Consider the following 57,671-nt stretch of genomic DNA (forward strand, 5'->3'; position numbering starts at 1 on the left):
TGTCAATCGTATTAGAACCCTGGAAAATAAAGGAGTGCTTAAACCATGACCTTTTCAGAAGAATTTAATTCAACAGAAACCGATACCGATTTTGAGGAACTTGGTAGTAGTTATCCCACTGCATTCGGCATTACTTTCACCCCACGAATCATTGGGGCTTGTTTAGGAGTATTGGGATTGGTGGGGTCGATATATGTTGGCTTAAGTTTTGTTAAGCCGGCTTACGATAACTATAATGAACTCAAAGCCACCGAAGCTCAAAAACAGGGAGAACTGGCACAGCAAGAATCAGGGGAACTCAGCAAAAAAATGTTAGAAGCTGAGCAAAAATTGAGGCAGTCAGAATCCCTAAGACGTGACGTATTATCCTTGTTTTCTAGCGAGGAAAGCTTGAAAACCATACTACTTGATATTAATCAAGTGGTAGAAAAACACCAAGCAGAATTAGTTAGTTTTAAACCTAATGGAACTATAACAGTGGTGAGAGATAGTTCTTTAGGAGAAGGGGTGAATGATCGCCTAAAACGTCAGAAATTTGACCTAACCATTAGAGGAAACTTTGGTTCAACCCAGAGTATTCTTAGAGACTTAGAGCGACTGCAACCCTTATTAGTGATTACGGGATTAAACTCCAAATTGGTTAAGGAAGGCTTTACCGTTGAGATTCTAGAAATTAGGCAAGAAGGAGGGCAAACAGTTGCTACAGGACAAGATTAGGGGTCGAAAAGGTAATCACTTACCTCTCCTCCCAGTCCGAAGCGTACGTGAGACTTTCACCTCATACGGCTCTCGGCAATTAGTCCCTTGTCATGGGTACTGTTAATACGTCGTCTTTCCATTCATAGCCATTATCTAGCCAATCATAGAGATAATCATTTTTGCTTTTGACATCATGACAGTGACGATGTAGAGCTTGTAGATTGTTGAACTCATCCTTTCCACCTTTCGATTTAGGGATAATTAGAAGTTTCGCATTGACAGAAAATAAAAATTATGCTGTCAAAGAATTAGTGGGAGATAATTGTTCTAAAATAAACTCCCGTGCCACTTTTAAAGAAAGCTCTCTTTGGAGAGAATACCAAGACTCTATAGTTGCTTTAATTCTCATCAGTTCCAATTGACAAAATGCTCTTAAAGAACAGAAAATATGAGTAACAATAGCTTTTGTCGTTCTTACTTGAAACTTAGATAATCCACACAATTGTTTTAAAGCTCTATGATAGCATTCTATTCCCCAATGAATAGTTTGTAACTCTCTAAAATCATCGCGCTTCCAATCCATAAGTTTAGATTCATCATATAGAAAAGTAGCATAATAACGACAACTTCCGTGTTTAAAAGTCCTCTTAAATATTTTTACTTTTCCGAATTCTTTGATAATTACTATCAATCCATTATTAGGAATTTCCAACTCCTCTACTCTTTGATATTTACCTCCTTCTACTTTTACTTGTCTATTTTTGGCTATTCCTACTTGAAAATCCAGTTCTTTATCTCTAAAAAATCTTAAATTCTCTTTAGAAGAATACCAACAGTCTGTCGTTATAGTAGAAGGTTTTACCCCCCACTTGATTACTTCTACGATCATCTCTCTTAAGTAATCATTTTTTGTTTTATTATCTAGAGGATCATAAAGGCGATAATTAATAGGCATTGATTTTCCATCATAGTCAGTATAATACAAAGTAATTAAGTTAATTCCTTTGATGGCTTTTTGATGTTTTCCTGACCAATAATAGTTGATTAAATGAGCTTTTCCTACTTGAGAGTAGTGTTTTTCAATAACGGTATCATCCCCACTTAACACTCCTCCAATCAAATTAAGGTTTCCTTGAACTTCTCTAAATAAATCTATTGGTTCATATTGCTCTCTTAGTAAGAATCTATTGGTGCTATGACGAGAAATTTCTAAAATCTCAGCTAAACGGCAGCAACCTGTGTATTTTGGCTCTGAGAGCAAGAAGTATGTATATTGATCTAGATTACATTGGGCTGTTGATGGTTTACTCCGAAGTCTTATGATTTTTCTCCTTCATTAGCGATCACCTGAAAACATCATCTGCATATTTACGCTCTTTTGTCAATGCGAAACTCCTAAGTTTCATTGAAACACATTGTCGTGGCTAGTCACGAAAGTTTCTGTAAAAATCTGGTGGATTACTTTCGCCAAGCTGCACTAGTACAGTTTTCAGAAGTGTCTATCACTTCTGTCTCACTTTTCCGCCCCCATTCATTAAGGGGTGATTTCTGGGTTAAAATCTCATAGACGGGTAACAATTCAGGGGGGCAAGGATTTTGCCGTTCAAAGTCTCCCATTGTCAATGGCTGATCTATGACGACTCGCAAGAACTCGATCCGAGCTTTCCAATAACGATCCGTGGCTGCGCTTAAGAATCGTTTTTTATCCTTGTTGGTGTGCGATCGCTCATAATGCAAGTAGTAATCTTGGTAGACTCGTTTAGCAGATTGCGCTGATTTGACAATGTAGTTATGGTCTTTAAATGGATCGGCTTCCTTCCGTTCCCAACATTTTTGGCATCTCCAAGCAAATAGTCCATACTTCCCCGTGCTAGGAACCCACTTATGATCACAAGCATCCTCATTTTCTAGATCATGTTGGGAGGTATGGGTATGGGTAGGGATATTGAGTAGAGTTAATTGGTGGTTAGTCATGGTACTTTCATATTTTACTAGGGGTTATGGTGCGATCGCTCTGATTAAAAGAGGACTGAAGCCCTTGTATATCAAGGTATTTTCTCTTGTCGCTCATTCTAGAGAAGAGATTGAGATGAGTGAATGAGAAGGAATGGTCATCTAAAAATCCTTATATATCGTTAACTTTGATTAAGGAGTTACCTGAATGAATAAAAGTAAAATTGGACAAAAGGATTACCCAAAAAGCGATAGAGGCCACCATCAAAGGTGAACCCCTAGCAATCAAGAAACGGTTAGAAGTTCCCCTACCGAACAGGGAGCAATTTGAACAGCGTTGCAGAGATACTGGTTTGAACCCAAAAGACGAACTGGACAAAATTCTAGGTAACTAGTGCAGCTTGGCGAAAGTAATCCACCAGATTTTTACAGAAACTTTCGTGACTAGCCACGACAATGTGTTTCAATGAAACTAACGGAAGAATCTCGAAGTTGATGTCCATGATAAAAGCATTGCCAATTAACCTCTCCAACCTACAGAAAACAGTACTCCAACAAATAGTGAGAGGGACAACAAACCCCTATCGCCTTGTTAGACGAGCCAAGCTAATCTTAGCCGCAGCATCAGGAGAGAGCAATAGTTCGATTAGTCGAAGATTAGAATTAGACCGAGTACAAGTGCGTCAGTGGCGATCGCGATGGTTTGAGGAGAGAGAAAAACTGAGTGCCGCCGAAGAACAACAGGTAACGGAGAAAGCATTAATGGTCTTGATCAAAGGAATTTTAAGCGATCGCCCAAGACCTGGAACAACAAAATCCTTTACGGTCGAACAAGTAGTCCAGATTGTAGCGATCGCTTGTGAAGAATGTGAAAAATCAGACAGACCAGTGAGCCATTGGACACCTTCAGAGTTGGCGGATGAAGCCATAAAAAGAGGAATTGTCGAAAAGATTTCCCCCCGTAGTGTGGGGCGTTTTTTAAAAAGAAGCGACATTACAACCACATCTCGTTCGTTACTGGTTAAATGCCAAAATTGATGATCCCTTAAAATTTAAAAAGCAAGTCAAATATATCTGTGAACTTCATCAAGAAGCTAAAACTTTGTTAGAACAAGGAATTCATTTAATTAGTACAGATGAAATGACAGGGATTCAAGCTCTTGAGAGATTATTTCCGAACAAAAGAATCAAGCCTAAACAAGTAGAAAAAATCGAATTTGAATATGAAAGACACGGAACTTTAAGCTTGATTGCGAACTGGGATGTGGCAAGAGGAAAAGTTGTTAGTCCCTCTATTGGACCGACAAGAACAGAACAAGATTTTTCTGAACATATCCAGAGAACGATTAAGATTGATGAAAAAGCAGAATGGATTTTTATTGTAGATCAACTCAACACTCATAAATCGGAAAGCTTAGTCAAATTAGTAGCAGAAAGCTGTGGAATTACTATTGATTTGGGGAGAAAAGGAAAGGAGGGGATTTTGCAATCTATGGACAGCAGAGCAGATTTTTTATCAGATGAATCTCATCGAATTCGCTTTGTTTATATTCCCAAACATACATCGTGGCTTAATCAAATTGAGTGTTGGTTTTCGATCTTAGTCCGGCGTTTACTCAAAAGAATTACTGTCCGTTCAACTGAAGAACTATCCCAAAAAATTCTCAATTTTATTGATTACTTTAATCAACATTTTGCTAAGCCGTTCGTTTGGAAATTTAAGGGCTTTAAAGATCATAAGTGACTGGTGGATTATTTTTGCTAAGCTGCACTAGTTAATCTGATAGCCGTAACCTTGCTCAGTTAAAAATAACTGTCGGTGACGGGCAAAATCCTCTTCACAAGTCCGCTCGGAAACCAAGGTGTAAAATCTGGCGGTTCTCCCATCAGATTTAGGGCGCAAAATCCGTCCTAAGCGTTGGGCTTCTTCCTGTCGAGAGCCATATTTCCCAGAAACCTGAATCAGCACATCCGCATCGGGTAAATCTAGGGCGAAATTCCCCACCCTAGACAACACTAAGCCGTCTATTTCTCCAGAGCGAAATTTCTGGTAGAGAACTTCCCGTTGCTTCTGGGTGGTTTTGCCAGTGATGAGGGGAAACTTGGTCAACTCGGCTAAAGTCCTCAGTTGCTCTATATATTCCCCAATGACCAAGATTTTATGCCCTATCTCGTCTATGAGCAGTTGTCTGACGACTTCTAGTTTGCGCGGGTTTTCGGCCGCCACACGGAATTGCTGGCGGCGGGGGGCAACAGCGTAGCGCATCTGTTCTTCACTGTCTTGGGGAACCCGAATCTCCCGACAAATGGCTTGAGCAATGAACCCCTGGCTTTCTAACTCCCGCCAGGGAACATCGTAGCGTTTCGGTCCGATGAGGGCAAAAACATCGCTTTCTCGCCCATCCTCCCGAATCAAGGTGGCCGTCAGTCCTAACCTCCGTCTGGCCTGTAGTTCTGCCGTAATGCGGAAAACTGGAGCCGGGAGGAGGTGAACCTCATCATAGATAATTAAGCCCCAAGAACGGGCTTGAAACAGGGAAAAGTGAGGAAAATCAGCGTCTTTATGGGGTCGATAAGTGAGAATCTGATAGGTAGCTAGAGTTATCGGTCCTGTCGCTTTCATCTCTCCAGAATATTCGGCGATAACCTCTTCTGGTAGCTCGGTTTTATCGAGTAATTCCCGCCGCCACTGGCGTACCGACGTTAAGCTAGTGGTGAGGATGAGGGTATTTTCCTGCACCTGGGCCATGGCGGCCATCCCAACAATGGTTTTACCCGCCCCACAGGGGAGACAAATGACACCACTTCCTCCTTGAACACGCCCCGACTGATAGAAGACATCAGCCGCTTCAAGTTGATAGGGACGCAAGACAAAAGGTTGACCACTTTGGGCCGTTGAGCGCAACTTCAGGGGCAGGGCATCTCCCTGGACGTATCCGGCTAAATCTTCGGCGGGATAGCCCACTTCAACGAGGGCTTTTTTGAGCAGTCCCCGAAATTGGGTTGGGACTTGGAAAGAGAGAGGAGAAAGACGTTTCTCCAACAAGGGAGCAATCGGTTTTTCCCTCAGTAGTAATTCAGCTAACGCTTCATCAGCCACTTTGAGAATCAGGAAAAAGCCATCGTCAGACTTAAAGAGACGAGTCAGTCCATAACGCCTTCCTAAAGTTTCAATTTCCTCAATGATCGATGAGGGCAGGGGATATTTGGTGTATTGTTGCAGCGCTTTAACCATCTGCTCAACCCCTAATCCTGCCGCTCGTGCATTCCAAATACTTAAGGGAGTGAGGCGGTAAGTGTGAACGTGTTCGGGACTTTTAATCAGTTCAGCGAAGGGGGCGATGGCTTCTCTGGCGGCTCCTGCGGTAGGAGCATGGACTTCGAGAAGGATGGTGCGGTCGCTTTGGACGATGAGGGCGTTTTCAGGATTGTAGGACATCTCTAAAATGAGCAAACGATGATGACGAAAGCGGGGATCTCCCCTTTCGTTTTAAAAACTTAACTTAGTTTAGGCAAACTATACCCTAACTTCTGTAAAGCATTGCGAAACTTGGTTTCTGATGCCACCGGCACCACTAAACGAGATTCCCCCGCCAAGAAACAATACTTTTTCGTTCGGGAATCATTAGCAATCAAAGCCGCCAGAGCTGGGTCACTACATTCAATTATCCGGCCAGTCCCTACATCCTTTAAACTGCCACTTCTCCATTGCACGTCAGCTAAAAATTGCTCAACCGTCTGAGGTAACGGTTCTGAGGAGCGTGCCTTTAAAAATTCGGCCAGTTCTTCGACCGAACGACCTTCAGCCACCGCTTTTAGTAACGTGGTTAAGTCTAAACGCCACACCGCATCAGACACTTTTTGTGCATAAATCTCCAAAGCGAGGACATCGGCCGCAGTTAGAGAATCTGACACCGCCACAATTTCTCGATTGGGTAACACCCGCAAAACGGGGCGTATTTCTAACGGGGCTGGAGTATAATCAGCTTCTAAGTTCAAACAGTAGGCCCCCAAGGGCGTTAAGCGGAAATAGATCAAGCCGTCATAACGACTGAGGAACTCCAAATCATCCACCCCCCAATTGTCGTCATAATCGTCCCTCGCTCCTACCGGAGAAATATAAGCCACATCCACCATGCCCAAGGTGGCTGCATACTCAAACAACAAACAGAGAACATACCTTCCCTGCAACATACTCCAGTCATGAAACCCTTCGTAGCCTAAACTGCCATATTGGGGGTCACAGAGGTAAAGATTCCAGGGATTACGGGTGATTTCAAACTCATAATCTGATCCTTGCATATAGCGGAAGAATTCATCGACTTCAACCCATTGATTGACCGGACAATCACCGAGGGCCCCAGCAATAGCCTCTCGTCGCCCACCAACGGCGGTCATGCTTCTTTGACCTTTTCCCGTTTGTCCTTTAATGGCATTAATCCGCCTAAATTCATCCAAGATTTTCGTCTTCAGCCATTTTTTCCAGAGGGTTTTCAGGGTCTGTTCTGGGGCATATCTTAGGGCTTTTTGACCCGCCTTGGTCAATTTGAGTTTTTTCCCTGACAACTCAGCTAACCCTCCAGCCTGAACCAGCATGGCCCAGCCAAAGGCACGAAGAGACCCGATTTCTTGGTAGGCAAGAGGGTTGTCTTTTTTCTGGATATCTGTGTAGTAGTCGCTCCCTTCCAGAAGCGGGGTCAGGGCCTTGAGGGTGGCGGCTGAAGGTAAACGGGTTTTCTCGCTTACTGACACCTTCCCTGCGTCAATGAGTCGCAGGACAGCTAATAATTCCTGGGGGGCACTTCGCTCTCTCAATCCCTGTTCGAGAGGAATTTGTTGGACTCGTTGGATACGTTTACGGGTATCGTAATTAAATTCTTGCCAACGTTGTTCAATGGTTGGGGGAATATCTTTAGATGACTTAAGTTTCATCGATATTGGCGGGGGGACTAACTTCTGCAAACGTTGCTTAAGTTCAAGAGGCATCACATATCCATAGAGAAACAATCCTAATGGAGAGGTTGTTTGTTGAGTGCCGTAGGAACTCCGAGACCCGAAATTGGGCAACGCTCCGTATTTGGCTTGAAAACGGCCGGCATCAAATTGAGAGTCTTTTGAATGTACAACTTCGGCAACGGCCGCCTGTTGTAAGGAGTCTAATTGTTGCCATAAGGACTGAAGTTTTTTGCCCTGTAAGTGCTGTTCAATTAGGGCAATGATTTCGGCTTTGCGAGTTGGTTTTTCACTGGTTGACAGGTGTGGGAGGAGTTGTTTGAGCCGATCCACGGTTTGTTGGCTCAGTGCTTCGGTGATGGTAGCCAAGGTGTCGGTATTTTTTTGAGAGTAAGACATCACACTCCTCCATTTTTAATAATGCCTAAATAGTTATAAGGACTACAAATAATTTATCCTAGACCGAAATAATAATCATTATCTGGTTGAGAAATAGTGGATCTTTGAGGTTGATGTTGAGGGTTGGGAATAATTGGCTGTTCATCACTTTGGGGGATGATATTCTCTTCTTTCTCGTTAGTTTTCTGCTGTAAGAGAAGTTCAGTTATCGTAGGAGTTTCGATAACAGTAGTAGCAGTAGTAATTGACAGACCAATAGACCGTAAATAAGACCTATAACCATGATTAGCAAAAGCTTTTTGGACGTAATTTTTCTCGTAGTCCATGCCAGGGTCCGTGTAATCTGTGCCAAGGGAGATCGCCACATTCAAAGCTTTTAAAGCCAAGTCTCTAACCAATTTCTTTTTGATATAAGCGAACCATTGAGATTGAGAGAGCATAAACCGTATTGCGTCCCAATTCCAACCATCTTGAGCAGCTATCTGGGCTGTTTGACTCAAATTATCAGCTTGAGCAGAATACTGATAGTAAAGACGTTTAGCTTTGTCAGGGGTCAACCAAGGACTTAACACAGTATCCTCTGCTCTAAAGAGTGTTGCGCTTAATAATTCGCTATCGCTGCGATGTGACAATAAATATCGTTTTAAACCGTATTCAGTAAAGACTTTACCCAAGGTTGAGCCGGTATAAGACGTAGGTTGAGCATTCCCATTTTCATCCCAATATGTATCTATTCTCCATTCATAACGTAATCCTTGAGGGGTAAAATGCACATTAATTTGTTTTTGGGCTAAATTAGCGACCAATTCGGGTAAATTGGCGGATTGAATAGCGGTTTCCCTCACCATATTTTGCATCCAGCGTCTTAGCTCTTGTTGATTCTTCTGGATTTCCCAGATTTTGGGGGGTCGCTCATAGCATTCATTAGAACTAGGGCAGGGGGTTAACTCAAAGTCAGCTTCGATGCGACGTAGAACATTTTGAGATTTGAGATAATCCCATGAATCACTAACTAACTCGCCAGCATGGGTGATTCTTGAAGCAATGATATGCACGTGGTCATGTAGGCAATCGCTATGCCTAATAGCAATATAAGGACAGTTCTTATAACCCATCTCCCTCAAGTAACGACGAATGATCTTCCGCCAGGTAACAGCAGAAACCACGTCGTCGTGATGGAGTGACAAACTGACGTGGAACATGGGACGTTGTACTCGTCTTCTCTTGTCCCAAACTTGCTCAAAAGAATTAACTTGTTGTTTGACGGTGCGCCCACTAACTTTTTTGATTAAGACAAGAGATTGTTTTTTGTCCTTTGCGTACTGAAGGGCTTGAAAAAAATGACTTCCTTTAACAATGTTGCTCAACATGAAACAGAAACGATAATTTTTTGAAAAAAAATAAGGCAGTTTTTGAGGGGTCGAAAAATTTTTGACATAGGTTCAACCTGGTTACTTTAATCTAGCACAAACTCCTTTGTGTGATCCTTTTTTTTTCAACCTGAAATGAACGGGTAATTCATGGCTATAAATATTAATAAATGATGATAAATGAGGTTTTAGGAACTCTTGAAACGTCTTGGAAAAAGTTTTTTGCTCATTCTTAATTTCTCTTTACCCTAAAAACTTAATGTAATATGTTTATAAGCATAATGGTGACAAAAAAGGGGATGTTTGAAAAAGTTGGGAATGTTCTGGAAGTTTCTGGAAAAAAAGGATAAAATAACAGTACAATAAGCAGTACAAATAAGGGTTGATATTTTCTCTAATCTTTAATCTTGTGTTACAAATGTATTGTTAATGTATTGCTTATCGGTTCATAGGATTGCAACGGCAACTCAACCAGAAAAAAAACTGGGTATTCCCCAGTAAAAGATTGTTATTTAAGCAGGAAATGGATGATTCACTTCTTACTGTTGCGATAGCAACGAATGGCTCTCAGAAAATAGAGAGAGTTGACAAAAAAAAATGTATGCGCTAGGTTAATACTCAAGGTCATTCCCCCCTCCCTAATGACCAAAAGATTTATATTTCGTAAATACCCATAGTTAACGCGGTGATAGTTAACGAAGGTAAGCCCGTAAACCACTGACGAGTTGAAATCGTTGTTTAGGGTGTACCTAAGAACTGTTGATATATTTTAGATGGAGGAGTGATGAATAATTCATCATCAATGCAGATGAATGTTTGTGCCGATCTAGGTGCGAGTGAACTCAAAGTAATTTATCAAATAGGAGAAAATGGTCCAAGTGGGATGTCTTTGCTACCGAATATTTTAGAAGTGGATTCATCTCTTGTTAGTATGTATCGTCAACAGCAAATGTCTATATCTGAGGATATAGCATGGTTAAAGCTAAATAAACGTGATACTAAAGTCATAGCAGTAGATCAATTGGCGGAAAATATCTTTTCCCTGAGAAATCACAGAAAGTTAAAAATTAACTTAGCAGATTGGAGAGTTTTGGCAATTATTGGCAAAATAATTACCATTGAACTTGAAAAAGTATTAGCTTACCCAGAAGAAATAATCTTAAGCTTAACGGTTCTTTTACCATTCAGGGAATGTAGTGGCAATTCAACTGGAGACTCGATTAAAGAAGAAATAAAAGCTTTTAAAAGAGAATTAAAGAAAAAATTAAAAAGGTTTTATCACAATGAGCAAAAAAGAGTTGTGAAATTAGAGAACATAAAAATCCTACCAGAAGGGGTAGGAAGCTTAATGTGTTCTTCAAACCAAGAAAGCACAAGTACAATAGTCATCATGTTAGGGCATTGGACTTTGGATAAAAAACAATTGTTAGCGTAAATTTTACGCTAAACATATCTCCAGAGCTAAAATAGAGAATTAAGGTGGTTTTAAAAACTCTCTTTCCATCTTTTTAGGGGATTTTAAATATTAAATAGCTTCATTCAGTTTCGGTTCCAATATAGATATCTAAGTAGCTTTCAGTTAGAGATTGAATGACTCGTTCTAATTCATCAATGAGATTTCTTCTAGTGAGTTTTTCTACAGCATCAATATGAGCAGAACTTCCGGCTCGTCCTAAATATTTATATTTGGTTTTTTTCTCATTATTAGTGGCCATAGGAAAAATTGATTCAGCAGCCTGTAGTTTATAATACCAGTAGATTGTTCCCTTTCGATTAACCTGATAACGAATAATATGACAATTAGCTGGTGCTACTTCCCCTTCCCGTTCAATTTTCTTTATTTTCTGTTTAAGAGAGCGAATTAGACTCTTAATTTGTTTGGCTCTCAGGTGGACATCTTGACTGGTCTTAAGTTCGGAATGTTATGACATTAGCCTTAACTGTAACAAACAACCTCTTTTGATGTTAGCGTATATATTCCGCTAATTTATAAGGTAATAAATTTTAAAAATGACCAAAAATGAAACGGCTACTTCTGTCGAGGAATTCCTGGTGTGGAGGTCTAACCTCTTCCAAGGACTAAAAGCTAGAAAAGAAACTATTATAGAATTACTCGATGCCCTCTCCAGTAACCAACAAGCTCACTCAGTCGTTGAATTGTCTCTCAATCCTTTATTTAGAAGAGATTATAACAGTTTATATAGAGGAATTCAAGAGTTTTTACCCACTCAAACTGACCCTAATTATGAACAGAGAATTGAGACTTTATTTTCAGCGGTATCGAGAACAATTCCTCCCACTTCAAAACATTATAACTTATTTGGTATTGACACAACTCCCTGTCCACGACGGTTTGCCGAAACGTTAGCGGATAAAACCTTTATTCATTACCCCAATCCAATTAAGGGAAATAAACCCATTAATATTGGACATTGTTATTCCGTTGTCTGCGCTTTACCTGACCAAATAGACACAGAAAAAGTCCCTTGGGCTGTCCCCTTATCAGGAGAGCGAGTCCCCTCTAAACATAAAGGAGTAAATCAAGGCAATCAACAACTAAAAAAAATCTGGCAAAGTTCTTTATTTTCTGATAAATTATCTGCCTTAGTGGCTGATAGTGACTACAGCCAAAAGGATTTTATTGGGGAACAAGTTAAGCATGAAGACGTAGTTACTATTACAAGAGTTAGAAGTGACCGAGTTTTTTATCGTCAATTTATTCGGGACCCAAATCAAGCCAAAACTTCGGGACATCCCCGTTGGTATGGGGATAAATTTGACCTTAAAGATGACCAAACTTGGACTGAACCTGATGAAGTTCATCATGTTCCCTTTACAACGAAAAAAGGTCGTCAATTAACAGTGACTATTTCGGGATGGAAACAGATGTTAATGAGAGGAACTAAAAACTATAAAATGAACAATCACCCCTTTACTTTACTCCAGATTGTTGTCAGAGCTCAAGAAAGAAATAGTATTTGGAAACCTATGTGGCTTATTGTTATTGGTTCTCGGCGCGATGAGTTAAGTTTAGTTGATTGTTATCAGTGTTATCGACAACGTTATGACATGGAACATCTTTTTCGATTTGGTAAACAAAGATTATTGATGACATCTTATTTAACTCCCGATGTACATCATGAAGAAAATTGGTTTAAACTAACACTTCTTTCTTATGTAAATTTGTGGCCTGCCAGAAAATTAGCTGTGGTTTTACCCCGTGATTGGGAACAGTATTTGAAGACTAATAAATCCATCAAAATCACCCCTAGTCTAGTTCAAAGAGACTTTTCAAGAATAATTACGACCTTGGGGACTTTCGCCAAATTTCCCAAACGTCGAGGTTTTTCTTCCGGACGTATTAAAGGTTACAAAAAAGCCCCACGAACTCGTCATGATGTTATCAAGAAAGGGAGCAAAAAATCAACTGAAAACTTAAAAGCTCCTTAGTTTTCCTCAGAATCTATAGATTAGCCCTATTTGTCAGCCAATTTTATTGACTGATACAGAGCCGATATTTTGGGATTTTAGTTTAGCGTAAAATATACGCTAACAAACTTTTTTTGTCCAAAGTCCAATAAAGAGGTGAGTGGTTTATTAGTGGAAAAAGAACTCAAAACCTATGAATTTGCCCACTTAAGTTTTCAAGAATACCTCGCAGCCTCACAAATTAAAGAATTGCAACAAGAATCGATTTTAATTGACAACTTTCAAGATCCTTGGTGGGCTGAAACTATTCGTCTCTATGCGGCCCAAAACGATGCTACTTCTTTGATCCAAGCAGGGATTGAAACTCCAACAGTTCACTCATTAGTGTTAGCTTTAGACTGTCAGCAAGAAAGTTTAAAAGTTGACCCAGAAACCAGAGAACAATTAGACACCATTTTAGAACAAGGGTTAGAATCTAATGACCCTGGAATTGCCACCTTGGTAGCAGAAGTTAAATTATCACGACGACTGAATAATTTAACGACTATGGACGATAATCTTTATATTGATTCTTTCTACATCACCTGTGCAGAGTATCAACTTTTCATGGATGAGGATGACTTGCTCTATTCAGGGGAGCATTTTGCCGCTGGAAGTGCTAAACAACCCATCACCGAAGTCAGTTGGCTGAATGGTATGCGTTTTTGTCTGTGGTTAACTGCTAAAGCATCATCTTTGACTCGTAATAGTGCGTCTGAGTCTAGTGTCTTCTTTTTTAGACTGCCAACTTGGGTGATTTCCGAGAAAGCTTTTCCCATAAGGGTAATCGCTTGGACTAAAGGCTTTCAAGAAATAAAAGGAACAGAGAGTTAGCGGATCTTGGTACACAACTTTAAAATTTCATAATTGGCTTGTCTGAAAAAACAGAAGAAATAGATTAAAATGAAGAGGTAAAAAGATTAGAGAGAGTAAATTGAAGCTAAAACAGACAAATAATCCCTTAACCCCGTCGATAGTCGATGATTTACGTTTAGCAGCCTCAAAAATGACGGGAGCAGAGCGTCGTTCATTTCAAGCTGAAATGTGTCTCAAGTATTGTGGAGGAAGTGCCAGACAAACCGAAATCGTGTTTGGTTGGGGGAGAAAAAATGTTCAACTTGGATTACATGAAAAACGAACTGGGATAGTGTGTTTAGGATTACAATCAGTCAATAGTGGATGTAAAAAATGGGAGGAAAGATACCCAATAGTTGCCCAATCATTGAAAGAAATAGCCGAAGCTCACGCACAACAAAACCCCACATTTAATAACCCCATTGCCTATACAAGATTAACGGCGGCTGAAGCCATTAAACAATTAAGAAATCTAGGATATAATGGAGGGGAGGTTCCTGCTGCTTCGACAATGGCAGATATTTTAAATCGTTTGGGCTATCGATTAAGAAAAGTGGTAAAAGCTAAACCTAAAAAAAAATCTCGGAGACGGACGCTATCTTCGAGAATATAGAGAAAAAAGATAGAAAAAAAGACCCTTCTGTGAAACGTTTAAGTATGGATTGTAAAGCAACTGTGGAAATAGGAGAATATTCACGTGGCGGACAAACCAGAGGTTATAATCAAGCTCAAGATCATGATATGGGAACTAAAGAAAAATACGTTCCTTGTGGGATTGTAGATGAAGATACAGGGCAACTTTACGTAACTTTTGGAAGTTCTTATAAAACGAGTGATTTCATGGTAGATAACTTGGAGCAATGGTGGACAAGTCTGAGTATAACTGAAAAGCAGCAACTAGAGAACATCCAAATTAAAGTTGATAATGGAGCAGAAAATAGTGGAATAAGAAGGCAATTTTTGAAGAGAATGGTAGAGTTTGCCGACCAAACTAAGAAATCTATTCAATTACTATATTTTCCTCCTTATCACAGTAAATATAATCCCATAGAAAGATGTTGGGGAATTTTAGAGAGGCATTGGAACGGAACACTTCTGAGAAATGCTCAAACGATGTTAGCTTCGGTAAAAACTATGACATGGAAAGGCTTAAATCCGATAGTTAAGTTAAGTAAAAAAGTTTATCAAAAAGGCATTTCTTTAACGAAAAAAGAGATGAAGGAAATTGAGAAACGTTTAGAACGTAATCCTCACTTACCTAAATGGGATATTTTGATTAGACCCAGTTAGTCTAAAAAGTTAATAAGAGTGTAAAATTAAGTGAATTTCCTTTTTAAAAATAGTCAAAGCTAATTTAAAAGTTAGCGTATTTCTTTCTTTTAGATAGGGAGGTTTTTGTTCGCGGAAAGTATCCGCGAACAACTTTTTATTTTTCCCTTTTCGCTTATTTGAGATGTTCTACAAACAGATTCTGAGAATGGGTGGGAAACTTTTTCTTGGAAATCACCTTAAGGCTAAACCAATGGCTACTCGACCAAAACCAGCAGGGGCTAAGCGATCGGTTGCACCCATAATAACTAATAAAAACATAAAAGTCATGACTATCTCTGTGACTAAAGCAGAGAACAAACTATACCCGAATTTCTCACAAAATCTGCGATCGCCAAACACAGAAGCCTTAGGTGATTTCCACACTTGAATATACCTGCTTTTCCAATTATTCCCCCCTTTTTAAGGGGGGTTAGGGGGGATCGTAAGGGATCTCCTTTATCAGAAATCACCTTACAGGAAGTGGGTTTGAACAGAGCGATCGCAGATTTCCCCAACCAACAGTCTGTTGTCAGATTTTAAGTTAAAACCCAGATTCCGCACTTCAAAAAGTAGCATTAAATACTACAAGCCTGGGGTTAATAATTAAGTATAATTGCTTAAGCTCTTGAAGACAAAAAAGTGGGATAATTGCTTAAGTTGTTTCCTCTGTAAAAAAAGAGCGAAAAATGTCTTATTTAGAAGAAATACAAGTTAAAAATTTAGACCATTTAGGGATAGTAGCTGGTTTAATTGATGAAATAGGAATAGTCAAAATAATTAATAATAAATTAGGAATAGATGTTAGAGAAAAAATCTCAGCAGGTACAGTAGTTAAGTCTATTTTAATCAATGGACTAGGATTTGTTTCAAGACCTCTATATTTATTCAGTCAGTTTTTTCAAGATAAAGCCATTGAGAAATTGTTAGGAGAAAGAATTAAACCTGATTACCTTAATGATGATAAAATTGGGAGAGTAATGGATGAATTATATAAATATGGACTAAATGATATTTTTATTGAAGTAGTTTTAGAAGTAATTAAAAAAATTAAAATAGACCTTAAATACTCCCATTTAGATTCCACATCATTTCATTTAGATGGAGAATATAAAAGGGAAGAAGATAAAGAGAAACAGGAAGAAGAAAAAATTATTAAAGAAAGACCAATTTTTATTAAGAAAGGATATTCTCGGGATCATAGACCAGACTTAAAACAATGTGTCTTGGATTTAATAACAAGCCAAGATGGAGATATTCCATTATTTGTGAGAGTAGGAGATGGAAATGAATCTGATAAAGCTGTATTTGGAAAAGTTTTAGTAGAATTCAAAAAGCAAATAAAGTTTGATAGTATCATGGTTTGTGATAGTGCTTTATATGGTCAAGAAAATCTCCAACTAATCCAACATTTAAAATGGATAACGAGAGTTCCAATGACCATAAAAAAAGCAAAAGAATTAGTGCAAAATATAGAGGTGAAAGAAGTAAAAGATGAAGATAAGAAAAAAGAAGTGACCTAAATTTAGAAAGTTATACCTGGAAAGAAGAAATTGTTACTTATGGTGGAATCAAGCAAACATGGTTAATAGTCTTGAGTGAAAAAAGACAGAAAAGTGATTTGGAAAAACTAGAAAAACAACTTTCCCAAGAAGAGAAGAAATCCCAAAAATTTCTTAAAGAAATACAATCTGAAGAATTTGAACATCCTCAAGCTGCTCGATATAAATTAAAAGCTATTAATAAAAAATTGAGATTGTTGGAAATAAAAGAAGTTGAACTGATTGAAACTTACTCGAAAAAAAAGGAAAAGATTTATAAAATGATTAGTCTGATCATCAAAAAAGATGAAGAGATAAGTAGAAAGACTAAAGAAGCAGGAAAATTTATTTTAGCAACTAACTTAGTAGAGGAAAATAAATTAGAAGCTAGTGAAATTCTGATAACTTATAAAAACCAGCAATCTACGGAAAGAGGATTTCGATTTTTGAAAGATCCCTTATTTTTTACTGATAGTTTCTTCGTTGAAAAACCAGAAAGAATAGAAACAATGTTATTTTTAATGTCTTTGTGTTTGTTGATTTATAACTTGGGGCAAAGAGAATTAAGAAATTGTTTAAAAAGAGTCAAAAAAGGAATAAATAATCAAGTAGGGAAAGTAACATTGCGTCCGACTTTGAGGTGGATATTTCAATGTTTTCAAGGTATTCATTATGTGATTTTAAACGGAGTTAAACAAATTGTCAATTTAACAGAAGAAAGGCGTTTTATATTGAGTTTATTACCTGCATCTTGTCAAAGATATTATCTATAAATTGAATTGGATAAAGCAAAAATAATAAAAGAATAAGAGTCTAATGATATCAAATGAGAAGAGGAAACTCTCCTTCGTTTGTGCTGAGTCTTGCTAAGTTTTCAATGAGTATAAATCTTCTTAATTTGATTATTTTTCCTAAAAATTTAATGAAAAGAGAAATATTCTTGCCCAGGTATGATTTTCGGACTTTTTAAAACTATGTATTTTTTTATACTACATTTTGAAGTGCGGAATCTGGGTTTAAAGCGTTGAATTTCTTCTTCTTTGAGAATTTCCCTTAACCAACTCATAAAGGTATTTTCGTCGATCTCTGGATACTCCAAAATCGTCATTTCCCCGCGATCGCGCATTCGGGGTTTTTCCCCAACTCCTAAGTGAACATCAGAAAACCCTTCCTCAAAAGCATGATGAATTAACTCGTTTAAGGTGGGTTTTCCTGGAGAACGACCAAAACTTCTGGGGGGGGTTGCCGGTAAGGGAGGTGGTGCCGGCATGGGTGGGTTCATGGGGGTTTCCACAGGTGTTTTGGGGGCTGTGGCAACTGCTGCCGGACTTTTTGGCTCTGTCATCACAGCAGGAGCGGGCATAAACTGGGTGCTGCCTTCAACTTCTGGTATCCCTTGCATCTCCATCATGTCTATATTGGCTTCGTCGAAGTCATTAACCGGTGGCATGGGAGGGGGTGGCAGGGGAGGGAGGGAGGGAGGCTGAGATTGAGTCATAAGCTTTCTTTCTCTAGCTAGATAATATGGGCTGATTTCCTATAGTTAGTATTCCCACAATTTCCAGAGAAAGCTTACTTTATCCAAAAATTGGCCCTGAAACCCTGCTTAGTTTTCACGTCAAGTGCAACATTTAACCTTCTCAAATCTACTCAAAACTGAGTAAACTCAAGCTAGTGCAGCTTGGCGAAAGTAATCCACCAGATTTTTACAGAAAGTTTCGTGACTAGCCACGACAATGTGTTTCAATGAAACTAACGGAAGAATCTCGAAGTTGATGTCCATGATAAAAGCATTGCCAATTAACCTCTCCAACCTACAGAAAACAGTACTCCAACAAATAGTGAGAGGGACAACAAACCCCTATCGCCTTGTTAGACGAGCCAAGCTAATCTTAGCCGCAGCATCAGGAGAGAGCAATAGTTCGATTAGTCGAAGATTAGAATTAGACCGAGTACAAGTGCGTCAGTGGCGATCGCGATGGTTTGAGGAGAGAGAAAAACTGAGTGCCGCCGAAGAACAACAGGTAACGGAGAAAGCATTAATGGTCTTGATCAAAGGAATTTTAAGCGATCGCCCAAGACCTGGAACAACAAAATCCTTTACGGTCGAACAAGTAGTCCAGATTGTAGCGATCGCTTGTGAAGAATGTGAAAAATCAGACAGACCAGTGAGCCATTGGACACCTTCAGAGTTGGCGGATGAAGCCATAAAAAGAGGAATTGTCGAAAAGATTTCCCCCCGTAGTGTAGGGCGTTTTTTAAAAAGAAGCGACATTACAACCACATCTCGTTCGTTACTGGTTAAATGCCAAAATTGATGATCCCTTAAAATTTAAAAAGCAAGTCAAATATATCTGTGAACTTCATCAAGAAGCTAAAACTTTGTTAGAACAAGGAATTCATTTAATTAGTACAGATGAAATGACAGGGATTCAAGCTCTTGAGAGATTATTTCCGAACAAAAGAATCAAGCCTAAACAAGTAGAAAAAATCGAATTTAAATATGAAAGACACGGAACTTTAAGCTTGATTGCGAACTGGGATGTGGCAAGAGGAAAAGTTGTTAGTCCCTCTATTGGACCGACAAGAACAGAACAAGATTTTTCTGAACATATCCAGAGAACGATTAAGATTGATGAAAAAGCAGAATGAATTTTTATTGTAGATCAACTCAACACTCATAAATCGGAAAGCTTAGTCAAATTAGTAGCAGAAAGCTGTGGAATTACTATTGATTTGGGGAGAAAAGGAAAGGAGGGGATTTTGCAATCTATGGACAGCAGAGCAGATTTTTTATCAGATGAATCTCATCGAATTCGCTTTGTTTATATTCCCAAACATACATCTTGGCTTAATCAAATTGAGTGTTGGTTTTCGATCTTAGTCAGGCGTTTACTCAAAAGAATTACTGTCCGTTCAACTGAAGAACTATCCCAAAAAATTCTCAATTTTATTGATTACTTTAATCAACATTTTGCTAAGCCGTTCGTTTGGAAATTTAAGGGCTTTAAAGATCATAAGTGACTAGTGGATTATTTTTGCTAAGCTGCACTAGGTGTTCCTAGTTTCTTTATAAGGTTCATAGTCTGTGAGGATGTTCTAAAAAATTATTTTAAGTATAGTATCATCCAGTATAGTTTAACGCTCAATGTCCGTCACCCTCCAACTCAATTTAGTGTTTAACCAGAAATTCCAGAATGTCACGATGACAATAGCCATTAATTTCGCTAAGAGATCGCTAGTCAAGACTCCTCGCAAAAAGCCGTTGGTGGTTATGTTTGCGATGGTTGTATCTAATTGTAATTTTTGGAAAATGGCAAAGAAAGTATTCACCAATAATGTCTGTAAAATAACACCAGCAAGACAAACAAAATTAAACTTAATAAATCTTTTTAGTCGCTGACGTTTTCCTGGCTGTCGGCTGGAAATATCCCGAAATGTCCATAAATCGTTCCAAAGAAAGTTATTAATAATTGCTACTTCCGCAGAGAGTATGGTACTGCGTGTTAAGCCCAATTCTAGTCCTTTGCGAAGTAGGGAAAAAACCGTCAGATCGACAAAAAGTCCACTAAACCCTACTAAACAAAACTGAATAAACCTAGCTGATAAAGATAACCGAAGTCGTACAAGATGCTGTAGATACTCGATATATTGTTTCCAAGTTACCTTACTTTCCCCTGCTTGACGTTCTCGGAAGACATATCCGGCTTCACCTAACCAGCGAATTTTTCCTCTAGCAGTGACCTCGATCAAAATTTTGTAACCCACAGGGCTTAAGGGTTTGCCAGCGATCGCAGTTCGACGCACCATAAAATAACCACTCATGGGATCAGAAAGACGGCCAATAACTTCCGGGAGAATGATTAAACCTAACATTTGTGCGCCACGGGATAAAAAGCGGCGAATAATACTCCATTCGCTAACCCCTCCTCCTTCTACATGGCGACTGGCCACTGCTAAGTCGGCCCCCTTGTCCATTTCCCCTAAAAGCTGTTGAAGCACTTCGGGGGGGTGTTGTAAGTCAGCATCGATCACCCCTAAAATATTCCCTCTGGCCACCTGCCATCCTCGGATGACAGCAGTAGAAAGTCCTTTTTCTTCCGTGCGACGCATGACTTTAAGTTGGGGATAGTCTGAGGTTAATTCTAGGGCTAATTTCCAAGTATGATCGGGACTGTTATCATCAACGACAATTAGTTCATAGTCTCCAGCAATGGATTGATCGAGTAAATCAGTTAAAATTTTGACAATATCTTGGATATTTCCTGCTTCTTTGTAGGTAGGTAACACCAAAGAGAATTTTAAGGGAGCTTCATCCACATTCCCTTGATTGATAGGACTCCCTGACACTTGAAACACACCAGAAGGGACGGGGACTAAAGATTGATTCATAGGTAATAATATTATTTTTGAATAACTATCTGCTCAAGTTTACCCTGAAATATCCATTTCAAATGAGATTCTAGATCCTGGGTTAGCTTTTGGGAACTGCGTTTGAGGGTTGTGGTGTCATAACTGGCCACGTCCAGAGAACAACCGATATTAACGGTGATATGGGTTCCCCAACTAGGAAAAGGCTTAGTATATTCAATGCTGACGGGTAATATTTTCATGCCACAACCTGGTTGTTGAGATTCCACTTCTAAGGCAATACGGGCTACTCCTCGTTTAAGAGGATGAACTTCTTTATCTCGGAAAATACCTCCTTCTGGAAAAATAACTAACATTTCCCCTTGTTTGAGAATTTCTACACTATGCTCTAAACTACTGGCCCCTGGCCGTTTAAGATCCACTGGGAAACCCCCCATCCGCCGAATAAACCAGCCTTGAATACCTGTTATTTCGCTGGAAGTCACCATAAACCTGACATCTCTACCACTAACTATTCTGCCTACTGCGTAGGGGATAATTAAAGCATCCCAGCGAGAACGATGGGTGGGAGCGATCAGAATGGGACCGCTTGTGGGAATGTTCTCTTGTCCGTTGATGGTAATAGATCCAAAATAGAGGGGCAAGACTATTTTCGATCCCAACGGATAAGCAATATTAATCAACCAAGGAGAAATTTGAGATTTGACTCGATCGCTCTTATTTTTATGAATATTCATTTTCTTTAGGCAAAACGCAACAAAAACAATCTCTCTGTGGAGATTGCACATAAAGTCATTGTAATTACACTATAAAACTTTTTATTATTGATTTCTTTAATGCTATGGACACTTATCTAGCTGTCTTCTGGTACATTATAGCTATTGTCACTTCACTAATTACCATGTCCAGCATTATTCAATCCATAAAAGCAATGATAGCTAAACATCAGCAGCAAGTCCAGCAAAAAAAGTTTCTCGAGGCTGCTATGGGTGCTTGTGCTTTGTTAGCTGTTGCTGATGGTGATATTGGTTTTGCTGAACTTATGGCACGGGATTATATCCTAGATAATGTTCAACAACTTCAGCTATTTGATGCCAATGAAGCAGCAGAAATTTTCCGTCTCAAAGGGGAAGCTCTACAAAATAATTATCAAGAAGAAAAAACAGAAATTATCAAGTTAATTACTCCCTATATTGGAGATAGGGAGTTAGCTCCATTATTACTACAAATATCTTTGGTCATTGCCAACGCAGATAGAGAGTTAAAAGCTTCTGAACAAGAAATAATTAATGAATTAAAAGAAGTTTTACAAGTCAATAAAATTGATATGTCTTAGAAAACATATCAATTTTATTTCACAAATAACTTTCCTAAATAGTCATACACTGCTAACATTACAGTATTTTTGTTAAACATTGACTATTTGACGAGTTTCTTGTTTTTCTCTAACTAAAAATTCTTGTAACTGTTGTTCAATTTCATCCCGAACAATTTGACGGTATTCTAGAAAATGTTCGTTATGAGCGCAGACAGTTAAATAATGTTCCCAAACGGGAGTATTATGTTTAAGAATACCAAAGAAATGATGCCAAAATTTCCAACGAGTGTTCCGTTTAAACCCTTGTCTCCAAATAACAATGGCTAAAGCTCGCAAGTCAACCCAACTGGGAAACTTAAAAGGGGCATGACATTTAGGCGCACCTAATTTTAAGAAACAACGATAAGTCCTATCTAAGAAAATTTCTGCGTCGTATAATGTCCAAAAAGCCTCTATATATTCTCGAGCAATATCTTCGATGGGACGAGTGGGAACAAAGTTCATCAAGGTACTTTGATTAATATCTAGTTTACTATTATCAACTCTTAATCTTCCTTCTTTTTCTAAACGATGCCATAGGGCCGTATGGGGAAGTGCTTGTAACATTCCAAACATAGCTGTAGGAATAGCCGCATTTTCTACAAAGCGAATAATACGAGAAGCTGCCCCTATTTTTTCCCCATCAAAACCAATAATAAACCCTGCCATGGAACGCAGCCCGGCACGGATTAAAGTATCAATGGTATCGGTTAAGGAATCACGGGTATTTTGAAATTTTTTGGTTAGTTTTAAACTCTCTTCATCCGGGGTTTCAATGCCTAAAAATACAGCGTCAAAATTGGATTCTACCATCAACTCCATCAACTCAGTATCTTGGGCGAGATCCACCGATGCTTCGGTATTAAAACGGAAGGGATATTGATGTTCTTTTTGCCAAACTTTTAATTCTTTGAGTAATAATTTAACGTTGCGTTTATTACCGATAAAATTATCATCTACCATAAATACGCCCCGTCGCCATCCTAACTCATAAAGATAGTCCAACTCTTTCAGCAGTTGTGCCGGGGTTTTAGTGCGCGGTTTCCGTCCATATAAAACAATAATGTCACAAAATTCGCATTGAAACGGACATCCCCTGGAAAACTGCACCGACATGGAGTCATAAGCGTCTAACTCCAGTAAGTCGTAGCGAGGAATGGGTCTTAAAGTAACATCTGGTTTTTCTTCGGTGCGGATGGTTGCTTGGGTTTCTCCTCGTTGCAAAGCTTCCACAGACATCGGAAGAGTGATTTCTCCTTCATCTAACACTAAAAAGTCTGCCCCTGCTTCTTGTACTTCTGAGGGGACTGAGGGAGCGTAAGAACCCCCGACGACAACACATTTACCCCGTCGTTTCGCTTCTTTTATTTGCGCCAATAAATCGGGTTTTTGGACGATCATGGCGGAAAAAATCACCATTTCTGCCCATTCCCATTCTGCTTCAGTTACCTCTCTAATATTGCGATCGCATAGTTTAAATTCCCAGGTTTGAGGAAGTCTACCAGCAACGGTAATTAAACCCAGATGTGGTAATAAAACTTTACGATTCACTAATTCCAAGCTTTTGTCATAGGACCAAAAGGTGGGCGGAAATACCGGATAAATAAGTAATACTCGCACGTCTTCACACCCCACAAAAATTTTTTTTCGTCTTCAATATAACACTTGTCGAAGATTATTGGTTAAAAGATGGATCATGAGGGATTGTACTTCTGCTTCTTTTTATTTTTTCTTAATATTTCGGTACACTTTACTTTTGTCAATTGTAATTCCTAACATTAAATTTAAAAATAAAGCTTTACTATTTGGGAATTTAGACGATAGTTTAGTATAGTATGTACTGTACAATCGCAATATGTGAGCTAAACTTAAAATTAGGTATAATATAGTGTTGATTTACCCTAAAAAATGACAGTTAGCCATCTATATGAATTTTCCCCTTCCTGTTGAATATCGTAGATTTTTACCTCGTTTTTATCGTCTGGCCTCAGTGAGCGTTTTATCTAATCTGATGGTTCCCTTAGCCGGGTTATGTGATACTGCTTTTTTAGGACATTTAGAGGACATTCGTTACCTAGCAGGTGTTATTCTAGGAAGTATACTTTTTGACTATTTATATAGGGTTTTGAAGTTCATTCGTTCTGGAACAAATACTATCACGGCAGAAGCAGTAGGAAGAGAAGACGAAGAAGGAATATTACTAGCTATTTTGCGTAGTGGTTTAATTGCTTTAATCATTGCTTTTACTATTTTAATTTTACAGTATCCTATTGAAAAAATAGGCTTTACTATATTATCTGGTTCTCCTGAAATAGAAGTATCTGGAATTGATTATTTTTCTGCAAGAATTTGGGGCGCACCAGCCGTTTTACTTAATTTTGTTTTCATTGGTTGGTTTTTAGGAAGGGAAATGAAAGCAGCAATTTTCTTCTTATCTTTTGTCGGTAACTTTTCTAATGTTGGGCTAGATTACCTGATAATTTATCGATGGAGTTTGGGAAGTTTAGGGGCAGGTTTAGCTACGGCAATTAGTCAATATTTAGCTTTATTCATAGCTATTATTTTTATGGCTTTTAGTATTAAGTGGTCTGGATTTTTAGGGATACTTAGAAAAGTTGTAGATGGAAAAGAATTAAAATCAATTATTGCTTTAAAAGGAAATATATTAATTAGATATTTAGGTCTAATTTCAACCTATTCTATTTTTATAAATTTAAGTGCGTTACTAGGGACTGATATTCTAGCAGCGAATGGTTTATTATTACAAATTGCCCTCTTGAGTCAATTTACGGTTCAAGGAATAGGAATGACTCTGCAAACTTTAACAGGAAATTTTAAAGTAAAAGGAAATATTGAACAAATTTCACCTTTATTAGTTGTCTCTATTATTAATAGTTTGATAATTGCTTCAACTTTTGCTTTTATTCCTTTTTTGTTCCCTGAAACTATTTTCAAACTATTGACGGATCATCCAGAAATTAGTGAAAAAGCTATACAATATAGTTTATGGTTATTACCTCTTTTATGTTTAACTGCCACTGCATTTATGTTAGAAGGTTATTTCATTGGTTTAAAAGAATGTGCTACATTAAGAAATGGAGTATTAACGGCATTTTTTATAGGATTTTTACCCTTAGCAGTTATGTCTTATTATTGGCAAAATAATCACTTATTGTGGTCAGGTTTAACTGCTTACATGGGAACTTTGATAATTACCCTATTTCTCCAATTACCTAAAGTTCATAAAAATCATGCTTTTCAGTTTCAAGAATCAGAATAAAATTAGATTTAATTATACTTCATAACAAAATTCTCTCAGCTAAATTCTTAGTTCTTGTCAACTGTTCAAGGGTTCCCTTGATTGTTGAGTATCAAAGTTAAATTTTATCTTCGAGGGGTATCAGTCTAAGTTCAATATTTGTTTTATTGCTAAAATAATAATCTCTGGTTCATCTATCCAAACAAAATGACTACTATTATTGGCTAAAATTTGGCTGGAATTTGATGATAGTTTAAGTAATTCTTCATGGATAATATTTCTAATTTTATTGGTAGCTTTTAAAGGGAAGAAAAAGGTGAAAATAGAGGGATGAAAAAAAGTTTTTGCTTTGATGCTAATCAGAGGAATATTTCCCAAATTATTCGCTTTCTGTACCTGAGTTGCACTGGTTTCTAAATTCCAGATTTCTCTGGCCATGGTTAACCAATGTTTCGGATGATAAAAAGACTGTTTAACCAGCATAAGACTATCTCGATTAAACTTATTTAATTGAGGTTTGATTAATTCAAATACTTTAAAATTTCCCAACAGTCTGATTAACCCAAATGTTGCCCCCAAAATTGATATAATAAAACCTGAAAGAAAAAATGATTTTAATAATTTTACTGATAAAGGTAAGTTTAACATTCCTTGTTCGTGAAGTCCGTCCGTTAAAACAATTCCACAAACCTTATCAGGAAAATAATGAGCATATAACCTAACATTATAACTACCAAAAGAATCACCAACTAATAAATAAGGTGGCGAAACATCAGCCTTTTCTAAAAGCTGATCTAATTCATAAACAATTTCTTGACTGCAACGTTTTTTCGGACTAGAATCACTCCAACCATATCCTGGTCTATCATAGATAAAAACCTTGTTTATCTCCGCTATTTCTTCCATTAACAAATATCCTTCTATTCCCCCTAAACTATGGTCTAATACTACTGTAATCTTACCAGTTCCTTTCTGATAACAATGAACTTTATAACCCCCTAAATCAATCCATTTTCCAGGTGGGACTTGTTGCATATTTCCCCAAAAAGTGTTAAGCCAATGGTAGCTAGTTGTTAGAAATAAAAAAATCAATTGAAAATAATTAAACGAAAATAAATTATTCATGATCATATCAAAGAATTTATGATTATAATGTGTTGACACGCTATAATAGTTAAGGTGATTAAGATTGAACCTTATTTGACAACAAAATAACTTAATCTTACTTTTTTCTGCAATATCTTAACAATGTCTTCCAATCAACCGCAACGGGAACCCAATTCATCCTCTAATTTAGACGAAATTCGCGCCACACGCCTCGAAAAAGTAGAACAGTTGAAAAAAATAGGCTTAATTCCCTATGCTTATCAATGGAAATCTAGCCATGATGCTGCTAGTTTACAAGATAAATATGCCAGTTTAAAAAATGGGGAAGAAGTCGAGGTAGACGTTGCGATCGCAGGAAGAATTATCGCCCGTCGTGTCTTTGGAAAACTCGCTTTTTTCAGTTTACAAGACGAAAGCGGAACTATCCAATTATATCTGGATAAAAAAGAAATTCAGGCACACATGAGCGAACTCGAAAGTGCCTTTAATCATCTCAAAAAATTAACGGACACAGGGGACATTATCGGAGTCAAAGGGAGTATTAAAAGAACGGAGAAAGGAGAACTTTCTGTTAAAGTCAAAGAGTACGAAATATTAACTAAATCCTTATTACCTTTACCCGATAAATGGCACGGTTTAACCGATACAGAAAAACGCTATCGTCAACGGTATGTAGACTTAATTGTTAACCCCCAAGTTAGACAAACATTTCGTCGTCGGGCGCAGATTACCGCATCTATTAGACGTTACTTAGATAACCAGGGTTTTATAGAAATAGAAACCCCCGTTTTACAGTCAGAAGCAGGGGGGGCAGAAGCCCGTCCTTTTATCACCTATCATAACACCTTAGAGATGGATTTGTATCTGAGAATTGCCACAGAATTACATCTCAAACGGTTAATTGTGGGGGGTTTTGAGAAAGTATTTGAAATGGGAAGAATTTTCCGTAACGAAGGGGTTTCTACCAAACATAATCCTGAGTTTACCTCCATTGAACTATATCAAGCTTATGCCGATTATAACGATATGATGGAGCTAACCGAAGCGATTATTACCACCGCAGCAGAAGAAGTTTTAGGCACTTTAAACATAACTTATCAAGGGGAACAAATTGACTTATCAACCCCTTGGAGAAGGGTGACAATGAACGATATTGTTAAAGAGAAAAGTGGGTTGGATTTTGAGGCATTTACAGACTTTGAAACAGCAAAAACTGAGGTAAAAAAAGCAGGTTTAGAAGTCCCTGAGACCTGTCAAAGTTTAGGAAAGTTATTAAACGAAGTGTTTGAGCAGACTGTAGAAGAAAGCCTCATTCAACCCACATTTATCCTTGATTTTCCCGTAGAAATTTCTCCTTTAGCTAAACCACACCGTGATAAACAAGGATTAGTTGAACGCTTTGAATTGTACATTGTCGGACGAGAATTAGCCAATAGTTTTTCAGAATTAACTGACCCCATTGATCAAAGGGAAAGACTAGAAAAACAAGCAGAACAAAAAGCAGCCGGAGACTTGGAGGCACATAGTGTTGACGAAGATTTCTTAACAGCATTAGAATATGGAATGCCTCCTACTGGTGGTTTAGGAATTGGTATTGATCGCCTAATTATGTTATTAACTGATTCTGCGAGTATTCGGGATGTTATTGCTTTCCCCTTGCTAAAAAATCAGAGTGTTGCCATCAAATCTTTTGACTATGATGAAGAAAAAGAAACTCTCAGGGTTGAGTTTACTAATGGTAGTGTGTATCAATATCATGATGTTCCTAAAACTATTTATGAGGAGTTAGAAAAATCACCATCTAAAGGACAGTATTTCAATGGCGAAATTAAAGATAAATTTGGATTTGATCGAGAAAATTAATGAGAAATGAGTCAGAAGATATTGTTAAACAAATAACTTCTGGCTTCTAACCTTATAAATAGGAGGTATCATCATAATGATTAACTGGAAATAGTATTTTTGTTGGGTGGGCAGAGTTTTTAGGTATTTTATTGCTTCGGATGATTGATCATTTTGCCCACCTTACTGATTAATTTTTATTGGTCATAAATATTATAAAAGGAGGGAATTTATGGAAGAATTATTAGAACTCAAAGCATTACTCTTAAAAGGAGATATCAAAGGTTCATTAGCTATTGTTGAAGACCTTGAAGATATGAGCAAAAATGCAATTGTTAGTACAATTCGCAGTTATGCAGTTATTCTATTGATTCATCTAATTAAACAACAAGCAGAAAACCGTACTACTCGTTCTTGGGATGTTTCTATTCGTAATAGTGTTAGAGAAATTAAACGGAAAAATAAACGAAAAAAAGCGGGGGGATATTATCTTAATGATGAGGAGTTGAGGGAAACCTTAGAAGAGGCTTATCTTAATGCTTTAGATCAAGCATCTTTAGAAGTTGCGGAAGGTATTTATCAACCGGAAGAAATCGAAGCTAGAATTAATAAAGATCATATAATTAATGGTGCCTTTGTCTTGATTCAACGAGATTCTAAATAGAACGTTTCTCCCTCGGTAATGTCGTAATCGACTTTGCTTTAAACCCAGATTTTTGGCAATTGTTTACCTACCTATTACTCCATGAAATCGGAATAAGGCTCTTCTACTGTGACTTCAGGAGGATTTTCTCCTGTTACCATATCTAGACGAGGAGGAATCTGAGTGTTTAATTGATTAATCGCCCATTTTGCTGTCTCTTGTACCTCACGATCACTATCTTCAACCCAGATTCCGCACTTCAAAAAGTAGCATTAAATACTACAAGCCTGGGGTTAATAATTAAGTATAATTGCTTAAGCTCTTGAAGACAAAAAAGTGGGATAATTGCTTAAGTTGTTTCCTCTGTAAAAAAAGAGCGAAAAATGTCTTATTTAGAAGAAATACAAGTTAAAAATTTAGACCATTTAGGGATAGTAGCTGGTTTAATTGATGAAATAGGAATAGTCAAAATAATTAATAATAAATTAGGAATAGATGTTAGAGAAAAAATCTCAGCAGGTACAGTAGTTAAGTCTATTTTAATCAATGGACTAGGATTTGTTTCAAGACCTCTATATTTATTCAGTCAGTTTTTTCAAGATAAAGCCATTGAGAAATTGTTAGGAGAAAGAATTAAACCTGATTACCTTAATGATGATAAAATTGGGAGAGTAATGGATGAATTATATAAATATGGACTAAATGATATTTTTATTGAAGTAGTTTTAGAAGTAATTAAAAAATTTAAAATAGACCTTAAATACTCCCATTTAGATCCCACATCATTTCATTTAGATGGAGAATATAAAAGGGAAGAAGATAAAGAGAAACAGGAAGAAGAAAAAATTATTAAAGAAAGACCAATTTTTATTAAGAAAGGATATTCTCGGGATCATAGACCAGACTTAAAACAATGTGTCTTGGATTTAATAACAAGCCAAGATGGAGATATTCCATTATTTGTGAGAGTAGGAGATGGAAATGAATCTGATAAAGCTGTATTTGGAAAAGTTTTAGTAGAATTCAAAAAGCAAATAAAGTTTGATAGTATCATGGTTTGTGATAGTGCTTTATATGGTCAAGAAAATCTCCAACTAATCCAACATTTAAAATGGATAACGAGAGTTCCAATGACCATAAAAAAAGCAAAAGAATTAGTGCAAAATATAGAGGTGGAAGAAGTAAAAGATGAAGATAAAGAAAAAAGAAGTGACCTAAATTTAGAAAGTTATACCTGGAAAGAAGAAATTGTTACTTATGGTGGAATCAAGCAAACTTGGTTAATAGTCTTGAGTGAAAAAAGACAGAAAAGTGATTTGGAAAAACTAGAAAAACAACTTTCCCAAGAAGAGAAGAAATCCCAAAAATTTCTTAAAGAAATACAATCTGAAGAATTTGAACATCCTCAAGCTGCTCGATATAAATTAAAAGCTATTAATAAAAAATTGAGATTGTTGGAAATAAAAGAAGTTGAACTGATTGAAACTTACTCGAAAAAAAAGGAAAAGATTTATAAAATGATTAGTCTGATCATCAAAAAAGATGAAGAGATAAGTAGAAAGACTAAAGAAGCAGGAAAATTTATTTTAGCAACTAACTTAGTAGAGGAAAATAAATTAGAAGCTAGTGAAATTCTGATAACTTATAAAAACCAGCAATCTACGGAAAGAGGATTTCGATTTTTGAAAGATCCCTTATTTTTTACTGATAGTTTCTTCGTTGAAAAACCAGAAAGAATAGAAACAATGTTATTTTTAATGTCTTTGTGTTTGTTGATTTATAACTTGGGGCAAAGAGAATTAAGAAATTGTTTAAAAAGAGTCAAAAAAGGAATAAATAATCAAGTAGGAAAAGTAACATTGCGTCCGACTTTGAGGTGGATATTTCAATGTTTTCAAGGTATTCATTATGTGATTTTAAACGGAGTTAAACAAATTGTCAATTTAACAGAAGAAAGGCGTTTTATATTGAGTTTATTACCTGCATCTTGTTAAAGATATTATCTATAAATTGAATTGGATAAAGCAAAAATAATAAAAGAATAAGAGTCTAATGATATCAAATGAGAAGAGGAAACTCTCCTTCGTTTGTGCTGAGTCTTGCTAAGTTTTCAATGAGTATAAATCTTCTTAATTTGATTATTTTTCCTAAAAATTTAATGAAAAGAGAAATATTCTTGCCCAGGTATGATTTTCGGACTTTTTAAAACTATGTATTTTTTATACTACATTTTGAAGTGCGGAATCTGGGTTAAAATGGTTAGTCCCTGTAGTGTTTATGGGGTTGGCTGCTTTTGCATTTTGGGTATAGTAGAAGACAAGAGGCAGAAGGCAAACAACCTTACCCTTTCAGTAGGGAAAGACAAAAAAAGAGGTTAACTCTTGTTAACCCCTACAAAAATGAAAAAACTAAGATTAGGGGTCGAAGTGGTAGTCACCTACCACGACTCCCAGTCCGAACCGTGCATGAGACTTTCACCTCACACGGCTCTCGGCAATTAGTCCCTTGTCATGGGTACTATTAGTACATCGTCCTTCCATTCATAGTCTTTATCAAGCCAATCATAGAGATAGTCATTTTTGCTTTTGACATCATGACAATGACGATGTAGAGCTTGTAGATTGCTGTAAGTATCCTTTCCACCTTTCGATTTAGGGATAATGTGGTCAACTTCTATCAAGTCTTCAGGCGTAAAATGTTGCTTACATTGGGGGCATATACCTTTCTGTTTCTTTAAGAGTTTTGCGACTCTAGTTGGTGTCCCAGTATATGTACCTCTTCTTTTGCTCCAATAAGTCCAGTTTCCATCATACGGCGATGCTTCAGGCTTAACCAATTGATGTCTCTTTATTTCCGTTTCGGCATGGTGGTATAAGACATAATCCCTGGTTTGGAACGTCCAAAATCTGTGTTTTCCGTGTGAGAAATATTTCCTGAGAGCATCAGTTAATGGTGTCTTCTTTTTCCTGCTAATTGTCCAGGCTCTCAGCATATTCCATAATATTAAGTCTTCGGATGAGAACGTTTCCTTACTTGCAACAGTTCGGTAGTAATTGCACCATCCTCGAATTATGGGGTTTAATCTTGCGATTAATGCTGCTTGTGGGGCTTTCTTATGAGCTTTGATAACCTCTTTGATTGCCTCATGGTGAGCTAGTGCAGCTTAGCAAAAATAATCCACCAGTCACTTATGATCTTTAAAGCCCTTAAATTTCCAAACGAACGGCTTAGCAAAATGTTGATTAAAGTAATCAATAAAATTGAGAATTTTTTGGGATAGTTCTTCAGTTGAACGGACAGTAATTCTTTTGAGTAAACGCCTGACTAAGATCGAAAACCAATACTCAATTTGATTAAGCCACGATGTATGTTTGGGAATATAAACAAAGCGAATTCGATGAGATTCATCTGATAAAAAATCTGCTCTGCTGTCCATAGATTGCAAAATCCCCTCCTTTCCTTTTCTCCCCAAATCAATAGTAATTCCACAGCTTTCTGCTACTAATTTGACTAAGCTTTCCGATTTATGAGTGTTGAGTTTATCTACAATAAAAATCCATTCTGCTTTTTCATCAATCTTAATCGTTCTCTGGATATGTTCAGAAAAATCTTGTTCTGTTCTTGTCGGTCCAATAGAGGGACTAACAACTTTTCCTCTTGCCACATCCCAGTTCGCAATCAAGCTTAAAGTTCCGTGTCTTTCATATTCAAATTCGATTTTTTCTACTTGTTTAGGCTTGATTCTTTTGTTCGGAAATAATCTCTCAAGAGCTTGAATCCCTGTCATTTCATCTGTACTAATTAAATGAATTCCTTGTTCTAACAAAGTTTTAGCTTCTTGATGAAGTTCACAGATATATTTGACTTGCTTTTTAAATTTTAAGGGATCATCAATTTTGGCATTTAACCAGTAACGAACGAGATGTGGTTGTAATGTCGCTTCTTTTTAAAAAACGCCCCACACTACGGGGGGAAATCTTTTCGACAATTCCTCTTTTATGGCTTCATCCGCCAACTCTGAAGGTGTTCAATGGCTCACTGGTCTGTCTGATTTTTCACATTCTTCACAAGCGATCGCTACAATCTGGACTACTTGTTCGACCGTAAAGGATTTTGTTGTTCCAGGTCTTGGGCGATCGCTTAAAATTCCTTTGATCAAGACCATTAATGCTTTCTCCGTTACCTGTTGTTCTTCGGCGGCACTCAGTTTTTCTCTCTCCTCAAACCATCGCGATCGCCACTGACGCACTTGTACTCGGTCTAATTCTAATCTTCGACTAATCGAACTATTGCTCTCTCCTGATGCTGCGGCTAAGATTAGCTTGGCTCGTCTAACAAGGCGATAGGGGTTTGTTGTCCCTCTCACTATTTGTTGGAGTACTGTTTTCTGTAGGTTGGAGAGGTTAATTGGCAATGCTTTTATCATGGACATCAACTTCGAGATTCTTCCGTTAGTTTCATTGAAACACATTGTCGTGGCTAGTCACGAAAGTTTCTGTAAAAATCTGGTGGATTACTTTCGCCAAGCTGCACTAGTTCCTGCTGTAATGATTATCATGCTATTTTTAACCGGAAAAATTGCTGATTTTAAACGATTTATTCCCATTGCGATTGGTTTATCGTTAGTCTTATTGATCGGATTTTCTTTTTTAAATCCTGACTTTGTTCAAGAGAGAATTGATAGCTTTGTCGGGCGATGGAATGCTTCTCCTCCTTACAGTTTCATTCAGGAACAATTTGATTTTGCAATGAGGACTCAAAAAGGTTTTTTGGGACAGGGTTTAGGTTCAGGGACCAACTCAACCCGAATATTTGGAAAGGTTTCCCTTATAGAAACTTATCATCCTAAACTCTTATTTGAAATGGGTTTTCCAGGTTTGATAGCTTTTATGATTTTTGTCAGTCATTTGTGTTTTTTAACCTTCAAAATATATCGCGGTTTAAAAGATGAATGTCTCAAAAGTTTTGCCTCGGGTTTTTGGGTATTTCTCTTAATCATTGCTTATTTTCCTTATTGGTATCCTCTGGATACTGATCCAGTCTGCGTATATTACTGGTTGTTTGCTGGAGTTCTTTTGAAACTTCCTGTAATAGATAAGGAAGAACAAATTAAACTTAAAGCCCAAAAAGCAGCCGAAGATGCACTTAAAAAGCGTGTTAAAACTAAAAGAAGAAATCCATCTGCAATTTAACTTATAGACCTTAAAAATTATGTCTTATCCTTCTATTTCTCTAATCATTCCAACTTATAGACGAGAACAAATCTTAAGAGATACTCTAGATGATGTTCTTAAACAGGATTATCCTAATGTCGAAATTTTGGTAATAGATCAAACAGAAACCCATGATCCTAAGATTCAAACCTATCTAGAAAACCTAGCTAAAACTGATAAAATCAAGTTGTTTCGTGTTAGTTGGGCAAGTTTGCCAGCAGCTAGAAACTATGGTGTTCGTCGTTCTCAAGGTGAGATTATTATCTTTATCGATGATGATGTTCAACTACCAGAAAATTACTTATATACTCATGCAAAAGTTTATCAAGAAAATCTAGACGTTGGAGCCGTAGCCGGAAGAGTTTTAGATAGAATGAAATTGGCTGATTCTGAAAAAATACATGACTCTCAAGATCCTTACACCGTAGAAATATTACCCCCAGAGGCAATGGACCCTGGTATTGCTTGGTATCATATTGATTTAGTTCATACCACAAAACCTCAAGAAGTTATTTCCACTCGTGGTTGTAATATGTCATTTAGACGAGAAATTTTTACTAAGTATAATATTTGGTTCGATGAAAGATTTAGGGGAAACGCTGTTAGAGAAGAATCGGATTTTTGTTTACGTTTGCGTCAAACAGGTTATAAAATTTGGTATGAACCTGATGCTTACTTAGTTCACTTAGGAGAAGAAACTGGTGGTTGTCATGATTTAAGTACCCGTTCTTTTTCCTATCAGATAACTTTCTATCACAACCATTTCTTAATGGCACTAAAAAACTTAACTTCCTCACAACAATTTCGTTTATATGCTAAACTTTTTGACTGTCATGTTCTTGGTAACCCTCCTTGTAATAAAGGGGGATCTCCTATCAAAATTGTAGTACGTTTTTTGTTTTACGTCTTAGGTTTTATCGATGCTGTTAAAACTACGTTTCTGTCTCGGTGGGATGATGGACAAATCTACAGTAACAATGATAACTACAATCAGACATTAAAACCTAATGATTCTCTCGAATCTGTATCTTGATTTTGAATGATAAAAATTCCTAAAAGATTATGAAAATTTTAGTTGCTAGTCACACTTATATTGTTGACCTTAACTGTGAAAAGTTTGAAGCCCTAGCCAAACTTGAACCCAATATTGAGGTGACTATTATTGTTCCTAAAAAATGGAAACCGGGAGGAGTTCAAAATAAAATCGTTGAAACTAAACCTCGCCAAGAAGGAAATTTTCGAGTTGTTCCTATCTCTAACTTTAGTCGAAATAATCAAGGATTATTGACTTTTGGCAGTGATATTATTAAATTATTGAATAATTTTAGACCCCAAATTATTCAGGTAGAACAAGGTGTTAAATCTTTTGCCTATGCTCAATTAATAACCCTGAATAAATTGTTAAATTTGCAAGCAAAAAATGTATTTTTTACCTGGTGGAATCTTCCCTATAAATCTAAATTTCCTGTTTCTTATTTAGAAAAATATAATTTAAGTAATACCAATGGGTTAGTAGCAGGGAATCAAGATGCAGCAGATATCCTTAGAGATCATGGTTATGAGCAAGCTGTGGAAGTTATGCCACAACTAGGAGTTAATGAAGACTTATTTCGTCCCCAAAAAAAGCCAGATTTAGCTAATAATTTGGGTATCAAAGAAGACGACTTTATTATTGGTTTTGTCGGTAGATTTGTAGAAGAAAAAGGGATTTTAACCTTATTAAAAGCTGTTGAATCTCTACCGAAACAAAATTGGAAACTTCTTTTACTAGGAAGAGGAGAACTTAAAGAAAAAATTGTTCAAGAAAGTAAAAAAAAATGGCATTGAAGATAAAGGTAATTGCTCACCGCAATAAAGAATCTGTCTTGACAACATAAAGGTAAAATCGGGGATTTTTATGTATAGTGGGGGTTATGACCACAAATGCTACCATTGATTCAAAGCTAGTGCAGCTTGGCGAAAGTAATCCACCAGATTTTTACAGAAACTTTCGTGACTAGCCACGACAATGTGTTTCAATGAAACTAACGGAAGAATCTCGAAGTTGATGTCCATGATAAAAGCATTGCCAATTAACCTCTCCAACCTACAGAAAACAGTACTCCAACAAATAGTGAGAGGGACAACAAACCCCTATCGCCTTGTTAGACGAGCCAAGCTAATCTTAGCCGCAGCATCAGGAGAGAGCAATAGTTCGATTAGTCGAAGATTAGAATTAGACCGAGTACAAGTGCGTCAGTGGCGATCGCGATGGTTTGAGGAGAGAGAAAAACTGAGTGCCGCCGAAGAACAACAGGTAACGGAGAAAGCATTAATGGTCTTGATCAAAGGAATTTTAAGCGATCGCCCAAGACCTGGAACAACAAAATCCTTTACGGTCGAACAAGTAGTCCAGATTGTAGCGGTCGCTTGTGAAGAATGTGAAAAATCAGACAGACCAGTGAGCCATTGGACACCTTCAGAGTTGGCGGATGAAGCCATAAAAAGAGGAATTGTCGAAAAGATTTCCCCCCGTAGTGTGGGGCGTTTTTTAAAAAGAAGCGACATTACAACCACATCTCGTTCGTTACTGGTTAAATGCCAAAATTGATGATCCCTTAAAATTTAAAAAGCAAGTCAAATATATCTGTGAACTTCATCAAGAAGCTAAAACTTTGTTAGAACAAGGAATTCATTTAATTAGTACAGATGAAATGACAGGGATTCAAGCTCTTGAGAGATTATTTCCGAACAAAAGAATCAAGCCTAAACAAGTAGAAAAAATCGAATTTGAATATGAAAGACACGGAACCTTAAGCTTGATTGCGAACTGGGATGTGGCAAGAGGAAAAGTTGTTAGTCCCTCTATTGGACCGACAAGAACAGAACAAGATTTTTCTGAACATATCCAGAGAACGATTAAGATTGATGAAAAAGCAGAATGGATTTTTATTGTAGATAAACTCAACACTCATAAATCGGAAAGCTTAGTCAAATTAGTAGCAGAAAGCTGTGGAATTACTATTGATTTGGGGAGAAAAGGAAAGGAGGGGATTTTGCAATCTATGGACAGCAGAGCAGATTTTTTATCAGATGAATCTCATCGAATTCGCTTTGTTTATATTCCCAAACATACATCGTGGCTTAATCAAATTGAGTGTTGGTTTTCGATCTTAGTCCGGCGTTTACTCAAAACCCGGATTTCTCACAAATTAATTTGAAAGCCCAATCCAGAGATGAAAAATGATAATTTTTAGGACTAATAGAAATTTTGAATATAGATGAATAAAAAAATTGACTTTGATTATCCAAAAATCGAGTTTAAGAGGGAATAATTATATTAACTTTTGATTTTCTCCACGATAAATAAGACTAAATGAAAGTATCAGTTAGTCAACAACTTATGATAGATATCTTTTTTTAAAAACAACTTATTCTACTTATCCAGTATTAGGAATAGTTTTAATTCTTTTGTTAGCAATAGACAAAATATCTTGATAAGGACAAGCACTAGCTATAGCGATAATAATTCTTCTACAACTAATCTTTATTCTGGCTCCCAACTTAAGAAGATTTAGACGTATTCTTCCCACAGTTGCTTTAGCCAATGAAGTTTTTTTTAAACAGTGTTGACGAAAAGCATTTATGAGAACATAAGCCCAGGAATGTATCCATAATCTTAGTTTATTACTTTGAAATGTTTGAGTTGAAGTTCTATCAGCTAACAAGTCTAATTGTTGTTCTTTAATCCGATTTTCCATCTCGCCTCTCGGACAGTATTTTTTTGTATAAAGTTTTGAGGGTGGAATTTTTGAAGCGGGCAAAGATGTCACCACCTGGCGCATTTTTAAGCCATCACTTCCATAACAAACTTTTGTCACTACTCTTCTTTGACAACTCCATGACTTTTCTGTTTTATAACGAATAGAGCGATACCAAGTAGAAATTGGTACTAATTTTTTAACTTCTTCTAAATCTTCTTTTTTCTGAAACAAACTATTCATTAATTCAGTTATTGGAGCTAGTTTTTTTTCATATTCATGTTTGGCTTTTTCAATTACATCATCCGCTCGTAACTTAAGAACGCCATTTGTTCCCATAGCTATAACATAATCAACTAAAGGCTGATTTTCACAAAAATAGAAGATTTCTTCACGGGCATAGGCACTATCACCCCTAACTAGGATATGAGTCTCTGACCATTTTTCTCTAATTAGTCCGATAATTCTTTGTAATTCGTCCAAGGCTCCATCGGCTGGATCTACATTAGATGAACGAAGTTTAGCAACTAATAAATGATGCCCACAGAAAATATGTAAAGGAGCATAACATACTCCGTGATAATAACTATTAAAAAATGCCCCTTCTTGATTACCATGTACTTGGTCATCCGTGACATCCATATCTAATATAATACTTAAGGGAGGTTTTTTATAAGACTCTAAAAAAAAATTCGACAAAAGATTTTTCAATGGCTTCAAAGTTGGGTTCTATTTTATGATAACGACTCGTTTTTTGGTCGAGAATAGTCTCAGGACAATATTCCAATCTATTAATTGTACTTTTTCCAGCTAACCATCCCTTTTTATCTTCAAGTTCATTAAGCTTTTCTAAAGCGGTCTTAAGGGCAGGATCGTGACGTAATTTATCATGGTCATTGACATCTTCATAGCCTAAAATAATTCCATAAAGCCTTTGTGCTAATAACTCATGAACGGAATGATCTACATAAGATTGATGACGATGATCTTGAAAACAGTTACCAAACTTCTCGGTAATTCCCAGTTTTTTATCCAACTCAGCTATCCAGACAATCCCCGCATCTGAAGTGATTAGTCCCCCATCAAAATTAGCGATTATTTCTTTTCCTTTCTGTTTACTAAAGTTGATTACTTGACGAGGAGTTCGGGGATGACTGGGACTCATTAAATCAGTTTAAGGTAAATTGCTTTAATAATTAAATTATAGCATATTTTATTCTAACAATCTAGTACTATTAGAGATTTTATTAATAATTTTTTTGGAAAAATGAGTGATTGATTTATCTTTTCATCTTTGTCTAATTCGGGTTGATTTTAACTTAAAATCTGACAACAGACTGTTGGTTGGGGAAATCTGCGATCGCTCTGTTCAAACCCACTTCCTGTAAGGCTTCTGTGTTTGGCGATCGCAGATTTTGTGAGAAATTCGGGAAAAGAATTACTGTCCGTTCAACTGAAGAACTATCCCAAAAAATTCTCAATTTTATTGATTACTTTAATCAACATTTTGCTAAGCCGTTCGTTTGGAAATTTAAGGGCTTTAAAGATCATAAGTGACTGGTGGATTATTTTTGCTAAGCTGCACTAGTTTGTGACCATATCATCACGAAACCATATATTTTTTTAATACTCTTTAACAACAATTACTCTATTTTTACGGTGGGGTTATTGAGAGAATATCTTACTTTTTGCCTTCTTCTTCTGCAAAACGAATGATATCATCATCCCCTAAATATTCTCCATTTTGTACTTCAATAAGCACTAGGGGAATAACTCCGGGGTTTTCAACCCGATGACGGGTATTCATGGGAACATAGGTAGATTCTTTCTGTTTAAGAAGGTGTTCTTCTCCGTTAAAAACCACCTTAGCCGTCCCTGAGACAACAATCCAGTGTTCACTACGATGATAGTGCATTTGGGTACTAATATGTTGTCCTGGGTTCAGTTCGATACGATTAATACGATAGCGATGACCTTCTTCTAACATAGTAACTTTTCCCCAAGGAGGAGTGCGAGTAAATTCGCTAGGATGAGAATCTTTTTGTTTGCTCATGATACCCAACTGATGATTTTATCTGTTCTACACTTTCTCCCATTTTACCCATAAGTTGTTGCTGTCGAGGTAAAATTACTCTAAAGGTAGTTCCATTGTCTAATTCGCTTTCTACAAAAATGTTTCCATTGTATGCTTCTACACATTTACGGACAATGGATAATCCTAAACCAGTGCCTGAAATATTTCCTACATTATCAGCACGATAAAAGGTTTCAAAAAGGTGTTGTTGGGATTCTTGGGAAATACCGATTCCTTGATCTTTAATACTAAAAGTAACTGTTTTTTCTTCAGCAATAATATTGAGAAAAATTTTACCTCCTTGGGGAGAATATTTCAACGCATTATTCAACAAATTGTGTAAAATATGCCATAACAATTTTTCATCCCACAATTCTAACTCACTGGGAAAGTCTCCATCAAAGTTGAGAATAATTTGATTTTTATCTTCAAAAGAAAGGTGTAGAGAATGAATTATTTGTTTACAAAATAGTTGAATATCAAGTTCTATAAAGTTCGTTTTCAGTTTGCCTGAGTCTGCTTTTCCTAGTAGTAAAACCTCGCTTAATAATTGATTCATATCATGAACAGCATTACGAATCATCTGGAAATAGGATAATTGTTGTTCTCTGGTTAATTGTTCATAACTATCTTCCAATAATCCTGTAGATAACAAAATCGTATTAAGAGGATTACGAAAATCATGGGATAACATGGAAACAAACTCAGATTTTAACTGATTTAATTCTTGTGCTTTTAATAATTGGGTTGTTCTTTCTTCTACCCTTTTTTCTAGAGTTTGGTTAGCTTCTCTTAATTCCTCTTCCATCTGTTTACGTTCGATCGCATAACAAATAGAACGTACCAAAATATCTAGGGTAATATGACGTTTAACCAGATAATCTTGCGCACCTTTTCTAACTGCTTCTAGGGCTAATTCTTCATCGTTCATATTGGTTAAAACCACAATAGGAAGATAAGAATTTTTACTAATAATAGGCAATAAGGAATCCAAACCTTGACTATCTGGCAAGGTTAAATCTAGTAATATTACGTCAAATGCTTGACTTTCTAGGGCATTGAGAGCATTTTCTAAGCGTTTTTCATGACACAAATCAAATTCTTGTCTTGTTGCACCTTTCAGCACTTCACGCAATAGTCTAGCTTCGGCTATGTTATCCTCAATCAATAAGACTTTGATAACACTGGTTAGACCCATAATAACCCCGTCCTGCTTTGCTTTCTATTTATAGAGTAACCTGATTTTGTCTTCATAAATATAATATTTTCTTTATCTTTCTCAAAAATCATAACTATTATGCAGATTGTTCATGGTTTATTTAACCAATCAACTTTTTAATCTCTCCATAAGCACGATAAAATCCTCCTTGTGTAGCTTCTTCAATAGATTCAACTATATATTTTGCCCCTTCTTCACGAATATTACGAGGAAATTGTACAAACCAATCTGGGTTATAGTTAGGAGAAATTACTCTTATTTTTAGTTTACTGCCTATTTTGACACATTCAACTATAATTCCGCTTTGATGGTTGTTGGTGCTTTCTAAGGTATTGATAAGGGTCTGAATTTTCAAATCTTGAGGAACTTTAACCTGTTTTGTCTCGGGTATTTGTCCTGCTTGTGCTGCTTGAATGGCCTCTTCGGTAGCATCAATACAAGCGAGACTACCATTAGTTGTGACTATATAGAGCTTCTGGTCATAGAATTGCATAGAAAGGGCAGAACCGCAACCTGTGCCTAGTTTCCAAAGACGTTTTTGATCTTGGGCGAAACAATAAATAGAAGATGAACTATCCCCTGCAAAGACGTAGTTTCCCCCCTGACTGGTGGCACAAGAATAAACGGCAGCGTTACAGTTAAATGTATTGAGTTCTTGACCATTTTTGCTGTATTGATGCACTTTGTTGTCAGAGGTTCCCCCATAAACTGCATCAACTTCTTGCCAACCAAATAAGATACTTCCTTGGGTTTTTTGGTGCCATACTTGTCTTCCTTCTTGGATATCGTAGGCCGTAATACCCCCACCATGACCATGATATATATGGGAGCGATCGCATCTGATCATCCATCCCCCTTTACCTTTACTTAATCTTGTCCATTGAGACTCGCTTTCAGCATCAATTTTAACTACTGCACCGTTAGCATCGGAAACCCCTAAAATACCCCCAAAAATATCTAACCAATAGATATCAATATTGTCATCAATTTCGTAGGCAAGATAAGGAATTTTTCCGCTAAGATCATAGACGTTACCATCATCGCATCCTGCATAAATCCATTTTTCATCGGCCACAATACATTTAACACCATCGGGTAGTTGATATTGGTTAATAATTTCTCCTTGATGATTCAGTTTATAGACATTTCCCTGTTGATTTCCCACCCAACAAGCTTCCTCATCGATGAAAATTCCAAAGGCAGAAGAACCAGATTTAAACTGCCATAAAGTAGGTGCTTTTTTGGATTTAGAAGCGGTGCTAGTGGTTTGACGACGAGTAACAGGACGTTTTTTTCTTTCTCCCATTACTGACGGTTCATAACCTTTTTTTAGTTTACTTTTTATCTTTTTTTCTGCTTCTTTTTGTGCCTTTTCTGGAGTGTCATAACTGGTGTTTTGAATACGGCCTTGATCACCGATGCGTCCATAACGGATGGGAACGTCAACACCGTCGACTTTTACTTCATAAAATTTGTGGGAACCTTCCCCTGCTTCGGAAAGTTCTAAATAAGTTAGATTGGTAGTCATGGGGAGTTAAGAGTAAGGTAATTTTTTAGTAGTGCAAGTATATTTTGTTCCTCAGCACAAGCCTTGCTTTCTCTAGCTTATAATGATACGTGAAAAGTGAGAATATATCAGGACATAATAGTATTATGTACCTACCAGTAAGTCCCTGTAGGGGTTTAACACTGTGTGTTACCCACAAAGCTGATTTTCTCACCACTGAAACCTAATACCATTTTCATCAACTTAGACTACAGATGTTTATATTGTAGGGGTTAACGGCCGTTAACCCCTACTAACAGAAATTGGGATAATTGCTATTGTTTAACATGATATTTAAAATGGTGGGTTACGGTTCAGATAAAAACTTATGATGTTTTTATCCAAATTAAAGCCGCACCTAACCCACCCTACGATCTGATTGCTATTGGTTAACATTTTTCTAGTAATTGAGGAGTCTGCTCATACTCCTATTACACCATTTTAACTGTTTTAATTGACTATTTATTTCTGCCAGAATAAGTCCAAGAAGCTAGTCCTAATAAGGTAACAAAAACTATTCCAATAAGATTTGATGATTCTGGTATTGACTCGGTAGAATCATCCGCAACAACAACAAGATCATCTATTCCATAACCAGCAGTATTAGCAACAACATTTCCACTAAGAATTGCGCTGAAGATATTTGCATTTTCCGAGGAAATAAACCAATCTAAGTCCAGTCCTGTAGTCCCTTGTGGACCTGTGCGTGTTTGACTGTCAATTAGATTATTAGAAGCATCAAAAACAGATAAAGTTAAAAAGTTATTAGATGTCACACCTGCTTCCAGTAGATCAATTGTTGTTAAACCAAATCCCAATATTGGCTCTGAAAAAGAAAAAGTAATAGGGTTTACTTGATCGAAGCTATCATTAAAATTGCCTGTTACACCAGTTGAAATAAAACGACTTCCAGATACATTACCAGGATTTAAAGGAGTATTAATTTGGCTATTTGCTCCTCCAAAAGCACTTATTGAATTATCAAAATATGTATTGGCGAATAGATCACGGTTATTCCTAGTAGAAATATTTACCTCAACATCACCAATAGTCCGAGAGTTAACTACTGTTCCATTAGCTCCAATATCTTCTAATGTATCAACAATAGTCATGCTATTTGCTAACTGATTATTATTCAATAATAATGTCAAAGATGCTGATACAGATAGGGTTTTTACAACATTAGAAACTAAGAAACTAATTGTATTTGTCATTGATAGAAATTTAAAAGAATTTATGTCTCCAATTTACAGAGATTGGTCTTTCACTTCTGTCAACAGTTACACTGCAATATATAACACATTATACAGTTTTAATGATTTATTTATATTATTATTTTTCTTAATTTTAATCAAGGTATTTACTCGCATTTTGGTTAACTAAGTTTTCAATATATAAACTTAGATTAACTACTGTTTAGTTTGTTTAATATCATAGCATTAGGGATTGTACATGATCCCCCCTAACCCCCCTTAAAAAAGGGGGCAATAATTGGGAAAACAGGAATGATAAGTAAGGAATGGTTAAATTAAATCTGCGATCGCTTCAAAAACCCTTCCAACTTTAGCAATGAATAATGATAGATGAGAAGGGAAAATATATCAGTACATAATGGTATTATGTCCCTACAAATAATTCCTTGTAGGGGTTTAACACTGTGTTTTACCCAGAAAGCTTATTTTCTCAAAACTGAAACCTAATTTCTATTGGTTAACATGATATTTAGAATGGTGGGTTACGGTGCGGATAAAAACTTATGATGTTTTGATCAAAATTAAAGCCACACCTAACCCACCCTACGATCTGATAAAGGATATCTCTTATGATCCCCTCACTACACCCCTTAAAAAGGGGGGAATAATTGGGAAAGCAGGAATGATAAGTAGGGAATGGTTAAATTAAATCTGCGATCGCTTTAAAAAATCTTCAAACTTTAGCCATCAATAATGATAGATAAGAAGGGGAAATATATCAGGAAATAATAGTATTATGTCCCTACAAATTATACTTCTGACTTCCCCTCATGTTACCCTCCTGTTACCCTCCTGTTCCCCTCATGTTACCCTCCTGTTCCCCTCCTGTTCCCCTCCTGGGAGGGGTTAGGGGTGGGTTGGGTTAGGGGTGGGTTAACTTCTGACTTCATTCAACCACATCCCATGAAACCCATAGGGAACTCGTTGGGGAATTTGTATTTTTGCCACAGGAGAAGCAGTAAAGTCTTGAGCATCAATAATCACTAATTCTGACACTTTAGACGCTTCATCATACACAAAAGTTAGTAACCATCCTTGCTCATCTGTAACTGCACTGGGGTTAGGTGCAAAAATTGGTTCGCCACCGTATCGATGAGAACCAAAATTATGAATTTCAAAGTTACCTTTTTCAAAATCGTGTTTAATAATGCCATCAAATTTCGGTTCAGAAGATGCTGCCATTTTCCCTGAATAACCGTAACGGGTTTTTCTTCCTGTATATTGTTCATTAATACGAGGAAATTCTGAGGGAAGATCACACAAAGGTTGCTCTTTGACTTCACCTGTTGTTAGATTGAAACGCCATTGATGGAGACGAGGAATATCTGAATCTTTAACATCTTCGTTTGCTTCTCCTAATACTGTTGTTGCATTCATTCGACAAGCAATTAAAACAACTTCGTCCCCTTCTTCATAAGCATTTAAAGTGTGAAAAATATAACAAGAATCGCTTTCAAACCAGCGCACATCCTCATTATTTCCTTGTCTAGGAGTGATACCAAAACGGGACGGTGTGTTATGTTCAAACTGTAGCGGTGGTTCCCCTTTATACATTCTTTCAGGACGAAAAGTTAAGGGAAGATCAAGAAAAATGGTATAGTTTTCGGTGATAGCGCAATCGTGCATCATCACCCCAACAGGTATATCAATGGGAACGGTTCTTAAGAGTTCTCCTTGTGGGGAAATAATACCGTATTGTAAATAGGGAGGTTGAGCAAAAGAATAGCCAAAAAACATCATTTCTCCCGTCACTGGATCAACTTTTGGGTGTGCGGTAAAAGGAGAAACTAACTTATTATCAAAATTATAGGAACCAAGGCTATTGAGTTCAGGAACCGTTAAAGCGTGAGGTTCACCCCCTTCCCAAAGTGCCAGGAGACGACCAGCATGATACACTAGAGCCGTGTTAGCAGGGTTTTTCGAGGTGCCGTAGGGGTTATCCATTTGGGGCGGTTCTAGCAGCCCTGTCCATAGGGGTTTGTTGGCTTCTTTTTCTAAACCATAGCCACGGGTTTGAACAAAGCGGTTACGGTAAGATGCTTTACCGTTTTCTATGTGTACCCCATGAATCATGCCATCCCCATCAAACCAATGGTACTGGCCTATAGGTAGAAATTGGGGATTGGGACCATTTCTGAGAAACATTCCCCTTAAGTTACGGGGAATTTCTCCAATGACGGTTAAATTATTCTCAGTAGTTTCTTGATTAACAGGGGCAAAATTTCCGGAAAGATAGGGATTAATTGAAATGGTTGCGGTCATCTTAAAATTTGATTATTTTATGTTACTTATTATAACAAATTAAGCATCTTTTGAGTTGCCCACCTTACCCGCATTTCTCACAAATTCTGCGATCGCTAAACTTCAAACCATTATGTAGTCTGAGTTTAACCTTGATTTGAGGGGCGAGTAAAAAATAACAGTGTGCCATTTTAAGCGATCGCTTGAAAAATAAGCCACATCTAACCTCTAGCTGATTACTGATCAGTTTGTGAGAAATGCGGGCTTACCGTCTAGCAGGACATAATAATATTATGTCCCTACAAGGGGGTATTTGTAGCGAATTAATTATCCATTATCCATTATCCATTGATAACTATTTCCATTCGGGATGGGGTTCTATTGGTAAACAAGTGCCGAATTTATTAATTTGATTAATCATTTGATAAAGTCGCCCTGAATAACGTCTATTAAAGTGTAATTTTAAACGGGGAAGATTAACATTTTCATCCTTCATCTCTGGGGGCAACGCCGAACTTTTTTCAATTTTTCCTTTAACTAAAATATCGTTATATTCTTCATTTAATTGTTCTACTTGTTCATCGGTTAATTCCGAGTTGAGACGTAATACTAATAAATCATCGATATAGCGACTAGAATGATAGACACAATAAAATTCACGAATCACATTACAAGCGGTGGCTAAACTATCAGTAATGGTATAAAGACTGGAATCTTCTGCACTAATTAAACCCCGTGACAATAAATTACTATAATTATATTCATTCCATTTTTTCCAATAGTCCCCCCCAGGTTCATCAATTAAGACTAAAGGACAAGGGCCATACTTTCCCGTTTGACATAAAGTTAAGGTTTCAAATGCTTCGTCTTGTGTACCAAAACCCCCAGGAAATAAAGCCACTGCATCACTTTCTTTTAAAAAGAAAAGTTTACGGGTAAAAAAGTATTTAAACTTAATTAATTTTTCATCTCCAGCAATAAAAGGGTTGCTTCCTTGTTCAAAGGCTAAATCGATATTTAAACCAAAAGAATGCTCTCTTCCGGCTCCTTCGTTCCCTGCTTCCATAATACCCCCTCCTGCTCCTGTAAGTACCATAAAGCCAAATTGAGTGATATAACGAGTAAATTCTACTGCAAGGCGATATTCCGAACTTTGGGGGGATAGACGGGCTGAGCCAAAAACGGTAACTTTACGAGTGTGACGATAGGGATAAAATACCTGAAAGCCTTTTTCTAAGTCTTCTAAAGCAGTAGTGAGTATTTTCCAGTCTAAATGGTCAACTTCCTCCCCTGCAATGCGTAATAGGACTCCTAACGCTCGCTCTATGAATTTACCATGTTGATGTTCGGCTAAATTGTCTATGAGTTTTTCTATGTCTGAGGAGAGGGAAGATTGATGATGATTACCAGATAAGGTCATAATTGGGAAAATAGAACTAAAATAAAAAGATTATCGATACATTAAGAATCTGGAAAGGTTGGATTATTTTGTGGCAATGTATTTTCCTTTACTCTCATTCTAGCGAAGTTATGGTCTAATGTTATATAGTTGGACTTTCATGGTTAATAATTCCTATTAGTTATAATGGCATCTCCTATAGGTCATAGTTTGGCAGGTTTTTTCGGATTTTTTTTAGTTCGTGAAAATGCTGAATCTTTGAAGTATTATTCATCAAAAAAATTGATTATAACTGCTATCATAGTCGCTAATTTACCCGATGTTGATTTTATTTTGGGTTACTTAATCTATCAAGATTTTAATGCTCTTCATCTTCAATTTACCTATAGTTTTTTTGTTGGGTTTATTGTTTGTATTATTATTTATTTTTGTCTGAGATTTTATAAAAAAATCACCTATTTCTTTCTAGTTTGGTTATGGGGACTTTATTTTAGTCATATTTTGTTAGATATGTTGGCTTATGATAGTAATCCTCCCGCTGGAGTACAATGTTTTTTTCCTTTTACTGCTGATTATTTTGCTTTTCCTATTTCTATTTTGGGGGGACTTACTTTTACAGGAGGAATTATCCAACTCAAGAATTTTTTAATTGTGTTACAAGAAGTAATTGTTATTCCCTTATTATCTTATGTTGTGCTTTTGATTGTAAAAAAACTTAAAAAAGATGAAATAATCAATAATTGAGCCATTGAAGGTTTACAATATACTTTTTCAATGCTTCCATTTTCTGCCCCTCCTGATAGGGTAGGGTTGGTTGACTTTAAAACGGAGAGGGAGGGATTCGAACCCTCGATGGGTGTTACCCCATAACTCCTTAGCAGGGAGCCGCTTTCAACCACTCAGCCACCTCTCCAAGGCACAGTAGACAATCGTAGCAGATAAATAGAGGATCAAACAAAAATTTTTTATTTCGTTAACTATTGCAACATTAACATTGACAGAGGGGAGTTGAATCTTAACATTAAATAATAATAGACATCTTTTTTTAGGAGAACTTACCCTTGATGTATTCAACTCTTTTTTTGGCTGTTACAGGTACTACCGTCCAATGGAGTCCCAAAGTTGCCATGATCATGATCGTTTGCAACATTTTAGCCATTGTGATCGGTAGTTACACCATCGCCAAACCCAGTGAAGGACCCGGCTTACCTGCCCCGAATATGTTTGGTGGCATGGGTTTAGGTGCATTATTGGGAACCACTAGCTTTGGCCACGTTTTAGGGGCTGGTGTTATCTTAGGTTTAGCTAACAGTGGCTTACTCTAAACTGAGTTTTCTCTGAATTCCCTTTTTCTATTTAGAGGTGGTGCAGGGGTTAAAGCCTAACCACCTCTATCCGTTTACGTTAAAAATTGTTTTCTTTTGTGGAAACTGTATCTTTCATGACGGATAATTGAGTACCGGGCATTATTTGTGTCGTGTCCACCAAACTCTGCGAGGCAGTTCGTTATGCTTAAAATCATTCAGTCTCCCACCACATACACCATCGATGTGATTAAAGAGGAGGCCGCCAAGTTGGTTCGAGAAAGAATACTTCATCAACGACAAGCCATTTATACCCTTTGTAAGTATATTCCTGCCCGTGAATGGCCTGGTGTGGAGTGCGAACTGGAAAGACACGATTTTCTTCTCAGAGATTCTATCATCGATTTGTTAAGTAAGGAAGAATGGCGCGATTAGAAAGTGTCCCTAGTCCAAGAATTCAGTTAAGACATTGACAAAAGACTAAACACTGTAGGGTGGGGAGTGCATCGGCTTACTGTTATTCAAACAACGGTTCCGGTTAAGGGAGAACTAGCGATCGCATAATCTTTAACGGGTATTCTGCCACTTAAATAGGCTAACCTGCCGGCAACGGTGGCCATTCCCATGGCCCTTGCCATCAAGACAGGATTTTTAGCCAAAGCGATCGCACTATTAATCAAAACTGCATCTGCGCCCATTTCCATCGCTTGGGAAGCTTCGCTAGGAGTTCCGATCCCTGCATCTACTACTACAGGAATATTGGCTTCTTCAATAATAATCTCAATATTAGCTTGAGTACGAATTCCTTGACCGGAACCAATGGGAGAACCCAAAGGCATCACTGTGGCGCAACCTACCTCTTCCAAGCGTTTAGCTAAGATAGGATCGGCGTTGATATAAGGTAACACAGCAAACCCTTCTTTGACCAAGGTTTCCGCCGCTTCCAAAGTACCGATGGGGTCGGGTAATAAATATTTAGAATCTGGGATCACCTCTAACTTGACAAAATTGTTATCTTCTTGTCCCAATAATCTAGCCATTTCTCGCCCTAACCTAGCCACCCTAATAGCTTCTTCTGCTGTCTGACAACCGGCGGTATTAGGTAACATCCAAATTTTATCCCAGTCTAAAGCTTCAGCTAACCCTTCGTGGCCAGGGGCCTTAGTTTGCACTCGTCTAACCGCTACCGTCACGATCTGACATTCACTAGCTGCCACACTTTCCTGCATGATAGAAATAGTAGGGTATTTTCCTGTACCTGTCATTAACCGTGAACGAAACTTGCGGCCAGCAATAATTAATTCATCTGGGGAGGATAAACTGGAGTTTCCATTGTTGCCATTGATAGTTGTGGGAACAGGATAAACATTAAAAGAAGTCATAGGTGCTGGAGGAGGAGAAGGTTGAGTGTGGAAGCGATCGCCTTTAAAGTTTTCTAATAGGGGATCTGTTTGTTGATTAATTACTAAGTCTGCAATGAGAGAAGCGGTAGCTGGTGCCAGTAAAATACCGTTACGATAATGACCGGTGGCTAAAATTAGATTATCGCACCCATAGTGACCTAATATTGGTAATTCATCGGGAGTTCCTGGACGATAGCCCCACCAAAATTCCTCTATTTCCCAGTTAGCGATGTCAGGATACAATCTGATTGCCCGTTTCATTAAGGTTTCCATTCCTTGGGGGGTATTATGAGGAGTCCAACCCACATCCTCGGAGGTGGCACCGATAATTAAACGTCCATTTTGACGGGGTACTAAGTAAGTTTGTGGACCGTATAAAACCCTTTGTAGGGGGTAGGGTTCATTGGGGGTATGAGGCATCTTTACGGCTAACATTTGCCCTTTGATGGGGCGCACTGGAAGGGGCAGAATTTGACTGGCCCATGAACCATTGGCAATAATGTAGGTGTTGCCTGATAATTCTCCTTGATTGGTTAAAATGCTGGTAACTTGACCCTGTTTTTGTTGTAGGGTTTGAATGGTGACACCATCTCTTAAATTTACCCCTAATTGTTGTGCTGCTTGCCGTAAAGCTTGCATCACCTGACGGTTATCTACTTGGCCATCTTCAGGGTACCACCAACCCCCTACCACATCATCCCCTAACCCTGTCTGGCAGAGACGAATAGCTGTTTTATCTAACCATTGACTCTGGTTATGGTTGCGAACATCAACCCCCGGCAGATCATACACCGGGGCGAGAATACCAGAGGGATTATAACCCAGATCCAGTCCTGTCAGGTCTTGTAACTTACGTACCCATTCAGGATATAACCAACGGGACTTTAAACATAAATCTAATAACGGGCCTGGGGGTAATTCTTCGGCGTGGGGGGCTAACATTCCGGCCGCTGCCACCGAAGCGGTTTGAGGGAAGTTACGATTACAAACAGTAACAGACGCGCCCCGCAGTTTGAGATCCACTGCGATCGCCATTCCGATAATACCACCGCCAATGATAATAATGTCGTTTGTTGCGTTCATATTTTTGTTGCGTATTTTTACCCCACCCTTTTTACTTTAACCTGTTTTCGGCCTTGATTTAGGGGCGATCGCTTTTTTCAATTTGGAAATTTTCTTTAAGAAAAAAAACCGTTTTTTCGTAGTAAATATTTATATTGTAGGGGTCAACACTGAGCGGAGTCGAAGTGTTGACCCCTGCGGAATTTGAGATTACTCTAACTCATTTGTTGTTTCTTTTCTTTTTTAAGATCCCGACTCCCTGCGGCAGCTAATTCTGCATCCATTAAAGTTTTTCCTGTAGCTGCTAAATAAACGTCATCGAGACTGGGACGAGACTGGGCTAAGCTGAATATGGGTAGGTTATTGTCTGTTAAGGTTTGCTCAATTTTACTCAAGGAATTACTTCCAGTAGTCACAATTAAATTGAGAGAGTTTCCTTGAGAGGGATTAATAATAATTTCCTCTACAAAAGGCAAGCTTTCCAATACTTCTTGGGCTTTTTCGGCATCTGATACAGCAGAAAATTCTTGGATACGAAGGGTGACACGATCGCCTCCTAAACGCTCTTTTAGTTGGGATGGACTACCTTGGGCAATTACTTCTCCTTGCTCAATAATTGCCACATTATCGGCTAAAGCGTCGATTTCTTCGAGATAATGACTGGTAATCAATACCGTTGTCCCTGCTGCTTTCAGTTGTTTGAGAAATTCCCAAACAATGAAACGACTTTCAATATCTAATCCTACAGTTGGCTCGTCTAATACTAACAGATCCGGTTGGTGCAAAAGTCCGGCTGCCAAGTCTAAACGTTTACGAATACCACCGGAATAGGTTCCTGTTTTGCGATCGCTATATTCTTCTAAGTCTAATAAGCTCAATAATTGCTCAATTCTTGCTTTGGCTGCTTTCTTTGGTAAATGATATAAAGCTGCTTGTAATTCTAACAATTCTCGCCCTGTTAACATTTTATCTATAGCCACTTCTTGGGCAACATAACCTAAACGGTTTCTCACTGTTTTAGGGTCTTCCAAGGCCGAAACCCCTTTGACTTCGATTTTACCTTGATCGGGCTTAGCTAGAGTACATAAGCAGCGAATGGTGGTGGTTTTACCTGAACCATTTGGTCCTAAAAGTCCGAATATTTCTCCTTTTTCGATAGTTAAAGAAATATTTTTCAGGGCAACAATAGAACCATAACTTTTTTTTAGAGAGTCGATAACAACGATAGGACTATTCATAAATCTATTTTCTTTCAATATAAGGCTTTGATGGAGTTTTCTTTTGTATGAACTGGATTATCTTTTAGCCAGTTCGTTAGCTTTTTTGGCCAATTCTACATCCTTAATAGTGATCCCTCCTGAATCGTGGGTTGTTAAATCAATGGTGACACGATTGTAAACATTAAACCATTCAGGATGATGCCCCATAGATTCAGCTACTAAGGCCACACTCGACATAAAACCAAAGGCTTCTACAAAGGATGAAAATTGGAATTTACTATGTAATTTTCCTTCTTCTACTGTCCAACCTTCCAGTTGATTTAAAGCCTTTTCTATTTCGTGAGCAGATAATACGTTAACTTTACTCATAAGCATTCCATTGTTAACATTAGCTATGACCCTAGAAGACTCATGAAAAGGATTAATCGTGCTAAACAGAATAATTAAACTAATCATTAAAATTAAGCTAAATCCTTTCATATTTTCTCTAGCTTCTCATAACTTCTTCTTTTTTAGGATAGCAAAATCTGATAACACAATCTACAATTGTTTTAAGATAAATATTTTTTTAACTTTTCTTCTATCTATCTTAAATTATGACTCATAAACCCATTGCAGTTGTTTTATTATCAGGAGGGTTAGACTCTGCCACATCAGCAGCGATCGCCATCGATCAAGGGTATGAAGTGATCGCCCTTTCCCTAGAGTATGGACAACGACATCAAAGGGAGTTGGAGGCAGCCAAAACCATCGCTGAAGCCCTGAATATTACTCAACATTACATCATTGATGTCAATATCGCTCAATGGGGAGGCTCATCTTTAACGGATAGTTCCTTATCCTTACCTCAAGGGGGAGTTGACCCCAACGAGATCCCCTCCACCTACGTTCCTGGGAGAAACACTGTCTTTATTGGCTTAGCCCTGTCTTTAGGGGAAGCAAAAGGCGCAACCGCTATTTATTTAGGCATTAACGCCGTAGATTATTCCGGTTATCCCGATTGTCGCCCCGAGTATCTCCAAGCGTATCAAAACCTCGCTAATCTCTCCTCAAAAGCAGGAATTGAAGGGAAAGCACCCCAATTAGTCGCTCCCTTGATCAGCAAAACAAAAGTTGATATTGTTAAAGATGCTATTAGATTAGGGGTTCCCATATCTAAAACTTGGTCTTGTTACCAGGGAGAGCAAGAACCCTGTGGATTATGTGATTCTTGCCGTATCCGCGATCGGGCTTTAATTGAAGCAGGATATCCTCAGTTAGCTACGACTCAAGGAAGAGCATTCCTCTAGTACCTCATTTATGGGTCAAAATTGACTATAGTTGACAGATGGTTTCCTAGTTCTAAAACTTGCTCTCGCTGCGGTTCAATTAAGAAGGAATTATCTCTATCAGAGCGGATTTATCGAAGGGACGTGCGGACTAGAAATGGATAGAGACTTAAATGCCGCTAAAGTATTAGTGAATCAAGCGGTAGGCTATACCGTGTTAGCCTGTGGACAGAGGAGGACTGGACGCGCCACCTGTGGGCGCGTATTGAAGTCCGTTGCCGCCGACGGTTCTGGTTGAAACAGGAAGTAAACCTCAATGTGTCATGTTATGTCGCGTTGTATCAGTTTTATGTAGCAGAAATATATCAAAAATCGGAGTTCGGAGTTCGGAGTTCGGAGTTCGGAGTTCGGAGTTAGTGATTAAGTGTACCTCATGAGTCCGAGAAAAGGTTTATATAATGAAAGGTAAATATAGTCTATATTATAGTTAAATTTATTGAAAGCTATTTGTTAGCCTTTAAATTAATTTAAAGGCTGTTTCTAAGGGTGATACAAGATGTGAGAATACCATTTTCATTAACTTAGACTAAATAAGTTTATGTTGTATGGTTGAACGGTTGTTGAAACCTACACCGAATGTGTAGGAGTTAACGGCCGTTAACCCCTACTTTTGAAATTGGTATTACTTCTGATTTCTAGAAAAATAATAAAGCTATAAAGTCCTATAATTTACAATTCACAAGACAATTGTTAAACTTAAGATAGTATCTGTACTGTCTTAAGTTTGTTGTAATGATTGACTGGTTAATCGTCTGGGGAGTCACTCAAGCTGCTGGTTCCGTTGTTGGTTCGGTTATGCAAGATTTAGCAACAGAGGGAGCAAAAGATTACGGAAAAGAATTTTTTAAGAATAGTTTAGGTAAAGTATTAAGATTACCTGAAAAAGATGTCCAAAAAGAAGCTTATGGCAAAGCATTAAAGGAATTTTTAGAAATATTTCAGCAACAGTTAGAGATGGCTGATATTGATGATGATCAGCTACAAATTTATAAACAACCACTCAAGATTTTTATTAAAGACGAAACTGTTAAACCCATTTTAGGGGATGGGTTTGATATTAATTGTCAACGTATTGATACTTTTACTCTAGCTGAGTCTTGGAAAAGACTAAATTTGCCTCAATTACCATCTGAGTTTAATTGGGAAAAAGTAGGCAAATTCTATCTTAGAAAAAGTAGGGGAATTATTGAAAGTTCTGAGAAATTAAAAGCTATTTTCTTAGATCAAATAAAGATTCAAGATAGTGAAAATATTCAAGAAAAAGTCGGTATTAAAACCGATTATGATTTAGATAGATATGCAGAAGGTTTAAAGAGTGAATATGGTTATCTTAAATTAGAGTGTTTAGATACAACAACTTATGAACAAATAAAACTATGGCGAATGTTTGTTCCACAAAATGTAAAACGGTGTAAACAGTTTATTCCTCAATTATACGAATTTCCTAAAGAGGTTTTTCAAGAACTTTTAGATAGAGGAGAAATTACTCAAGCAGAGTTAGAGTTACAATTATTAGAAGAAAAACGTAGAGAATATTTGAATGCGCAACTATATCCTGTTTTTGATATAGTCAATAGAATTGAACATCCCAAAATTGTATTTTTAGGTGATCCTGGTGCTGGAAAATCAAGTTTATTACAATATTTAGCTTTGAATTGGGCTGAAAAAGAACCTAGTGATCGTGCTTCTTTTCCTATTCCTCTTTTAATAGAATTACGAATTTATGCAAGAGATAAAGACGAGAATAAATGTGATAATTTTTTAGAGTTTTTTTCATCAAGGTAATTTGTTTTGTCATCTCAATCAACTTTCTTTAGAATCACAATTGAAAAAAGGTCAAGCTATTGCTCTATTTGATGGATTAGATGAAGTTTTTGACCCTAAATTGAGAGAAAAAATTGTTACAGATATTAAACGTTTTAGTATTGATTATCCTGAAGTTAAAATGATTTTAAGCTCTCGTTGGTTAGGATATAAAGCAGAAGAATTTATTAATGCTGATTTTGAACACTTTATGCTACAGGATTTAGATCAGGATCAAATTAATGATTTTATACAACGAAGAAATTGGCCTTTTAGTGAGACATTCCGGAGATAATGCTCAAACTTTACCCATTATTCAACAACTAGCTCATCAGGGTAATAGGTACGCAATTGAACGCTTAGTGAGACATTACGGAGATAATGCTCAAACTTTACCCATTATTCAACAACTAGCTCATCAGGGTAACAGGTACGCAATTGAACGCTTAGTGAGACATTACGGAGATAATGCTCAAACTTTACCCATTATTCAACAACTAGCTCATCAGGGTAACAGCACGGCAATTGACACTTTAGTGAGACATTACGGAGATAATGCTCAAACTTTAGCGATTATTCAACAACAAGCTCATCAAGGTAACAGGGAAGCAATTAGACAGTTAGTGATATATTACCGAGATAATCCTAAAACTTTAGCGATTATTCAACAAGAAGCTCATCAGGGTAACAACCAAGCAATTGAACAGTTAGTGAGACATTACGGAGATAATGCTCAAACTTTAGCGATTATTCAACAACAAGCTCATCAGGGTAACAGGTATGCAATTAAAAAGTTAAAAAAGATTAACTAGGGTTTGCTGAATAAAAGCAAAACCCTATTCTTTAAAAGGTTACACCCATATTCGCGATCGCAAAAAAGATCAGCTTTGTCGGCTACAAACCGCTATAATTGGTAGAAACACCTCCCAGTTGTTGGTCAAGAACAAATGTATCGAAAAGAGGAGCAACCTTTACCGCCCCCAGAAAAATTTGAATTACCTTTCGAGGGCAAATTGTCCCCCAATAATCGTTGGGTAATCATGGCAGAGTTGATACCTTGGGATGATTTTGAGGAAGAATATGCTAAACTTTTTTCAGCAGAAAAAGGTGCGCCAGCCAAACTATTTAGAATGGCATTAGGGACATTAATTATTAAGGAAAAATTAGGAACAAGTGATAGAGAAACTATAGAACAGATTAGAGAAAATCCCTATCTACAATACTTTATAGGTTTAAATTGTTATCAACAAGAGCCACCACTGGAATCTTCAATGCTAGTTCATTTTAGGAAAAGAATTGATGGAGAATTGATAAACAAAATCAATAAAAAAATAGTAAAAAGAGAAATAGACAAGAGTGATAAAGAAGTAAAAAAAAAGGATTGTCTCCAATAAAAAGGAGAAAAAATAAAAAACAAAGGTAAACTAATTTTAGATGCGACTTGTGCGCCAGCAGACATCAAATACCCAACGGATTTAGGCATATTAAATCAAGCCAGAATTGAGACAGAAAGAATAATAGATGATCTTTATAAACCATTAAGAGTGAAATTGAGAAAAAAGCCGAGAACTTCTAGAAAAATTGCTAGAAAGGAATACTTAAAAGTAGCTAAAAAACGAAAAGTATCTTATCAAGAAAGAAGAAAAGCTATCGGGAAACAGTTAAAATACCTTAAGAAAAATTTAGGAAATATAGAAGACTTAATTCAAGCTGGGGCTTCCCTGGAAAATCTGAGTAAAAG

Annotated in this window: 46 protein-coding genes, 1 tRNA gene and 11 pseudogenes (1 of these 58 cut by a window edge); 30 read left to right on the plus strand and 28 right to left on the minus strand. The window is 37.2% G+C overall.

What is annotated here, in order from left to right; genetic code table 11:
- Window positions 1-45: 45 nt before the first annotated feature.
- The gene (locus CWATDRAFT_RS00600; RefSeq protein ID WP_007303147.1) at window positions 46-717 is read left to right on the plus strand and encodes a hypothetical protein; all 672 of its coding nucleotides are present in this window, start codon (window positions 46-48) and stop codon (window positions 715-717) included.
- Between the two features lie 79 nt (window positions 718-796).
- Here CWATDRAFT_RS00600 and CWATDRAFT_RS40905 read toward each other — a convergent pair whose 3' ends face one another.
- The 3 genes from CWATDRAFT_RS40905 to CWATDRAFT_RS35320 form a co-directional block, all read right to left on the minus strand.
- Window positions 797-961: an HNH endonuclease gene (locus tag CWATDRAFT_RS40905; protein WP_326997392.1), complete on the minus strand. Its 165-nt coding sequence runs from the start codon at window positions 959-961 to the stop codon at window positions 797-799.
- A 30-nt stretch (window positions 962-991) separates the two neighbouring features.
- Window positions 992-2,020 carry an IS701 family transposase gene (locus tag CWATDRAFT_RS00605; RefSeq protein ID WP_071892098.1) on the minus strand — a complete coding sequence of 343 codons (1,029 nt, stop codon included), beginning with the start codon at window positions 2,018-2,020 and terminating at the stop codon, window positions 992-994.
- 137 nt (window positions 2,021-2,157) lie between these two features.
- Window positions 2,158-2,673, minus strand: coding sequence for a hypothetical protein (locus CWATDRAFT_RS35320; RefSeq protein ID WP_007303149.1), 516 nt, complete (start codon window positions 2,671-2,673; stop codon window positions 2,158-2,160).
- A gap of 435 nt (window positions 2,674-3,108) precedes the next feature.
- Here CWATDRAFT_RS35320 and CWATDRAFT_RS00615 point away from each other — a divergent pair, with 435 nt between their 5' ends.
- Together CWATDRAFT_RS00615 and CWATDRAFT_RS00620 are read left to right on the plus strand one after the other, a co-directional pair.
- Entirely contained in the window at window positions 3,109-3,690 is a 582-nt protein-coding gene (locus tag CWATDRAFT_RS00615) for a helix-turn-helix domain-containing protein (protein WP_007303150.1), read from the plus strand.
- Between the two features lie 64 nt (window positions 3,691-3,754).
- Window positions 3,755-4,396, plus strand: a complete 642-nt coding sequence (locus CWATDRAFT_RS00620) for a transposase (protein WP_007303151.1) — start codon at window positions 3,755-3,757, stop codon at window positions 4,394-4,396.
- A 27-nt stretch (window positions 4,397-4,423) separates the two neighbouring features.
- Here CWATDRAFT_RS00620 and CWATDRAFT_RS00625 read toward each other — a convergent pair whose 3' ends face one another.
- From CWATDRAFT_RS00625 to CWATDRAFT_RS00635, 3 genes are read right to left on the minus strand one after another with little or no spacing between them, the layout of a single operon-like run.
- Entirely contained in the window at window positions 4,424-6,091 is a 1,668-nt protein-coding gene (locus CWATDRAFT_RS00625; protein ID WP_007303152.1) for a DNA repair helicase XPB, read from the minus strand.
- A 59-nt stretch (window positions 6,092-6,150) separates the two neighbouring features.
- On the minus strand, window positions 6,151-8,004 hold the full coding sequence (locus tag CWATDRAFT_RS00630; RefSeq protein WP_007303153.1) for a helicase-associated domain-containing protein: 1,854 nt from the start codon (window positions 8,002-8,004) through the stop codon (window positions 6,151-6,153).
- A gap of 53 nt (window positions 8,005-8,057) precedes the next feature.
- Entirely contained in the window at window positions 8,058-9,374 is a 1,317-nt protein-coding gene (locus CWATDRAFT_RS00635) for a relaxase/mobilization nuclease domain-containing protein (protein WP_007303154.1), read from the minus strand.
- Window positions 9,375-10,158: 784 nt separating this feature from the next.
- Here CWATDRAFT_RS00635 and CWATDRAFT_RS00640 point away from each other — a divergent pair.
- Entirely contained in the window at window positions 10,159-10,809 is a 651-nt protein-coding gene (locus CWATDRAFT_RS00640; RefSeq protein ID WP_007303155.1) for an acetate and sugar kinases/Hsc70/actin family protein, read from the plus strand.
- Between the two features lie 100 nt (window positions 10,810-10,909).
- On the opposite strand, the gene CWATDRAFT_RS32215 is transcribed toward CWATDRAFT_RS00640, so the two are convergent.
- The gene (locus CWATDRAFT_RS32215; RefSeq protein ID WP_042711057.1) at window positions 10,910-11,263 is read right to left on the minus strand and encodes a hypothetical protein; all 354 of its coding nucleotides are present in this window, start codon (window positions 11,261-11,263) and stop codon (window positions 10,910-10,912) included.
- A gap of 121 nt (window positions 11,264-11,384) precedes the next feature.
- On the opposite strand from CWATDRAFT_RS32215, the gene CWATDRAFT_RS00650 reads away from it, so the two are divergent.
- From CWATDRAFT_RS00650 to CWATDRAFT_RS39125, 3 genes and pseudogenes are all read left to right on the plus strand, one after another.
- Window positions 11,385-12,824 carry an NF041680 family putative transposase gene (locus tag CWATDRAFT_RS00650; protein ID WP_007303156.1) on the plus strand — a complete coding sequence of 480 codons (1,440 nt, stop codon included), beginning with the start codon at window positions 11,385-11,387 and terminating at the stop codon, window positions 12,822-12,824.
- A gap of 135 nt (window positions 12,825-12,959) precedes the next feature.
- A complete protein-coding gene (locus CWATDRAFT_RS00655; protein ID WP_007303157.1) occupies window positions 12,960-13,676 on the plus strand; it encodes an NACHT domain-containing protein in 717 nt (238 codons plus the stop codon).
- A 208-nt stretch (window positions 13,677-13,884) separates the two neighbouring features.
- Window positions 13,885-14,987, plus strand: a pseudogene (locus CWATDRAFT_RS39125) (ISAzo13 family transposase).
- Between the two features lie 219 nt (window positions 14,988-15,206).
- Here CWATDRAFT_RS39125 and CWATDRAFT_RS32540 read toward each other — a convergent pair.
- A pseudogene (locus CWATDRAFT_RS32540) lies at window positions 15,207-15,335 on the minus strand (aquaporin Z); the annotation flags it as partial.
- Between the two features lie 359 nt (window positions 15,336-15,694).
- On the opposite strand from CWATDRAFT_RS32540, the pseudogene CWATDRAFT_RS31445 reads away from it, so the two are divergent.
- Window positions 15,695-17,319 (plus strand): annotated as a pseudogene (locus CWATDRAFT_RS31445) (IS1634-like element ISCwa1 family transposase).
- 242 nt (window positions 17,320-17,561) lie between these two features.
- Here CWATDRAFT_RS31445 and CWATDRAFT_RS00685 read toward each other — a convergent pair.
- Window positions 17,562-18,044: pseudogene (locus tag CWATDRAFT_RS00685) on the minus strand (type IV pili twitching motility protein PilT); the annotation flags it as partial.
- 238 nt (window positions 18,045-18,282) lie between these two features.
- On the opposite strand from CWATDRAFT_RS00685, the gene CWATDRAFT_RS00690 reads away from it, so the two are divergent.
- Both CWATDRAFT_RS00690 and CWATDRAFT_RS39130 read left to right on the plus strand, forming a co-directional pair.
- Window positions 18,283-18,864, plus strand: a complete 582-nt coding sequence (locus CWATDRAFT_RS00690) for a helix-turn-helix domain-containing protein (RefSeq protein ID WP_007303150.1) — start codon at window positions 18,283-18,285, stop codon at window positions 18,862-18,864.
- 64 nt (window positions 18,865-18,928) lie between these two features.
- Window positions 18,929-19,570 (plus strand): annotated as a pseudogene (locus CWATDRAFT_RS39130) (transposase).
- A gap of 114 nt (window positions 19,571-19,684) precedes the next feature.
- Here CWATDRAFT_RS39130 and CWATDRAFT_RS00700 read toward each other — a convergent pair.
- Together CWATDRAFT_RS00700 and CWATDRAFT_RS00705 are read right to left on the minus strand one after the other, a co-directional pair.
- The gene (locus tag CWATDRAFT_RS00700) at window positions 19,685-20,938 is read right to left on the minus strand and encodes a glycosyltransferase (RefSeq protein WP_007303166.1); all 1,254 of its coding nucleotides are present in this window, start codon (window positions 20,936-20,938) and stop codon (window positions 19,685-19,687) included.
- Window positions 20,939-20,949: 11 nt separating this feature from the next.
- Window positions 20,950-21,654: a lysophospholipid acyltransferase family protein gene (locus CWATDRAFT_RS00705; protein WP_007308834.1), complete on the minus strand. Its 705-nt coding sequence runs from the start codon at window positions 21,652-21,654 to the stop codon at window positions 20,950-20,952.
- Between the two features lie 104 nt (window positions 21,655-21,758).
- On the opposite strand from CWATDRAFT_RS00705, the gene CWATDRAFT_RS00710 reads away from it, so the two are divergent.
- Entirely contained in the window at window positions 21,759-22,253 is a 495-nt protein-coding gene (locus tag CWATDRAFT_RS00710; protein WP_007303168.1) for a tellurite resistance TerB family protein, read from the plus strand.
- Window positions 22,254-22,325: 72 nt separating this feature from the next.
- Here CWATDRAFT_RS00710 and CWATDRAFT_RS00715 read toward each other — a convergent pair whose 3' ends face one another.
- Window positions 22,326-23,894, minus strand: a complete 1,569-nt coding sequence (locus CWATDRAFT_RS00715) for a B12-binding domain-containing radical SAM protein (RefSeq protein WP_042711059.1) — start codon at window positions 23,892-23,894, stop codon at window positions 22,326-22,328.
- A 307-nt stretch (window positions 23,895-24,201) separates the two neighbouring features.
- On the opposite strand from CWATDRAFT_RS00715, the gene gntT reads away from it, so the two are divergent.
- Window positions 24,202-25,554: a guanitoxin biosynthesis MATE family efflux transporter GntT gene (gene gntT, locus CWATDRAFT_RS00720; protein ID WP_007303170.1), complete on the plus strand. Its 1,353-nt coding sequence runs from the start codon at window positions 24,202-24,204 to the stop codon at window positions 25,552-25,554.
- Between the two features lie 120 nt (window positions 25,555-25,674).
- On the opposite strand, the gene CWATDRAFT_RS00725 is transcribed toward gntT, so the two are convergent.
- Window positions 25,675-26,568: an alpha/beta hydrolase gene (locus CWATDRAFT_RS00725; RefSeq protein WP_007303171.1), complete on the minus strand. Its 894-nt coding sequence runs from the start codon at window positions 26,566-26,568 to the stop codon at window positions 25,675-25,677.
- A gap of 213 nt (window positions 26,569-26,781) precedes the next feature.
- Here CWATDRAFT_RS00725 and lysS point away from each other — a divergent pair, with 213 nt between their 5' ends.
- Together lysS and CWATDRAFT_RS00735 are read left to right on the plus strand one after the other, a co-directional pair.
- Window positions 26,782-28,503 (plus strand): lysine--tRNA ligase, encoded by a 1,722-nt coding sequence (gene lysS, locus CWATDRAFT_RS00730; protein WP_007303172.1) that lies wholly within the window; start codon window positions 26,782-26,784, stop codon window positions 28,501-28,503.
- A gap of 211 nt (window positions 28,504-28,714) precedes the next feature.
- A complete protein-coding gene (locus tag CWATDRAFT_RS00735) occupies window positions 28,715-29,146 on the plus strand; it encodes a DUF29 family protein (RefSeq protein ID WP_007303173.1) in 432 nt (143 codons plus the stop codon).
- A gap of 74 nt (window positions 29,147-29,220) precedes the next feature.
- Here the strand turns inward: CWATDRAFT_RS00735 and CWATDRAFT_RS36830 are convergent, their stop codons facing one another.
- On the minus strand, window positions 29,221-29,388 hold the full coding sequence (locus CWATDRAFT_RS36830; RefSeq protein ID WP_157134022.1) for a hypothetical protein: 168 nt from the start codon (window positions 29,386-29,388) through the stop codon (window positions 29,221-29,223).
- A gap of 120 nt (window positions 29,389-29,508) precedes the next feature.
- Here CWATDRAFT_RS36830 and CWATDRAFT_RS00740 point away from each other — a divergent pair, with 120 nt between their 5' ends.
- A complete protein-coding gene (locus tag CWATDRAFT_RS00740; RefSeq protein ID WP_007303174.1) occupies window positions 29,509-31,119 on the plus strand; it encodes an IS1634-like element ISCwa1 family transposase in 1,611 nt (536 codons plus the stop codon).
- 503 nt (window positions 31,120-31,622) lie between these two features.
- On the opposite strand, the pseudogene CWATDRAFT_RS41250 reads toward CWATDRAFT_RS00740, so the two are convergent.
- The 3 genes and pseudogenes from CWATDRAFT_RS41250 to CWATDRAFT_RS00755 form a co-directional block, all read right to left on the minus strand.
- Window positions 31,623-32,282: pseudogene (locus tag CWATDRAFT_RS41250) on the minus strand (group II intron maturase-specific domain-containing protein); the annotation flags it as partial.
- A 27-nt stretch (window positions 32,283-32,309) separates the two neighbouring features.
- Complete coding sequence (locus tag CWATDRAFT_RS00750; RefSeq protein WP_007303176.1) at window positions 32,310-32,951, minus strand: transposase; 642 nt, start codon at window positions 32,949-32,951, stop codon at window positions 32,310-32,312.
- A 64-nt stretch (window positions 32,952-33,015) separates the two neighbouring features.
- Window positions 33,016-33,596 (minus strand): annotated as a pseudogene (locus CWATDRAFT_RS00755) (helix-turn-helix domain-containing protein).
- A gap of 4 nt (window positions 33,597-33,600) precedes the next feature.
- Here CWATDRAFT_RS00755 and CWATDRAFT_RS00760 point away from each other — a divergent pair.
- The 5 genes and pseudogenes from CWATDRAFT_RS00760 to CWATDRAFT_RS00780 all read left to right on the plus strand — a co-directional run.
- Window positions 33,601-34,317, plus strand: coding sequence for a hypothetical protein (locus tag CWATDRAFT_RS00760; protein ID WP_198138928.1), 717 nt, complete (start codon window positions 33,601-33,603; stop codon window positions 34,315-34,317).
- Window positions 34,318-34,336: 19 nt separating this feature from the next.
- On the plus strand, window positions 34,337-35,371 hold the full coding sequence (gene hpsN, locus CWATDRAFT_RS00765) for a hormogonium polysaccharide biosynthesis glycosyltransferase HpsN (protein ID WP_007303179.1): 1,035 nt from the start codon (window positions 34,337-34,339) through the stop codon (window positions 35,369-35,371).
- A gap of 29 nt (window positions 35,372-35,400) precedes the next feature.
- Window positions 35,401-36,150 (plus strand): annotated as a pseudogene (locus CWATDRAFT_RS00770) (glycosyltransferase); the annotation flags it as partial.
- 196 nt (window positions 36,151-36,346) lie between these two features.
- A complete protein-coding gene (locus tag CWATDRAFT_RS00775) occupies window positions 36,347-36,928 on the plus strand; it encodes a helix-turn-helix domain-containing protein (RefSeq protein ID WP_007303181.1) in 582 nt (193 codons plus the stop codon).
- 64 nt (window positions 36,929-36,992) lie between these two features.
- Window positions 36,993-37,511: pseudogene (locus CWATDRAFT_RS00780) on the plus strand (transposase); the annotation flags it as partial.
- A 246-nt stretch (window positions 37,512-37,757) separates the two neighbouring features.
- Here CWATDRAFT_RS00780 and CWATDRAFT_RS35325 read toward each other — a convergent pair.
- Window positions 37,758-39,243: pseudogene (locus CWATDRAFT_RS35325) on the minus strand (IS1380-like element ISCwa5 family transposase).
- Window positions 39,244-39,422: 179 nt separating this feature from the next.
- Between CWATDRAFT_RS35325 and CWATDRAFT_RS00795 the strand changes: the two are divergent.
- On the plus strand, window positions 39,423-39,635 hold the full coding sequence (locus tag CWATDRAFT_RS00795) for a hypothetical protein (RefSeq protein WP_042711062.1): 213 nt from the start codon (window positions 39,423-39,425) through the stop codon (window positions 39,633-39,635).
- Window positions 39,636-39,759: 124 nt separating this feature from the next.
- On the opposite strand, the gene CWATDRAFT_RS00800 is transcribed toward CWATDRAFT_RS00795, so the two are convergent.
- From CWATDRAFT_RS00800 to CWATDRAFT_RS00825, 6 genes are all read right to left on the minus strand, one after another.
- On the minus strand, window positions 39,760-40,131 hold the full coding sequence (locus tag CWATDRAFT_RS00800; protein WP_007303185.1) for a phosphomannose isomerase type II C-terminal cupin domain: 372 nt from the start codon (window positions 40,129-40,131) through the stop codon (window positions 39,760-39,762).
- The gene (locus CWATDRAFT_RS00805; protein WP_007303186.1) at window positions 40,103-41,350 is read right to left on the minus strand and encodes a hybrid sensor histidine kinase/response regulator; all 1,248 of its coding nucleotides are present in this window, start codon (window positions 41,348-41,350) and stop codon (window positions 40,103-40,105) included. Before CWATDRAFT_RS00805 ends, CWATDRAFT_RS00800 begins: the two co-directional genes overlap by 29 nt.
- Window positions 41,351-41,471: 121 nt before the next feature.
- Window positions 41,472-42,899: a WGR domain-containing protein gene (locus tag CWATDRAFT_RS00810; protein WP_007303187.1), complete on the minus strand. Its 1,428-nt coding sequence runs from the start codon at window positions 42,897-42,899 to the stop codon at window positions 41,472-41,474.
- A 476-nt stretch (window positions 42,900-43,375) separates the two neighbouring features.
- Window positions 43,376-44,131, minus strand: coding sequence for a hypothetical protein (locus tag CWATDRAFT_RS00815; protein WP_007303188.1), 756 nt, complete (start codon window positions 44,129-44,131; stop codon window positions 43,376-43,378).
- A 912-nt stretch (window positions 44,132-45,043) separates the two neighbouring features.
- The gene (locus tag CWATDRAFT_RS00820; RefSeq protein WP_007303189.1) at window positions 45,044-46,432 is read right to left on the minus strand and encodes a carotenoid oxygenase family protein; all 1,389 of its coding nucleotides are present in this window, start codon (window positions 46,430-46,432) and stop codon (window positions 45,044-45,046) included.
- 334 nt (window positions 46,433-46,766) lie between these two features.
- On the minus strand, window positions 46,767-47,831 hold the full coding sequence (locus CWATDRAFT_RS00825; RefSeq protein ID WP_007303190.1) for an LOG family protein: 1,065 nt from the start codon (window positions 47,829-47,831) through the stop codon (window positions 46,767-46,769).
- Between the two features lie 165 nt (window positions 47,832-47,996).
- Between CWATDRAFT_RS00825 and CWATDRAFT_RS00830 the strand changes: the two genes are divergently transcribed.
- Window positions 47,997-48,554, plus strand: a complete 558-nt coding sequence (locus CWATDRAFT_RS00830; protein ID WP_007303191.1) for a metal-dependent hydrolase — start codon at window positions 47,997-47,999, stop codon at window positions 48,552-48,554.
- Between the two features lie 82 nt (window positions 48,555-48,636).
- On the opposite strand, the gene CWATDRAFT_RS00835 is transcribed toward CWATDRAFT_RS00830, so the two are convergent.
- Window positions 48,637-48,723: transfer RNA gene (locus CWATDRAFT_RS00835), tRNA-Ser, on the minus strand.
- 151 nt (window positions 48,724-48,874) lie between these two features.
- Between CWATDRAFT_RS00835 and psaK the strand changes: the two genes are divergently transcribed.
- Window positions 48,875-49,135: a photosystem I reaction center subunit PsaK gene (gene psaK, locus CWATDRAFT_RS00840; RefSeq protein ID WP_007303192.1), complete on the plus strand. Its 261-nt coding sequence runs from the start codon at window positions 48,875-48,877 to the stop codon at window positions 49,133-49,135.
- 183 nt (window positions 49,136-49,318) lie between these two features.
- Window positions 49,319-49,549, plus strand: coding sequence for a DUF4327 family protein (locus tag CWATDRAFT_RS00845; RefSeq protein WP_007303193.1), 231 nt, complete (start codon window positions 49,319-49,321; stop codon window positions 49,547-49,549).
- Window positions 49,550-49,635: 86 nt separating this feature from the next.
- On the opposite strand, the gene thiO is transcribed toward CWATDRAFT_RS00845, so the two are convergent.
- From thiO to CWATDRAFT_RS00860, 3 genes are all read right to left on the minus strand, one after another.
- Complete coding sequence (gene thiO, locus CWATDRAFT_RS41255; protein ID WP_007303194.1) at window positions 49,636-51,600, minus strand: glycine oxidase ThiO; 1,965 nt, start codon at window positions 51,598-51,600, stop codon at window positions 49,636-49,638.
- Between the two features lie 194 nt (window positions 51,601-51,794).
- Window positions 51,795-52,817, minus strand: coding sequence for a daunorubicin resistance protein DrrA family ABC transporter ATP-binding protein (locus CWATDRAFT_RS00855; RefSeq protein ID WP_007303195.1), 1,023 nt, complete (start codon window positions 52,815-52,817; stop codon window positions 51,795-51,797).
- Between the two features lie 57 nt (window positions 52,818-52,874).
- Window positions 52,875-53,279, minus strand: a complete 405-nt coding sequence (locus CWATDRAFT_RS00860; RefSeq protein WP_007303196.1) for a 4a-hydroxytetrahydrobiopterin dehydratase — start codon at window positions 53,277-53,279, stop codon at window positions 52,875-52,877.
- Window positions 53,280-53,395: 116 nt separating this feature from the next.
- On the opposite strand from CWATDRAFT_RS00860, the gene queC reads away from it, so the two are divergent.
- The 6 genes and pseudogenes from queC to CWATDRAFT_RS35330 form a co-directional block, all read left to right on the plus strand.
- On the plus strand, window positions 53,396-54,088 hold the full coding sequence (gene queC / locus CWATDRAFT_RS00865; protein WP_007303197.1) for a 7-cyano-7-deazaguanine synthase QueC: 693 nt from the start codon (window positions 53,396-53,398) through the stop codon (window positions 54,086-54,088).
- A gap of 21 nt (window positions 54,089-54,109) precedes the next feature.
- Window positions 54,110-54,232 carry a zinc ribbon domain-containing protein gene (locus tag CWATDRAFT_RS41260; RefSeq protein WP_007312446.1) on the plus strand — a complete coding sequence of 41 codons (123 nt, stop codon included), beginning with the start codon at window positions 54,110-54,112 and terminating at the stop codon, window positions 54,230-54,232.
- Window positions 54,233-54,922: 690 nt separating this feature from the next.
- A complete protein-coding gene (locus tag CWATDRAFT_RS00875) occupies window positions 54,923-55,912 on the plus strand; it encodes a hypothetical protein (protein ID WP_232286905.1) in 990 nt (329 codons plus the stop codon).
- 40 nt (window positions 55,913-55,952) lie between these two features.
- Window positions 55,953-56,225: an NACHT domain-containing protein gene (locus tag CWATDRAFT_RS39160; protein WP_232286907.1), complete on the plus strand. Its 273-nt coding sequence runs from the start codon at window positions 55,953-55,955 to the stop codon at window positions 56,223-56,225.
- Window positions 56,173-56,742, plus strand: a complete 570-nt coding sequence (locus CWATDRAFT_RS00880) for a hypothetical protein (RefSeq protein ID WP_007303200.1) — start codon at window positions 56,173-56,175, stop codon at window positions 56,740-56,742. The genes CWATDRAFT_RS39160 and CWATDRAFT_RS00880 overlap by 53 nt, the downstream gene beginning before the upstream one ends.
- Before the next feature lie 135 nt (window positions 56,743-56,877).
- Window positions 56,878-57,671, plus strand: a pseudogene (locus tag CWATDRAFT_RS35330) (IS5-like element ISCwa2 family transposase) (it continues 733 nt past the right edge of the window).

The organism is Crocosphaera watsonii WH 8501 (genome assembly GCF_000167195.1).
In the GTDB taxonomy this organism is placed as follows: Bacteria; Cyanobacteriota; Cyanobacteriia; order Cyanobacteriales; family Microcystaceae; genus Crocosphaera; species Crocosphaera watsonii.

What these genes read in the sequence shown, in the direction of transcription:
- CWATDRAFT_RS00600 (WP_007303147.1), top strand. Translation starts at nt 46, where the DNA reads ATGACCTTTTCAGAAGAATTTAATTCAACAGAAACCGATACCGATTTT.
- CWATDRAFT_RS35320 (WP_007303149.1), bottom strand. Translation starts at nt 2,673, where the DNA reads ATGACTAACCACCAATTAACTCTACTCAATATCCCTACCCATACCCAT.
- CWATDRAFT_RS00615 (WP_007303150.1), top strand. Translation starts at nt 3,109, where the DNA reads ATGTGTTTCAATGAAACTAACGGAAGAATCTCGAAGTTGATGTCCATG.
- CWATDRAFT_RS00625 (WP_007303152.1), bottom strand. Translation starts at nt 6,091, where the DNA reads ATGTCCTACAATCCTGAAAACGCCCTCATCGTCCAAAGCGACCGCACC.
- CWATDRAFT_RS00630 (WP_007303153.1), bottom strand. Translation starts at nt 8,004, where the DNA reads ATGTCTTACTCTCAAAAAAATACCGACACCTTGGCTACCATCACCGAA.
- CWATDRAFT_RS00635 (WP_007303154.1), bottom strand. Translation starts at nt 9,374, where the DNA reads ATGTTGAGCAACATTGTTAAAGGAAGTCATTTTTTTCAAGCCCTTCAG.
- CWATDRAFT_RS00640 (WP_007303155.1), top strand. Translation starts at nt 10,159, where the DNA reads ATGAATAATTCATCATCAATGCAGATGAATGTTTGTGCCGATCTAGGT.
- CWATDRAFT_RS00650 (WP_007303156.1), top strand. Translation starts at nt 11,385, where the DNA reads ATGACCAAAAATGAAACGGCTACTTCTGTCGAGGAATTCCTGGTGTGG.
- CWATDRAFT_RS00690 (WP_007303150.1), top strand. Translation starts at nt 18,283, where the DNA reads ATGTGTTTCAATGAAACTAACGGAAGAATCTCGAAGTTGATGTCCATG.
- CWATDRAFT_RS00700 (WP_007303166.1), bottom strand. Translation starts at nt 20,938, where the DNA reads ATGAATCAATCTTTAGTCCCCGTCCCTTCTGGTGTGTTTCAAGTGTCA.
- CWATDRAFT_RS00705 (WP_007308834.1), bottom strand. Translation starts at nt 21,654, where the DNA reads ATGAATATTCATAAAAATAAGAGCGATCGAGTCAAATCTCAAATTTCT.
- CWATDRAFT_RS00710 (WP_007303168.1), top strand. Translation starts at nt 21,759, where the DNA reads ATGGACACTTATCTAGCTGTCTTCTGGTACATTATAGCTATTGTCACT.
- gntT (WP_007303170.1), top strand. Translation starts at nt 24,202, where the DNA reads ATGAATTTTCCCCTTCCTGTTGAATATCGTAGATTTTTACCTCGTTTT.
- CWATDRAFT_RS00725 (WP_007303171.1), bottom strand. Translation starts at nt 26,568, where the DNA reads ATGCAACAAGTCCCACCTGGAAAATGGATTGATTTAGGGGGTTATAAA.
- lysS (WP_007303172.1), top strand. Translation starts at nt 26,782, where the DNA reads ATGTCTTCCAATCAACCGCAACGGGAACCCAATTCATCCTCTAATTTA.
- CWATDRAFT_RS00735 (WP_007303173.1), top strand. Translation starts at nt 28,715, where the DNA reads ATGGAAGAATTATTAGAACTCAAAGCATTACTCTTAAAAGGAGATATC.
- CWATDRAFT_RS00740 (WP_007303174.1), top strand. Translation starts at nt 29,509, where the DNA reads ATGTCTTATTTAGAAGAAATACAAGTTAAAAATTTAGACCATTTAGGG.
- hpsN (WP_007303179.1), top strand. Translation starts at nt 34,337, where the DNA reads ATGTCTTATCCTTCTATTTCTCTAATCATTCCAACTTATAGACGAGAA.
- CWATDRAFT_RS00775 (WP_007303181.1), top strand. Translation starts at nt 36,347, where the DNA reads ATGTGTTTCAATGAAACTAACGGAAGAATCTCGAAGTTGATGTCCATG.
- CWATDRAFT_RS00800 (WP_007303185.1), bottom strand. Translation starts at nt 40,131, where the DNA reads ATGAGCAAACAAAAAGATTCTCATCCTAGCGAATTTACTCGCACTCCT.
- CWATDRAFT_RS00805 (WP_007303186.1), bottom strand. Translation starts at nt 41,350, where the DNA reads ATGGGTCTAACCAGTGTTATCAAAGTCTTATTGATTGAGGATAACATA.
- CWATDRAFT_RS00810 (WP_007303187.1), bottom strand. Translation starts at nt 42,899, where the DNA reads ATGACTACCAATCTAACTTATTTAGAACTTTCCGAAGCAGGGGAAGGT.
- CWATDRAFT_RS00815 (WP_007303188.1), bottom strand. Translation starts at nt 44,131, where the DNA reads ATGACAAATACAATTAGTTTCTTAGTTTCTAATGTTGTAAAAACCCTA.
- CWATDRAFT_RS00820 (WP_007303189.1), bottom strand. Translation starts at nt 46,432, where the DNA reads ATGACCGCAACCATTTCAATTAATCCCTATCTTTCCGGAAATTTTGCC.
- CWATDRAFT_RS00825 (WP_007303190.1), bottom strand. Translation starts at nt 47,831, where the DNA reads ATGACCTTATCTGGTAATCATCATCAATCTTCCCTCTCCTCAGACATA.
- CWATDRAFT_RS00830 (WP_007303191.1), top strand. Translation starts at nt 47,997, where the DNA reads ATGGCATCTCCTATAGGTCATAGTTTGGCAGGTTTTTTCGGATTTTTT.
- psaK (WP_007303192.1), top strand. Translation starts at nt 48,875, where the DNA reads ATGTATTCAACTCTTTTTTTGGCTGTTACAGGTACTACCGTCCAATGG.
- CWATDRAFT_RS00845 (WP_007303193.1), top strand. Translation starts at nt 49,319, where the DNA reads ATGCTTAAAATCATTCAGTCTCCCACCACATACACCATCGATGTGATT.
- thiO (WP_007303194.1), bottom strand. Translation starts at nt 51,600, where the DNA reads ATGAACGCAACAAACGACATTATTATCATTGGCGGTGGTATTATCGGA.
- CWATDRAFT_RS00855 (WP_007303195.1), bottom strand. Translation starts at nt 52,817, where the DNA reads ATGAATAGTCCTATCGTTGTTATCGACTCTCTAAAAAAAAGTTATGGT.
- CWATDRAFT_RS00860 (WP_007303196.1), bottom strand. Translation starts at nt 53,279, where the DNA reads ATGAAAGGATTTAGCTTAATTTTAATGATTAGTTTAATTATTCTGTTT.
- queC (WP_007303197.1), top strand. Translation starts at nt 53,396, where the DNA reads ATGACTCATAAACCCATTGCAGTTGTTTTATTATCAGGAGGGTTAGAC.
- CWATDRAFT_RS00875 (WP_232286905.1), top strand. Translation starts at nt 54,923, where the DNA reads ATGCAAGATTTAGCAACAGAGGGAGCAAAAGATTACGGAAAAGAATTT.
- CWATDRAFT_RS00880 (WP_007303200.1), top strand. Translation starts at nt 56,173, where the DNA reads ATGATTTTATACAACGAAGAAATTGGCCTTTTAGTGAGACATTCCGGA.